Source organism: Actinotignum sanguinis (assembly GCF_003957255.1).
Lineage (GTDB): Bacteria > Actinomycetota > Actinomycetes > Actinomycetales > Actinomycetaceae > Actinotignum > Actinotignum sanguinis.
Genome location: NZ_QDIE01000014.1, coordinates 1 through 55,491, shown reverse-complemented (window position 1 = coordinate 55,491; position 55,491 = coordinate 1). Strand labels below are relative to the sequence as shown.

48 protein-coding genes and 2 tRNA genes are annotated in these 55,491 nt (G+C 62.6%); 18 read left to right on the top strand and 32 right to left on the bottom strand.

Going from position 1 to position 55,491, the window contains the following annotated elements:
- The coding region (locus tag DDD64_RS08915) for a hypothetical protein (RefSeq protein ID WP_206435358.1) at positions 1-229 on the top strand (229 nt) is incomplete at its 5' end.
- Between the two features lie 139 nt (positions 230-368).
- On the opposite strand, the gene DDD64_RS04960 is transcribed toward DDD64_RS08915, so the two are convergent.
- Positions 369-1,100 carry a hypothetical protein gene (locus tag DDD64_RS04960; RefSeq protein ID WP_126135306.1) on the bottom strand — a complete coding sequence of 244 codons (732 nt, stop codon included), beginning with the start codon at positions 1,098-1,100 and terminating at the stop codon, positions 369-371.
- Positions 1,101-1,770: 670 nt separating this feature from the next.
- On the opposite strand from DDD64_RS04960, the gene DDD64_RS04955 reads away from it, so the two are divergent.
- Complete coding sequence (locus tag DDD64_RS04955; protein WP_241227409.1) at positions 1,771-3,261, top strand: amino acid permease; 1,491 nt, start codon at positions 1,771-1,773, stop codon at positions 3,259-3,261.
- Positions 3,262-3,387: 126 nt separating this feature from the next.
- Here DDD64_RS04955 and DDD64_RS04950 read toward each other — a convergent pair whose 3' ends face one another.
- Positions 3,388-4,779: an NAD-dependent succinate-semialdehyde dehydrogenase gene (locus tag DDD64_RS04950; RefSeq protein WP_126135305.1), complete on the bottom strand. Its 1,392-nt coding sequence runs from the start codon at positions 4,777-4,779 to the stop codon at positions 3,388-3,390.
- A 387-nt stretch (positions 4,780-5,166) separates the two neighbouring features.
- On the opposite strand from DDD64_RS04950, the gene DDD64_RS04945 reads away from it, so the two are divergent.
- The gene (locus DDD64_RS04945) at positions 5,167-5,898 is read left to right on the top strand and encodes a hypothetical protein (protein ID WP_126135304.1); all 732 of its coding nucleotides are present in this window, start codon (positions 5,167-5,169) and stop codon (positions 5,896-5,898) included.
- A 12-nt stretch (positions 5,899-5,910) separates the two neighbouring features.
- Here DDD64_RS04945 and DDD64_RS04940 read toward each other — a convergent pair whose 3' ends face one another.
- The 3 genes from DDD64_RS04940 to DDD64_RS04930 form a co-directional block, all read right to left on the bottom strand.
- Positions 5,911-6,759: a Cof-type HAD-IIB family hydrolase gene (locus DDD64_RS04940; RefSeq protein WP_126135303.1), complete on the bottom strand. Its 849-nt coding sequence runs from the start codon at positions 6,757-6,759 to the stop codon at positions 5,911-5,913.
- 36 nt (positions 6,760-6,795) lie between these two features.
- The gene (locus DDD64_RS04935; RefSeq protein WP_126135302.1) at positions 6,796-7,758 is read right to left on the bottom strand and encodes a ribokinase; all 963 of its coding nucleotides are present in this window, start codon (positions 7,756-7,758) and stop codon (positions 6,796-6,798) included.
- A 165-nt stretch (positions 7,759-7,923) separates the two neighbouring features.
- Positions 7,924-9,402 carry a threonine synthase gene (locus DDD64_RS04930; protein ID WP_126135301.1) on the bottom strand — a complete coding sequence of 493 codons (1,479 nt, stop codon included), beginning with the start codon at positions 9,400-9,402 and terminating at the stop codon, positions 7,924-7,926.
- Positions 9,403-9,677: 275 nt separating this feature from the next.
- On the opposite strand from DDD64_RS04930, the gene DDD64_RS04925 reads away from it, so the two are divergent.
- From DDD64_RS04925 to DDD64_RS04915, 3 genes are read left to right on the top strand one after another with little or no spacing between them, the layout of a single operon-like run.
- On the top strand, positions 9,678-11,042 hold the full coding sequence (locus tag DDD64_RS04925; protein ID WP_126135300.1) for an ABC transporter permease: 1,365 nt from the start codon (positions 9,678-9,680) through the stop codon (positions 11,040-11,042).
- On the top strand, positions 11,039-12,496 hold the full coding sequence (locus tag DDD64_RS04920; RefSeq protein ID WP_126135299.1) for an FtsX-like permease family protein: 1,458 nt from the start codon (positions 11,039-11,041) through the stop codon (positions 12,494-12,496). Before DDD64_RS04925 ends, DDD64_RS04920 begins: the two co-directional genes overlap by 4 nt.
- 9 nt (positions 12,497-12,505) lie before the next feature.
- Positions 12,506-13,150 carry an ABC transporter ATP-binding protein gene (locus tag DDD64_RS04915; RefSeq protein WP_126135298.1) on the top strand — a complete coding sequence of 215 codons (645 nt, stop codon included), beginning with the start codon at positions 12,506-12,508 and terminating at the stop codon, positions 13,148-13,150.
- 102 nt (positions 13,151-13,252) lie between these two features.
- On the opposite strand, the gene uriT is transcribed toward DDD64_RS04915, so the two are convergent.
- The gene (gene uriT, locus DDD64_RS04910) at positions 13,253-14,713 is read right to left on the bottom strand and encodes a uridine transporter UriT (RefSeq protein WP_126135297.1); all 1,461 of its coding nucleotides are present in this window, start codon (positions 14,711-14,713) and stop codon (positions 13,253-13,255) included.
- A complete protein-coding gene (gene uriH / locus DDD64_RS04905; protein ID WP_126135296.1) occupies positions 14,710-15,660 on the bottom strand; it encodes a uridine-preferring nucleoside hydrolase UriH in 951 nt (316 codons plus the stop codon). Before uriH ends, uriT begins: the two co-directional genes overlap by 4 nt.
- A 172-nt stretch (positions 15,661-15,832) precedes the next feature.
- Here uriH and DDD64_RS04900 point away from each other — a divergent pair, with 172 nt between their 5' ends.
- Positions 15,833-16,882 carry a LacI family DNA-binding transcriptional regulator gene (locus DDD64_RS04900; protein ID WP_126135295.1) on the top strand — a complete coding sequence of 350 codons (1,050 nt, stop codon included), beginning with the start codon at positions 15,833-15,835 and terminating at the stop codon, positions 16,880-16,882.
- Here DDD64_RS04900 and DDD64_RS04895 read toward each other — a convergent pair.
- The 4 genes from DDD64_RS04895 to DDD64_RS04880 all read right to left on the bottom strand — a co-directional run bounded on the left by DDD64_RS04895 (position 16,865) and on the right by DDD64_RS04880 (position 20,307).
- Positions 16,865-17,050, bottom strand: coding sequence for a hypothetical protein (locus tag DDD64_RS04895; protein WP_126135294.1), 186 nt, complete (start codon positions 17,048-17,050; stop codon positions 16,865-16,867). The two genes, DDD64_RS04900 and DDD64_RS04895, sit on opposite strands and share 18 nt — an antisense overlap.
- 286 nt (positions 17,051-17,336) lie before the next feature.
- Positions 17,337-17,412: transfer RNA gene (locus DDD64_RS04890), tRNA-Ala, on the bottom strand.
- Between the two features lie 149 nt (positions 17,413-17,561).
- Positions 17,562-18,971, bottom strand: coding sequence for a DUF6667 domain-containing protein (locus DDD64_RS04885; RefSeq protein WP_126135293.1), 1,410 nt, complete (start codon positions 18,969-18,971; stop codon positions 17,562-17,564).
- 109 nt (positions 18,972-19,080) lie between these two features.
- The gene (locus DDD64_RS04880) at positions 19,081-20,307 is read right to left on the bottom strand and encodes a molybdopterin molybdotransferase MoeA (RefSeq protein WP_126135292.1); all 1,227 of its coding nucleotides are present in this window, start codon (positions 20,305-20,307) and stop codon (positions 19,081-19,083) included.
- A 205-nt stretch (positions 20,308-20,512) separates the two neighbouring features.
- On the opposite strand from DDD64_RS04880, the gene DDD64_RS04875 reads away from it, so the two are divergent.
- From DDD64_RS04875 to mscL, 4 genes are all read left to right on the top strand, one after another.
- Positions 20,513-21,148: a 5-formyltetrahydrofolate cyclo-ligase gene (locus tag DDD64_RS04875; RefSeq protein ID WP_126135291.1), complete on the top strand. Its 636-nt coding sequence runs from the start codon at positions 20,513-20,515 to the stop codon at positions 21,146-21,148.
- A 108-nt stretch (positions 21,149-21,256) separates the two neighbouring features.
- A complete protein-coding gene (locus DDD64_RS04870; RefSeq protein ID WP_126135290.1) occupies positions 21,257-21,466 on the top strand; it encodes an FmdB family zinc ribbon protein in 210 nt (69 codons plus the stop codon).
- A gap of 108 nt (positions 21,467-21,574) precedes the next feature.
- The gene (locus DDD64_RS04865; protein WP_126135289.1) at positions 21,575-22,207 is read left to right on the top strand and encodes an SAF domain-containing protein; all 633 of its coding nucleotides are present in this window, start codon (positions 21,575-21,577) and stop codon (positions 22,205-22,207) included.
- A 50-nt stretch (positions 22,208-22,257) separates the two neighbouring features.
- Entirely contained in the window at positions 22,258-22,641 is a 384-nt protein-coding gene (gene mscL, locus DDD64_RS04860) for a large conductance mechanosensitive channel protein MscL (RefSeq protein WP_016443270.1), read from the top strand.
- A gap of 76 nt (positions 22,642-22,717) precedes the next feature.
- Here the strand turns inward: mscL and DDD64_RS04855 are convergent, their stop codons facing one another.
- The 15 genes from DDD64_RS04855 to DDD64_RS04785 form a co-directional block, all read right to left on the bottom strand.
- On the bottom strand, positions 22,718-23,047 hold the full coding sequence (locus tag DDD64_RS04855; protein ID WP_126135288.1) for a hypothetical protein: 330 nt from the start codon (positions 23,045-23,047) through the stop codon (positions 22,718-22,720).
- Positions 23,048-23,057: 10 nt separating this feature from the next.
- On the bottom strand, positions 23,058-27,728 hold the full coding sequence (locus DDD64_RS04850) for a PDDEXK-like endonuclease domain-containing protein (RefSeq protein ID WP_126135287.1): 4,671 nt from the start codon (positions 27,726-27,728) through the stop codon (positions 23,058-23,060).
- A gap of 69 nt (positions 27,729-27,797) precedes the next feature.
- Entirely contained in the window at positions 27,798-28,793 is a 996-nt protein-coding gene (locus DDD64_RS04845; protein ID WP_126135286.1) for a PIG-L deacetylase family protein, read from the bottom strand.
- The gene (locus DDD64_RS04840) at positions 28,790-30,073 is read right to left on the bottom strand and encodes a glycosyltransferase (RefSeq protein ID WP_126135285.1); all 1,284 of its coding nucleotides are present in this window, start codon (positions 30,071-30,073) and stop codon (positions 28,790-28,792) included. The genes DDD64_RS04845 and DDD64_RS04840 overlap by 4 nt, the downstream gene beginning before the upstream one ends.
- 9 nt (positions 30,074-30,082) lie before the next feature.
- Entirely contained in the window at positions 30,083-30,898 is an 816-nt protein-coding gene (locus DDD64_RS04835) for a zeta toxin family protein (RefSeq protein ID WP_164545920.1), read from the bottom strand.
- Positions 30,891-31,169, bottom strand: a complete 279-nt coding sequence (locus DDD64_RS04830; protein ID WP_126135283.1) for a hypothetical protein — start codon at positions 31,167-31,169, stop codon at positions 30,891-30,893. Before DDD64_RS04830 ends, DDD64_RS04835 begins: the two co-directional genes overlap by 8 nt.
- Positions 31,170-31,247: 78 nt before the next feature.
- Positions 31,248-31,319: transfer RNA gene (locus tag DDD64_RS04825), tRNA-Arg, on the bottom strand.
- A gap of 157 nt (positions 31,320-31,476) precedes the next feature.
- On the bottom strand, positions 31,477-32,388 hold the full coding sequence (locus tag DDD64_RS04820) for a universal stress protein (RefSeq protein WP_126135282.1): 912 nt from the start codon (positions 32,386-32,388) through the stop codon (positions 31,477-31,479).
- Positions 32,389-32,516: 128 nt separating this feature from the next.
- Positions 32,517-33,251: a C40 family peptidase gene (locus DDD64_RS04815; RefSeq protein WP_126135281.1), complete on the bottom strand. Its 735-nt coding sequence runs from the start codon at positions 33,249-33,251 to the stop codon at positions 32,517-32,519.
- Between the two features lie 373 nt (positions 33,252-33,624).
- Positions 33,625-34,329 (bottom strand): metal-dependent transcriptional regulator, encoded by a 705-nt coding sequence (locus DDD64_RS04810; RefSeq protein ID WP_126135280.1) that lies wholly within the window; start codon positions 34,327-34,329, stop codon positions 33,625-33,627.
- Positions 34,322-35,857 carry an MFS transporter gene (locus DDD64_RS04805; RefSeq protein ID WP_241227404.1) on the bottom strand — a complete coding sequence of 512 codons (1,536 nt, stop codon included), beginning with the start codon at positions 35,855-35,857 and terminating at the stop codon, positions 34,322-34,324. Before DDD64_RS04805 ends, DDD64_RS04810 begins: the two co-directional genes overlap by 8 nt.
- A 224-nt stretch (positions 35,858-36,081) precedes the next feature.
- Positions 36,082-37,557: an NCS2 family permease gene (locus tag DDD64_RS04800; protein ID WP_126135278.1), complete on the bottom strand. Its 1,476-nt coding sequence runs from the start codon at positions 37,555-37,557 to the stop codon at positions 36,082-36,084.
- Positions 37,558-37,855: 298 nt separating this feature from the next.
- Positions 37,856-39,283, bottom strand: coding sequence for a mannose-6-phosphate isomerase, class I (manA, locus tag DDD64_RS04795; RefSeq protein WP_126135308.1), 1,428 nt, complete (start codon positions 39,281-39,283; stop codon positions 37,856-37,858).
- Positions 39,284-39,299: 16 nt separating this feature from the next.
- Entirely contained in the window at positions 39,300-40,025 is a 726-nt protein-coding gene (locus tag DDD64_RS04790; RefSeq protein WP_206435385.1) for a DUF3027 domain-containing protein, read from the bottom strand.
- 58 nt (positions 40,026-40,083) lie between these two features.
- On the bottom strand, positions 40,084-40,461 hold the full coding sequence (locus tag DDD64_RS04785; protein WP_016443284.1) for a cold-shock protein: 378 nt from the start codon (positions 40,459-40,461) through the stop codon (positions 40,084-40,086).
- A 216-nt stretch (positions 40,462-40,677) separates the two neighbouring features.
- Here DDD64_RS04785 and DDD64_RS04780 point away from each other — a divergent pair, with 216 nt between their 5' ends.
- The 4 genes from DDD64_RS04780 to DDD64_RS04765 all read left to right on the top strand — a co-directional run bounded on the left by DDD64_RS04780 (position 40,678) and on the right by DDD64_RS04765 (position 46,055).
- Complete coding sequence (locus DDD64_RS04780; RefSeq protein WP_126135276.1) at positions 40,678-42,615, top strand: TPM domain-containing protein; 1,938 nt, start codon at positions 40,678-40,680, stop codon at positions 42,613-42,615.
- A 102-nt stretch (positions 42,616-42,717) separates the two neighbouring features.
- Positions 42,718-43,473, top strand: coding sequence for a PspA/IM30 family protein (locus DDD64_RS04775; protein ID WP_126135275.1), 756 nt, complete (start codon positions 42,718-42,720; stop codon positions 43,471-43,473).
- Positions 43,474-43,694: 221 nt separating this feature from the next.
- Positions 43,695-44,438: a response regulator transcription factor gene (locus DDD64_RS04770; protein ID WP_126135274.1), complete on the top strand. Its 744-nt coding sequence runs from the start codon at positions 43,695-43,697 to the stop codon at positions 44,436-44,438.
- A gap of 9 nt (positions 44,439-44,447) precedes the next feature.
- On the top strand, positions 44,448-46,055 hold the full coding sequence (locus DDD64_RS04765) for a sensor histidine kinase (RefSeq protein WP_126135273.1): 1,608 nt from the start codon (positions 44,448-44,450) through the stop codon (positions 46,053-46,055).
- A 24-nt stretch (positions 46,056-46,079) separates the two neighbouring features.
- Here the strand turns inward: DDD64_RS04765 and DDD64_RS04760 are convergent, their stop codons facing one another.
- Together DDD64_RS04760 and DDD64_RS04755 are read right to left on the bottom strand one after the other, a co-directional pair.
- On the bottom strand, positions 46,080-46,913 hold the full coding sequence (locus DDD64_RS04760) for a lysophospholipid acyltransferase family protein (protein WP_126135272.1): 834 nt from the start codon (positions 46,911-46,913) through the stop codon (positions 46,080-46,082).
- Positions 46,910-47,725 (bottom strand): SDR family NAD(P)-dependent oxidoreductase, encoded by an 816-nt coding sequence (locus DDD64_RS04755; protein WP_241227402.1) that lies wholly within the window; start codon positions 47,723-47,725, stop codon positions 46,910-46,912. The genes DDD64_RS04760 and DDD64_RS04755 overlap by 4 nt, the downstream gene beginning before the upstream one ends.
- 200 nt (positions 47,726-47,925) lie before the next feature.
- Between DDD64_RS04755 and DDD64_RS04750 the strand changes: the two genes are divergently transcribed.
- Complete coding sequence (locus tag DDD64_RS04750; RefSeq protein WP_126135271.1) at positions 47,926-49,374, top strand: HD domain-containing protein; 1,449 nt, start codon at positions 47,926-47,928, stop codon at positions 49,372-49,374.
- A gap of 204 nt (positions 49,375-49,578) precedes the next feature.
- Here DDD64_RS04750 and groL read toward each other — a convergent pair whose 3' ends face one another.
- From groL to DDD64_RS04735, 3 genes are all read right to left on the bottom strand, one after another.
- Positions 49,579-51,201: a chaperonin GroEL gene (gene groL / locus DDD64_RS04745; RefSeq protein WP_126135270.1), complete on the bottom strand. Its 1,623-nt coding sequence runs from the start codon at positions 51,199-51,201 to the stop codon at positions 49,579-49,581.
- 321 nt (positions 51,202-51,522) lie between these two features.
- On the bottom strand, positions 51,523-52,149 hold the full coding sequence (locus tag DDD64_RS04740) for a LytR C-terminal domain-containing protein (protein WP_126135269.1): 627 nt from the start codon (positions 52,147-52,149) through the stop codon (positions 51,523-51,525).
- Between the two features lie 4 nt (positions 52,150-52,153).
- A complete protein-coding gene (locus DDD64_RS04735; protein WP_126135268.1) occupies positions 52,154-52,528 on the bottom strand; it encodes a DUF3263 domain-containing protein in 375 nt (124 codons plus the stop codon).
- A gap of 1 nt (position 52,529) precedes the next feature.
- On the opposite strand from DDD64_RS04735, the gene DDD64_RS04730 reads away from it, so the two are divergent.
- Positions 52,530-53,198: a uracil-DNA glycosylase gene (locus tag DDD64_RS04730; protein WP_126135267.1), complete on the top strand. Its 669-nt coding sequence runs from the start codon at positions 52,530-52,532 to the stop codon at positions 53,196-53,198.
- 133 nt (positions 53,199-53,331) lie between these two features.
- On the top strand, positions 53,332-54,771 hold the full coding sequence (locus DDD64_RS04725) for a hypothetical protein (RefSeq protein WP_126135266.1): 1,440 nt from the start codon (positions 53,332-53,334) through the stop codon (positions 54,769-54,771).
- Between the two features lie 11 nt (positions 54,772-54,782).
- On the opposite strand, the gene DDD64_RS04720 is transcribed toward DDD64_RS04725, so the two are convergent.
- A complete protein-coding gene (locus DDD64_RS04720) occupies positions 54,783-55,436 on the bottom strand; it encodes an EbsA family protein (RefSeq protein WP_164545918.1) in 654 nt (217 codons plus the stop codon).
- Between the last annotated feature and the right edge of the window lie 55 nt (positions 55,437-55,491).

Genomic DNA, 55,491 nt, shown 5'->3' with positions numbered 1-55,491 from the left:
CCACCGTGGCTGGTCTGAGTCTCACCTGCTCACCGCCCTGGATTACTGGCTTTATTCCAGGTCGATCAACACGCAGCCGATGTCTGATTTCGTGTCAAACACGATCCAACCAAGGAAGGAACCGGTTAGTACGCCTAGTGATAAGCCCGTCGAGATTGATACCCATATCGATACCGAACACCCCTGGGAAGACGGTCTAAACATCCGTAAAGGCCAGATCGGACGTTAACGACACGCCGCCATTAGCAACTAATTTTGTCTATTAACCCACCCGGACCCATTCCGCGTGAAACGATGAAACAGTTGAGGATGAATAACCTAATGGCAACCAGCCTCGGAACTGTTTTTAGTGCCAGAGGCAGGTTTGCTTAGGCAAACTTGCGGTAGGCCACGAAGGCACCACCGGCCAGGAGGAGCAGAGCAGCGCCACCGGCAGCCGCACCGGCATCAACACCGGAGTTGGCCAGCTTCTTGGCGTCAGCCTTCTTGACTTCCTTCTTGGGGTCAGCCTTCTTATCGGCATCCTTCTTGGGATCGGCCTTCGGCGCGGGCTTTTCAGCCTTCGGATCCGCCTTGGGGTCAACCTTGGGGGTCTGGCCCTTCAGCGCGTCAAGAGCCTTCTGCGCATCCGCAACAGCCTTTTCAGCAGCCGCACGAGCAGCAAGCTTGTCGTTCAGACCAGCAACGCCAACTTCAAGCTCGGTCAGCGTGGCCTTGGCATTGGAAACCCGGATCTCAAGCGCTTCGGCCTTCTTGTTGAATTCGTCGAGCTTGGCCTGAGCCTTGTCGAGTTCCTTCTTATTCATTTCCGCAGCGACCTTGTTGCCAACGTCGCTCGGATCGGCCTTGAGGGCCTTCTCGGCTTCAATGTAGGCGGCTTCCCACTTCGCAACTTCTTCGGAGGCTGCGGTGTACTCGGCGGAAGCATTGAACTTATCGAGAGCTTCTTCAGCGTAGCTGAGGGTGCCCTTCTGAATTTCGACGTAGCCCTTCTGCTCGTCGATCTGAGCCTGGATTTCCTCAGCGGTGGGGAACTCAGCAAGCTTCGCCTTGGCATCGGCCACAGCCTTTTCAGCCGCCGTGGTATCGGCAGCGGTCACCTGCGGTGCATCAGGCGCGGCAGGAGCAGCGTAAGCTACACCCCCCCCCCCGCGGCGAGCATGACACCAAAGGTAGCGCCAGCCACAATCTTCTTCAACTGCATGTCTACTCCTATAAACGTATGTCCATGGCATGAATTCCTCAGTAAAGGCTTTATCGACCGATCCCATTCGCCAGCCGTGCACTCCACTGAGCACCTGCCACAACAGTCACAATACTTTATTGCGCTCTATTAATATACGGGAATGATGAGATTTTCGGAACTCTGTGACCACCGCCACTCACGGTGTTTTTTCCTTTTAATTTCGCGCCATATTAACATTCCGATTTTATTTAAGATATGCATTTTCCCAGCTCAAGGATTCATCAATGGAATTAATATACCTTTGTATTCAACTTTTCGACCAAAGTCCCGTCCAGCCCCTCAGCGACCTCACGCCTTTAGCCGGGCCGGGTACACCCGCTGCGTGACTATGCACGCGGCGACGTCTGCCCGACACCTCCCCGGATCCTTCCCCTGCCCGCTCCCACACCGCCCAGCGCCTCCGCGCCTACTCCGCACCTACTCCGCCCCCACTCCGTCAGAACGCATCCAGCGCACCTTCGCACCTGTCCACATAGCCCACAATTCCCCACCCGGGCGGTGAAGGCGATAAGCTCAAGGCGCTAATGCAGCACATTCCTCACATATCGGGAAAGACCTCTATGTCCACGAATTCCACGCCGGCTCCGTCCGGCACTCCGGCGCCGGGAACGCCGACTACCAGCGCACCCGCAGCAACCGGCACCCACGCCACTACCCACGCAGCCCACCTGCACCGAGATCTGCACAATCGCCATATCCAGATGATCGCGCTGGGCGGGGCCATCGGAACGGGCCTCTTCTACGGCTCAGCTTCCTCCATCAGTTTGGCCGGTCCGGCTATCCTTTTCGTCTATCTCATCGGCGGATGCACGATTTACCTTGTTATGCGCGCCCTGGGTGAGATGAGCGTGCACGAACCGGTGCCCGGCGCTTTCTCCCATTACGCCTATACATACTGGAGCCCGCGCGCCGGCTTTATCTCGGGCTGGAATTACTGGTTTAACTACATTTTCGTGGCGATGTCGGAACTATCCGTCGTCGGCCTCTATATCAATTACTGGTTCCCGGCGGTCCCCACGTGGCTCACCGCCGCGTTCTGCCTGGTCTTCATCACGGCCGTCAACCTACTCGGGGTACGAGCCTTCGGTGAATTCGAATTCTGGTTCGCGCTCGTCAAGGTCATCGCAATTATCGGAATGATCGTGCTGGGCATTCTTGTGCTTGTCGTCGGGCTCCAAGAACCTCACCAGGTCCCGCCCGGAACCTCTTTCGCCGAGCTGGTTTTCCCCAACGGCCTCCAAGGCGCGACTTTCGCTTTCGTCGTCGTCATGTTCAGTTTCGGCGGCATCGAACTCATCGGCATCACCGCCGGTGAGGCAGACGACCCACGCCGCTCTATCCCACGCGCCATCAACCTGGTGATTCAGCGCATCCTCATTTTCTACGTGCTGTCGCTCGCCATTATTATGGCGGTCATCCCGTGGCGCAGCATCGACGGGCATGCCAGCCCCTTCGTCCAGATTTTCGACTCGGTAGGGATCACCTTCGCGGCCCATATCCTCAATTTCGTGGTGCTCACCGCGGCGCTGTCCGTCTACAATTCCGGACTGTACTCCAACGGCCGCATGCTCTATTCGCTGGCGCAACAAGGTAACGCCCCGCGTATTTTCGCCACACTTTCACGAGCGGGCACGCCGTACGTGGGGATTCTGACCTCCTCGGCCGTCACCGTTGTGGCAGTGGTTGTGGTCTTCGCTTTCCCGAACTTCGCATTCGGGTATCTACTTTCCATCGCCCTTATCGCCGGGATTATCAACTGGACAATGGTCATGATCACCCAGCTGAAATTCCGCGCCGCACTCGGCCCGGAACGCGTGGCGAGCCTCACCTACAAGCTCCCCGGCGGCCTGGCCTCCAGCATTTTTGTGCTGGTGGCGCTGGCGGCCTGCGTGGTGCTCATGCTTTTCCAAGACGCCTACCGGGTGGCGGTTTTCGTGGGTCCGGCCTGGTTGCTACTCCTCACGATCGCGTACCAGGTGAAAGTTTCGCGTGAGAAGCGCCATGCGCGCGCGTAGTTCTTAAAGGGTTACGACGACGGCCGGGGCGGGATGCTGATGCATCCCGCCCCGGCGTATCTGGCCCGCGGGAGATTGGGCTATCCACGGCCGCTCGGGGCCGCTCGGGGCCGCGGGAGTCAGGGATTAGAATTCACCGTCGATAGGCGAATTAGCCACCACCTTGATATTGACAAATTCGTGAATACCCAGGTCAATGAGCTCATGCCCATAGCCGGAGTTCTTCACGCCGCCGAAGGGGATATCCGCCGCGACCGCGGTGGGATGGTTGAGATAGACCATCCCGGTATCCAGCCGTGCGGCTACCCGCTTGCCGCGTTCCAGATCCTCGGTGAAGACCGAACCGCCCAAGCCGTACGGGGAATCATTGGCGAGGGTAATTGCCTCTTCTTCGTCCTTGACCCGGTAAATCTGGGAGACCGGCCCGAAGAATTCCGTATAGCGGCACCGGGCGCCCGCGGGGATCTCCGTGAGGATCGTGGGCTGGAAGAAGTTACCGTGCTCGGGTAGCTCAATTCCCGCTTCTTCAGCCTTCGCACCTTCCGCAATAGCTTCTTCCAGCTGCTTGGCCAGATCACGCTTCGCTGCCGCCGAGGATAGCGGTGCCAAGGTGGTTTCCCGATCCATCGGGTCCCCGGCCTTGAGCTGCTTGACGCCTTCCCGGTACTTCGCCAGGAATTCGTCATACACAGCATCCACAACGATCATGCGCTTGGACGAGCAGCACACCTGCCCGGCATTCCAATGCCGGCCGGTAACCGCCCACGCAACCGTCTTATCAATATCAGCATCCTCGAGCACGATAAAGGCATCAGCCCCGCCCAATTCCAGCGTGGACTTCTTAATGTACTTGCCGGCAAGCTGCGCGATGGCCGCGCCTGCCACTTCCGAGCCGGTAAGCGCGACCCCGCGCACGCGCGGATCAGCCAGCACAATCTCCGACTGGTCATGGGAGAGGTAAAGATTCTGGAAACAACCTTCGGGTAGGCCCGCTTCGCGGAAGATCTCCACGAAGGTTGCCGCCGATTCCGGAACGATGGAGGCGTGCTTGAGAATAAGGGTATTGCCGGCGAAAAGCTGCGGGGCAGCCACGCGGACAATCTGGTAGTAGGGGAAGTTCCACGGCTCCACCATGAAGAGCACCCCGAGGGGCTGGAAGAGCAGCTGCACGGAGTCCTTCCCGTATTTATCCGAGGGGAGCGTGCGAGTGGCAAGATACTTCTCACCATTGCGCACATAGTCCTCAAACATCGCGATGCAGATATCGACTTCCGCTTCTGCCTCCCCGATCACCTTCCCCATTTCCTTGGTAATAATCGAGGCGTATTCGGTGCGGCGTTCGCGCAGCAGATCAGCGGCCTTCTGGAGCACCTGCGCGCGCTGCGCATACGATGTTTCCCGCCACTCCAAAAAAGCTTCATGGGCAACGTCGACTGCCTTCTTGACTTCTTCATCCGTGGCAGTGGGATATTCCTTGAGTAGTTCACCGGTGTACGGACTCACTGTTTGGTACGCCATTGTTCAACCTCCGCGTATCGGTGCGAGCAGACCCGCGGCCCACCCGCGTAGTGGATAAATTCGATGGGCTTCCCGGCGCATCCCGCGCGCCTCACCCCTGCACGAAAGCGCATATACCGGGAGGTAGGGCCGGGTAGGGAGGCGACGGCGCTTCGCTACCCGCGGGAAGATAGCAGTTATATTGTTATGAGGGGAACGCGGAATCTCCCGCGTTCCTACCTATTACTCTACCTATTTTTCAGCAGATGTGAGCGGTTTCATACCTCTGGGCGAAATGTGACAGCCCTGGGACCCTTGTCCCGGAGCTGCGTCGTCGTTCCTGCGCGCTACGTGCCGAAAGGTATCCGCCCGACCCCGCCACGGGGATACGCCCCTACACTAGGGACTATGAGTAACACTTTCCCCCAGGGGGCAGATCTGCCCTCGGACCACTCTTTCAACGCGCCCGGTCCCGCCGGCACTCCCCTGCCCGGGGCTGCCGGCACTCCCGCGGGACGCACCACTCCGCCGCTTGCGGCCCCGCTCGGCGTGCTGGCCGGTTCCATTATCGGTTTCATCGGCACGGCGCTGCACTTCTGGACCCTGCATATGAGTGCCGGCACCCAGTCGGAAGATTTCGGAGTCAAGCTGTGGGAGGCCGATACGAAGTCGGTCGCTATTTTCATCACCATCGGCCTGGCCCTGGGTGCTATCGGCGCATTCGTGGGGCTGGTGCGTCAGGCGCCCGCCGCGGTGCGCAAGACGTGGTCCTCGGGCGGCATTGTCGGCGCGGTTATTGTGGCGATTTACCTGGTTATTAATATCAAGCCTTCGGATGCGGATACCATCATTGCCTACGGGCAGTCCCAGGGCGTGGATGTGGATATTGCTCCCGGTATTGGCTTCTATCTGCTCGCGGTGGCCGCCGTGCTCATGCTCGGTTTCGGTATCTGGCAAATCGCCAAGACTCCGGCCGCGGTAGCCAGTGCCCCGCAGCCCGGCCCGGTTCCCGGTGGCGAAGCGCCTTTTGCCGGCCAGGCCCCGCAGTTCCCGCCGCAGAATTCACCACAATTCCCGCCGCAGGATTCACAGAACCCAACGCAGCCGCGCGACAAGGAAGAGCAAGAACCGCAAAACTAGCGGCTCTTACGGTTAAAGGCCCAGCTCGAAGAGGTCGTTCGCTACCGTGATCACGCCTTCCTCCGCGTTGGAAGGCGCCACGTAGCGAGCGGCCTCCACCACATCGGGCTGGGCATTCGCCATGGCGAAGCTGAAGTGCGCGTGCTCGAACATGGGGATGTCATTATTGAAATCCCCGAAGCACAGGGTCTGCGCCGGGCCGATGCCCAGGCTTGCCTGGAGTCCGGCCAGGCCGGTGCCTTTCGTGGCTGCGGCGGGATTGACATCCGTCCACAGCTCGCCGCTGCGCACCACATCCACCCCCGGCCCGAGCGTTTCCAGCAGCGGGATGACGCGCCGGAGCGGGTCAGCGAAACTGAGCACCCCAATTTTGTAAATCCCCTCGGTATGGGGCATGAGGTCGGGAACAATCGCATTGGCGTGGTAATAGGCGAGGGTTTCGTCAAGAAACGCGGTATCACTGCGTTCGGCGTAGGCTTTCTCCCCGCAGAGCACCGTGCCCACATCCTCCCCCGCCGCGCTGAGCTCACGCACGATCTCCACCACCCGTGCGCTAGTCTCTCGGGGCAGAGTGGTGATGGCCAGCGGTTCGCCGTCGCGGCGTACATTCGCCCCGTTCTCCGCAATAATTGGCATACCTTCCACGTGTGCGGAAAACATATCCGCCAGCGTCTGGTACTGGCGCCCGGAGGCCGGGCAGAAAATAATACCGCGTTCCCGCAGGCGCGCCACCAGCTCATTGCCACGTTCCGGAAAGATTTTCCCGGGCAGGAGGAACGTGCCATCCATATCAACGACGACGAGTTTCACGCTGGCGGCGGCCTCGCGCAGGAGGCTCAGGTCGGTAGGCGCGGGCTGCACGAAAAGCCTTTCTGCTAGTGCTACGTGGAGAGCGTTCTAGTTGTCGGAACCCGTAGTAGCACCGGGAGTACCGGCGGCGCTACCTGCGCCAACACCGGCCAGAGCCACCACGTCCGCACGGCTAGCCGTATAGCCTTGCGCACCTGAAGCCCCGGTAGCGATCGCACCGAGGGCGGTGCCCCAGCGGGCCGCGGTGGCCAGGGATTCACCCACGGCCAGGGCGGCCGCGAAAGCACCCACAAAGGCATCGCCCGCACCGGTGGTATCCACAACGTCCACGTGGTGAGCGGGCAGGGCATCGGCCTTAACATCGGCATCGGGCAGGTAGGCGTCAATGTACTGGCAGCCGTGGCTACCCAGGGTCACCACGATGGACCCGCCGTAGCGCAGGTGGAGCTGCTGAGCACGATCAGTCACCTTGGTTCCGAGGATGGTATCCGCTTCGGTTTCGTTAACGATAAGGACGTCCACGTTCTCCAGCAGGTGACCCACCGGAGCGGCCGGGGCGGCATTGAGCACCGTGGTAGCCCCGCGTTTCTTAGCTTCGCTCAGGGCTGCTGCCACCGCGGGTTCGGGAATTTCCAGCTGGCAGACCACAATATCCCCGCTCTGCACCGCGGCGAGGCGCTCCACCACATTCTCCGGAGTATTCGCGGCGTTCGCGCCGGCCACCACCACGATGGCATTTTCCCCATCGGCATCGGATTGGATCATGGCCTGCCCGGTAGGTTCACTCACCCGCAGCACCGCATCCATATCAAGATTTTCTTCCGCGGCGAGCTCAGCCGCAACGGCATCCCCCACGGCATCGCGCCCGAGAGCCGCCACCATAGTGACGGGGATTCCCATACGAGCCGCGGCAACCGCCTGGTTAAGCCCCTTCCCTCCCAGCGCGGTGTGGGAGCTGAGCGCAGAAATTGTTTCTCCCGGCTCCACAAAATTCTCCACCTTGAGGAAGGTATCGGAATTCATGCTTCCAACAACGAAAATGCGTGCCATGGATACACCCCGTTCTGTCTAGGCTCGTGCGCGGGCGACGGCGCCAATCGCGCGGCTCATTACCTCATATACTACCCGGAGCCGCTCCGTTTCCGGCGCGGATTTTATAGGTACGACGACGCGCGCGGCGCCGCGCGCCGCGCGGGGAACCCACCCGGCGGCCCACTAAGCGCAATGCGTGGCGATATACTCGCGCACCGCTTCCGGATCGGCCGGGACCTCGGTAGAGCGCTGCGGGAGGGCCAGGAGCCCGGCAAGGCGTTGGTCCAGGTCAGCGGCCGCATCCCCCACCGCTTCGCGAACCGTATGGGCGAATTTCTCCGGGCGGGCGGTTTCCAAGGCAAGGACCGGGACCGTGCCGTCACTCAGGCGGCGCGCCACCGTGACCGCATCAGCGGTATGCGGGTCAATAAGAATCCCGCTGGTGCGGTAGGTCCACTCAATAGCAGCCAGGCGGTCCGCATGGTGGGCTGAGGAGGCCGCGAAGCCGAATTTCTCCCCGAATTCCGGAAGATACGCGTGCATATCCAGAGTTCCGGTGGCGCTCAGCTGCTCCCAGGCAGCCGGGAATTCCGCGCCCAGCACCTGGTAGATGAAACGCTCCACATTGGAGGCCTTGGAAATATCCATGGAGGGGCTGGAGGTGGCGTACGTACGCTCGCGCGAGCGCGGGGTATAGCGCCCGGTGGTGAAGAATTCTTCCAGCACATTATTTTCGTTGGTGGCCAGCAGTAGCCGGCGGATGGGAAGGCCCATGCAGCGGGCCAGGTGGCCGGCGTAAATATTGCCAAAATTACCGGAAGGGACACAGAAATCCACTCGGGTGGTGGCCGCGCCCACCCCGCCAGCAGCACCGGGAGCGGAAGGGGACGCCGCGCCAGCGGCGGCGTCGTCGTTCCCAACGCGCGCGGCAGCACCATCCGTGAAACGCAACCACGCCCAGAAGTAGTACACAATTTGCGCGGCAATACGCCCAAAGTTGATGGAATTGACCGCGCCGATGCGGTAGCGCGTTTTGAAGTCAATATCGGAGCTGAGGGTTTTGACGATGTCTTGGCAGTCGTCGAAAACACCATCGACCACGAGATTGTGGATATTAGCATCCTGGAGGGAATACATCTGAGCGCGCTGCACCGCGGACATGCGCCCGCGCGGAGAAAGCATGACCACCTGCACACCCGGCTGGCCGCGGAACGCGTATTCCGCCGAGGAACCCGTATCCCCCGACGTAGCGCCCAGAATGGTGAGTTCACGCCCGGTGGCAGCCAGCACATAGGGAATCGCCTGGCCTAGGAACTGCATAGCGAGATCCTTGAAAGCCATCGTAGGGCCTTCCGAAAGGCCGACCAACACGAGGGTGTCGTCCACGCGGCGCAGCGGCACCCCGCCCGGGAAGTTCTGCGGGCTATAGGCGGCCGCGGTGAGACGCTCGAGATCCACGGTGGGAATATCGGTGGCGTACAGGCCGATAATCGCCGCGGCTAGCTCCGGGTAGCTCAGGCCGCGCCACGCTTCGAGCTGGGCGGCATCCACGTGCGGAATACTTTCGGGTACCACCAGGCCGCCGTCCGGGGCCAGACCGTCCAGCAGAATATCGGTGAAAGAAGCCGGTTCCATCCCGGAACGGGTGGAGATGAACTGCATGCTCGCCTTTCGCTGAGGGTGGGTGCGGGAAAAGAGCGCCGCTCTCCCATCATAGTGGCTCCCCGCCGCTGGCAATACCGGTAGCCAAGCGCGAACGGCCCGGTGCACACGGCCCGCGGCGCGCAGGGTCCACGCGCCTAGGGGCCACGCACATAGGGGCCACGCGCGCAGGGCTCTTCACATTCTCTTCACGAAGCCTCCAGGAAGTCTCCAGTAAGCTGAGAAACGCTAGTGCCTATCAGAAATTTTCCCGAAGACGTGAAAGGTACCCGGTAGTGACCTTAGCTGGACGCGCGTGGCGTTACGTCACGCGAAAACATATCCGTACCCTCCTTCTTTTCATCATCATCACGGCCGTGGTCACCGTGCTGGTTTCGGCCGGGGCGGTGAAAACGGCATCGGCAGCGGCGGGCCGCGACGCGGAACGCACTCTGGGATCCGGTTTCGTGCTGGAGAACTCCCCCTATAATTCCGGCACCCCGCGCGGGGGCGGGACGGTCAAACCCGCGGATGTGGAGCGGATCGCGGCGCTGCCCGGGGTGGATCGCTTCACCGCCCGCCAAGATGTCACCGCGGACCTAGTGGGTGCCAAGGTGGCCCGGCTGGACCGGCAGGAATACGATGCCAAGCGCGAGGCGCAGCTGGGCAATGCGGTGAGCGTGCGCGGGGTGAGTGCCAGCGCGGATGAAACGAATATTCGCAGCGGCACCCTCGAGCTGGTGGCCGGGCGGCATATCACCCGCGAAGATAAAAATAAGGCAATTATTCACGAGGATTTAGCGCGACTCAACGGGCTGACCGTCGGCTCGAAACTCACCCTGCGCGGTAATCCTTATGATTACGACAATACAAAGAAATCCACGGCGGAAGTGACCGTGGAGATTGTGGGGTTGGTGCGCGGGGATAATCCGCAGCCGGCCGCGCGCCGCCTCGAACTTTTCGCCAACGCGGTTTACACCGACCTTGCCACCACCCGGGCACTGTATGCCTACACCCCGGAGACGGAAATTTACCAGGACACCACCTTCTTCGTGACCGAGGGCGCCGATAGCGAAACGGTGATGAACGAGGCCCGCGGCCTTCCGATCGATTGGCGCAATTACCAGCTCACCCGCACCTCTCAGCTGCTCACCGGTATTACCGGAGCGGTGGCCGGGGTTCAGAGCGTCATGACCGGCGCAATTATTACGACGGCGCTACTCGCCCTCGCGCTCCTCAGCCTGGTCCTAGTGCTCTGGCTGCGCGAACGCCGCCGCGAAACCGGGGTGCTCCTCGCTATCGGCACCTCGAAACTGAAGATTCTGGGCCAGTACCTGGTGGAGCTGCTCTTTATTAGTCTCCCGGCGGCGGCAGCCGGGGTGGCCCTCAGTACCGTGGTCGCTCAGCGGGTCGGGACAAGCGTGCTGGCTTCGGTGAAGAAGTCCGGAATGGAGGAGCTCACCTCGCAGGCCCCGCTGGGTGGCGGGGTGGATGTCACCACGGCCACGCGCACGTTGGATGATCTTACGGTCCAGTTGAGTGCGGGTACGACGACGCTTGCCCTGGCCCTCACCCTCGCCGTACTTATCGGGGCAACTGTGCTGGCGGCCCTTCCCATGCTGCGCACCTCCCCGCGCAAGCTACTGGTGAGTGCGGCATGAGCGGGGTACCTCCCGAAAGCGGCCGGGTGGGCAGCCGGACAGACGGCCAAGCGGGTGGCCGGATGGGTGGCCGGGTGGGCACCCAGCTCCCCGCACCCATGAGCGCGGGGAGGCGTGCCGGGCTCGCGCTACGGCGCCGCCCGGTTCGCAACGGCCTACTTTTCGTGGTCATCACCCTGATTTTCACGGCTTTGGTGGCCCAGGCCGGGGTACGCGGGGCCATGGGCCAGCTGCGCACCGCTATTGATGCCCAGGTGGGAGCCGGTTTCGTCGCGAGTGCGCCGGCAGGTGTGGCTGATGGTTCAGCGGATGGCATGGCGGATGGTTCGGCGGAGAGCATGCCGGAAGTATCAGGCGCGGGCGAGCCCGGCGCGGGTCCAGCCGAGGTTTCGGGTGATAACCCGGGCAATAATCCGCTGACGCAAGCCGCACCTACCCTGAGTCCGGCGCAGGCCACCCAGCTCGCGGCACTACCCGGGGTAAAGAGCACCGCTACCGAACTGGATGTGCTGGCCGCTCCGGTTGGAGCCCACGCGGTAGCCACCGCGGGTGGGGTGCAACTAGATGCTGGCGTGATGGGCGCGGTGACGGTGACCGCGACTTCGGATCCGGCGCGTTTCCCGGCTTTCGCGGCCAAGCTCTACCGGCTCGCGTCCGGAAAGATGAACAGCGGAATGGAACCGGGCGCCCTCATCCACCGTGATTTCGCCGCGGCAAACGGGCTTCGGGTTGGCGATGAGCTGCGACTGCGCGGCCCGGCCGGCGAGGTCACCCGCACGGTCACCGGGATTTTCGACGGGACCACCCCGAATCCTTCGGGGCTACCGGCAAGCGCGGCCGCGAATCGCATCCTCGTGGATAGCGCGGCTGGCCACGAGCTCAGCGGGGATGCGGGTGCCACTCGGGTGCGGTGTTTCACCGCGAGCGCGAGCGAGCTACCAGCGAGCCTGGCCGCGGCCCGCGCTGCGCTTCCCGATCTCACTTATGAGCACAATGCCGCGAGTTTCAGCGGGGTGTTGCGCGCGGTGGATAGCGTGGAGGGTCTGTTAAGTGCCCTGCTCAGCGGCGCGTGTGCTGCCGGCGTGGTCATTGCCGCCGCGGTTTTGGCCCTGTGGGTGCGCGGGCGCATGCGTGAAATTGGGGTCTTGCTTTCGCTCGGGCAGCGGCGCCGGGCGATTGCCGGCGGTTTCGCGCTTGAGTTGGGCGCGCTGGCGCTGGCTGGCGGCGTCGTCGCTATTCTCGCGGGGCGCCAGCTCACCGCGCTGGTGGGGCAAGCCGTTGTGGACGGTACAGCACCGGGCGCGCTGGCCGGTTTGCCTCCGGTGGCGGTGGGTGCCGCGGATATTGCGTGGGCGCTGGGTATCGGCGCTGGGATTCTTGCCGTGGCGCTAGCTATTGCGCTGTTTCCGATTGTGCGCCGGTCTCCCCGGCAGATTCTTTCGTCACTGAGTTAGGAAAAGATTATGAACGTTATGGAACTTGATCACGTGAGCTATAGCTACCCGGGTAGCGGCGCGAAGGTGCTAACCGATGTGTGCGCGGGTTTTGAGCCGGGCACGGTCACGGCGCTGTTGGGCGCTTCAGGTGCAGGTAAATCGACGCTGTTGAGTTTGCTGGCTGGCTTGGATACGCCCACGAAGGGCGCGGTTCTTTTTGAGGGTGTGGATATTGCGACGACGGGCTATGCGCATCACCGCCGCGCCCATATTTCGCTGGTTTTCCAGAATTACAACCTTATTGATTACTTGACGCCGTTGGAGAATGTGCGGCTGGTGGATCGGCGGGCGGATAGTTCCGTGCTGGTGGAGCTGGGTTTGAGTGAGGATGAGATTCACCGTAATGTGCTGCGGCTTTCCGGTGGGCAGCAGCAGCGGGTGGCGATTGCGCGGGCGCTGGCATCCCCGGCACCGGTGATTCTTGCGGACGAGCCGACGGGCAACCTTGATGAGGACACCGCGCGCGGCGTGGTTCAGATTTTGCACGACGCCGCACATCTGCACGGTAAGTGCGTCATTCTTGTCACGCACTCCGCGGATATTGCGCGGGGCGCGGATCGCGTGCTCACGCTCTCCCACCGGCGCCTGACCGAGCGGGCCACCGCGCGCTAAACGGGGCGAGACTGCGGGGCTGATAGCTTCTGCTATCAGCCCCGCACAGTAACACTTGACGCACATTCACGCATTAACACGTCTGCGGTCAATATTTACATGTCACTCCGCCGGAGTGGATTCTCCTTTCGGTAACAAACAACTGGTCAGCAATGCTGCCGCAAGAATAACCAGGCCGGTCACTATTCCTGCAGCGTAGCCGACAGCCGGCTCGCCACGACCGGTGAAGATAGTTTGAATCAACGGTAAAATCACGAAAGATAACCCTGCTCCAAGGTTGAAAGCTCCGGCATTGAGCCCCGGGAGAATACCCGGGCTATCGGCCGGGGACAGAACAACGCATAGCCCGTTGAGCATAATATTTGCCATGCCCGCGTAGAAGATGCCCACGAGGACAGAAACAATCACCAGTAGCCAGGTGGTATCACGCCCGATGAGCAGCAGAGCCAGCGACATCGATACCACGGCTCCCACCAGCCCAATCTGCAAAATCCGCATATAGCCATACTTGCCGGCCAGATACCCAGCCAAAGGCCCCATGGCTAACCCCGCGAGCGCGTAGGGGGTGAGCGTCAGGAACGGTGCCGCAGCAGCGCTTAGGCCGGTACCTAACTCCGCATCCTGCGCTATAGCCGGAACAATCTGGTTCATGACCGCGAAAACCCCGGTAAGAGTCAGCAAGGTGGTCACCAACACAACCCAGCTTTCACGTCGTTTGAGCGTTGCGATGGACACCAGAGGGTTCTCGATACGCGATTCGAGGCGGATAAAGATACCGAAGGCAAGAGCGGAAACCACCAAGAGCCCACCGATAAGCACCCAGCGTGCCTCGGACAGCGCAGCTAACTCATTAAAAGCGAGATAGAGCGCTCCTACCCCAAGCACCAGCAGACCCGTACCACGCCAATCCATGCGCGGCGGGTTATCCACCCGTGATTCATTGGTGAAGAACCATAGTGCTAGCGCTGCGATGACCGCAGTAACCGCCATGACAGCGAAAATAGAGGCGAAACCGTAGTTCTGGGCAAGCCACCCGCCGGCTATCGCGTCTACGCCGGCAATTCCACCATTCACCGCGGTAATCACTCCCATGAGAACCGCATAACGCTGGGGATTACGCACGTGGATACGCAGGACAATGAGGCACATGACCACCGTTGGCCCTGCAACACCTTGGATAATACGCCCCACAAAAAGCCAGGTGACGTTTGGGGAAAGCGCGCTGATAATGCAGCCAATGGCCGTCAAACCCATCATGACAACGAGAGTTCTCCTGCGCCCCTTGAGATCAGCAAGTCGCGGCAAGAAAAGCGAAAGGACCGCCGCCGATGTAAAGAACGCGGTTTGAGTCAACCCGATTTCAGCGGTTGTGGCATTCAACTCGCTTTCCATGAGTTTGAGTGCTGGCGATAGCATCGATGCGTTGAGCTGGAAAGCAAAGCATGCCACCAGCAATGCAAACATCACCGCTCCGGTGCTTGTACGAGAACCGATTACTACTTCGTTACCCACTCGTTCTTCCCGCTGCGGGGCGGGAACCAGCCTTGCGGATGTGACACTCATTGCGCGTCACGCTTTCCAAGCCGGTCAATCGCATCAATGACCAGATCCCAGAACCGCTCAGCATCCAGGGATGTGGCAGCCTGCGTGTGGCAATCGGCGGGGATATGGGCCGGGCGCAGTTCCGTGACCGTCATACCCAGCGTGTGTGTACCCGTCAGTTCGACGTTGATAGGTGCTCGAACCGTCCCCACAATCGAGGGGTCAATAACGCGGGCTACTGCCACCGGATCATGTACCGGCGGGAATTCGAAGCCTTGTTCATCGTGGTAGGCTTTCTGGAAGAAGGTGAAGAGTCCGAGCACAAATTCTGCGAGCGGAGTATTCAACGCCTTGATGCGTGCCGAGACTTCGTCCGTGGCGAGAGCTTGGTGGGTGACATCTAAGCCCACCATGGTGACCTCCCAGGGGGCATCAAAAACAATCGCAGCGGCTTCAGGATCAATTTTGATATTGAATTCGGCAACCGCAGACCAATTGCCCACATGGATCCCACCGCCCATGAGCACCACTTCTTTGACTAGCTCAATAATGCGAGGTTCTTTACGCATTGCCATTGCAATATTGGTCAATGGACCAGTGGGGACCAACGTGACGCTCTTCGGTTCGTTGCTCATGATGGTGTCAATAATCAGATCAACGCCGTGTCGTCCATCAGGCGTAACCTGCGAAGGCGGTAGTACTACCCCATCCAAGCCCGATTCACCGTGTACATCAGCGTCCTCCCCTTCGCGCCACAGCGGGCGTGAGCATCCTGGAGCAAAGGGAACATCAAGAATTCCCGCCATGGTCATAACACCCATGGCATTCTTCGTAGTTTTTTCGAGAACGGCATTACCACCCACCGTCGTAACAGCAAGGAGGTCGATATCCGGGTTGCCATAAGCGAGGATGAGCGCAATTGCGTCGTCGTGCCCCGGATCGCAATCCAAAATGATTTTCTTAGCCATGAAATTTTCTCCAATATACGGGTGACGCAGGTCCGAATCGAAGCGAGAATCCGGACCACCGTGTAGGTTTCCCGCGCGAGAGAACCACCGCGGCCGCGTCGTCTACAAGTTCCTAACGAGACGTCATCGTCATATGCGCAATCGTTTGCGCATCGCTTCGTGAGTTACGCTAATGGGGTGCGTTGAGATTGTCAAGAGCAACCGAGATCCGAAAGGAGGAACCCACATGGCAGGAGTTCCGTTAAGCGCCGTCGCCGCAGCTGCAGGAGTGTCCACCGGAACCGCCTCACGTGCCTTGCGCGGACGCGGTCGAGTAGCTCCGGCTACCATTGCACGAGTGCAGAAAAAAGCGGAAGAACTTGGATACTTTCCCAATGCTGTCGGGAAAGCATTGCGGGACGGGAAGTCACGCACGGTCGGAATGCTGGTCCCCCACCTGGAGAATCCGTTCTTTGTGCAATTACTTCGCGCAGCAGAAGAGGCGCTACACCGTTACGGGTATGAATTGATCCTTGCGGATTCCCGAGCCGATGTTGAACTCGAACGACGCCGCCTTGATCTGTTACTCGCGCGCCAAGTCGATGGAATTATTGCTATCCCGGCTGTTTTTGAACAGTCTGCCTCTGCCATTGCGGCAACCGCAGCTAGGGTTCCGCTCGTGCAAGTGGATCGTATGGCTGGGCCGAAAGTAGCGGATTTCGTTGGGCTCGACAATCACGCGAGTATAGATATCGTTTTGCGGCATATTGCTGATGCTGGTGCAAAAGACGTGCTTTTTATCGGGGTCGACGACGCAACGTCGACCGGCCGGGAACGTGACGATGCCATGCGCACCAGCGAGATAGGTAGTGAATTCGCTAATGTGGAGTTCTTCCGCCATCAATACACCTTTGAGACGGGTGTTACAGCAATCGCTAGCCTCACCAACATTCCTGACGCGGTTATCTGTGCGGATGACCTCATTGCGGTTGGCGCTTTGGGGGAACTAACACGGCGTGGCATCAACGTTCCGCGTGAGGTCATGGTGACCGGCTTTGACGGTACTGTGCTAGCACAGGTGGTGGAACCTCAACTCACCACCCTCGCCCAACCCGTCGAAAACATGATGGAAGCAGCGATCACGCAACTCTTTGCCCGGGCTGATCTACCGGCGGATGCACCCGCCACCGAGCAGCGCTTCACCGGAGAATTAGTTCTTGGGTCCTCAACCAAAACCTGTTAGTTTCGGTTTCGCCGCTAAAACGTCATCGACTCGCAACGTGTCGTTGAACCACATCAGAGCTTCGGGATGCACCCAACTCATCAACCGTCGAGCTTCTGAAATATCTTTGGTGAAGTTACGGCGAAACAGTGGTTCGAGATCAGCAGCATGATTACGCACGAAGTTCATATTCCCTAACAATCTAGCGGTTTCCCGCTGGCGCTTGTTCAGATCCGGATCACCATAAGGAAATGCTGCGTGAAGCGCTGGAACCCATAGTTATGCGTAGTATCTGCGAGTAGTTAGAAATCTCCAAAACCCAAAGGATAGTTCAGTAACCATTTTATCGTGATCAACCACAGAGCCGCTGCGTTCTATCCGAGATCGCCGGGGTTTCGTCTACCCTTTCCGCATGGGCCTATAGGGCTGAGCCGCATGTGAAAAGGAATGTGGTGTGGGTATTTATCAGCAAGAATGGTGGAGCTAAGGGGATTCGAACCCCTGACCTTCTCATTGCGAACGAGACGCGCTACCAACTGCGCCATAGCCCCAAAGACCTGATTAGTTTAGCACCCTAGCGGCCCGGAATGAAATTTCGGGGAGTGGTTCCCATTACACCACTCCCCGATCTTCTATTTTCAGTTCGTACCCGCGGCGCGGCGGCACAACAAGTCAGCCAGACTCACTCGGCCAGCCACACCTATGCGCGGCGCTTGCGCAGCAGCTCGTCCAGAGCCGCCCCACCCGCGAGGCCATCATGCGCAGCTGCAGCTGGCTGAGCTGGAGGCACTGCGGCTTCGGCCTTCGCTGCCGGCGCGGTGCTTTGCGGCGCAGCTTGGCCCGCCGGCGCTGCGGCTGCGGTTGCGTCCGCATCGTGCGCGACAGCATCCACGAAAGTCACCCGCTCGCCGATCTCCTTCGGGCGATAGGGTACCGGAGCAACGGGCGCTTCTGGGGCCTGGTAGGGCGCTACTGTGCGCTGCTGGATCTGCGGCTTGAGCGTGTAGCTGGGCAGCTGCCGGCGCGGGACCGCTCCGGCCACGAAACGCTTGGGAAGCTTCTCCGCTTGTTCACGCTGCGAACCGGCGATGGGAGCGAAATCTTCCGCGGCAATAATTCCTTGCCCAAGGGTCACCGAAATGCCGGAACGGCGCTTAGGCGCCTGCGCCCCCGCGTTCCGGCTCCGTGCTTTTCCCGGGTTCACCCCAGCTTCGTGTTCCTCAGCCTTTGCGGCCCGCGCATCGCCAATTTCACCAGCCGCACCTGCGCCAGCCGTGCTAGCTTCGCCTTCATCTACCGCAGCTGCGACACCGGTGGCCGCCGAAGCAGCCGTCGGCGTGGTGGCCGCGCTACCGCGCCCCGCACTTCGGCTCAGGTCAGCGCTCTGCCCCAGATCAGCGCTCCGGCTTGCGTCAGCTGTCAACGCCCCGAGGTCATCACTTCCCAGCGCCGCGCTGGCCGCGCTCAAGGCCGAATGCGCCGAGGCAGCCGAAACTGCCGAGCGCCCCGGGCGCGGGCGCGCCGGGCGGCGCGAGTGGCGCTGCGCCCCGCGGGTCTTTCGGATACCGAGTTCTTCGGTGAGTTCGGCAATATCCTCGCGGTCGCGAGCAGTCGCCTTCCCCATTTCACTGAGCAAGTACCCAAAGCCCGCCCCGTAAAGCACCCCTACGCCCACGGCAACGTAGAAAATCCAGCGTGGCATCGTCGTCGTAAATGCAAGAGCACCGAGCACCACAATAAGTAGGGCTAGAGCGCCCGCAACCACGAAACCGCGCTGCCGATTCGCGGCGCGCTGGGAAATACGTGCCTTACGGCGCGCGCGTTCACGCGCCAGGGTGCGCACATTACGCCCCGCGCTGGGTGGAAGAATATCGCGTTCGTCGTTCTCTGCCATGATGACCTCCGGCTTCCGGAAAAAAATAGCCCCGGTTGGCCCACCAGTTTCCACGCCTACCGTTCCGTTTGGCAGCGCGAGGGTGCGTAGCTGGGGTGAATAGCGCTCGTCAATACGCACATCCGCGAGGATGACGCGCTGGCGATACACCCCAGGGATGACATAGACCATGAGCAGCACAACCACTGCCATCAACGCGTATCCCTGGAACCCCACACAGCCACTTTAACCAATCGTGGGGCGCGCGGGCAGGGACGCGCCGTTACTTTCGTAGAGAGAATAACAACGGTGTTATTCCTGGGGCAGGTGGGACTGCTGAGCTGGGCTATCCGTTGAGGATCATGCACTCCAGTTCATCACCGATGCCCACACTTTCTCGATCCGCGGGAACCACCGCGAGCCCATTCGATTTTGCAAAATTCGCCAGCGAAAGGAGCTCCACATCCCCCACGGGATCAAATTCGTAGCCGGCGCGCGGATCACCATAGACCTGCACTCGCACGTAATCCTGCACCCCGGGCCGGGACAGCAGCCCGCGCGCAGCCCGCGCCCGAATGGAACGCGGGGTCACGTGCTTGTAGCCAGCCATTTTCCGCAGCGAGGGACGCACAAAAACTTCAAAGCACACGAGCGCGGCCACCGGGTTGCCCGGCAGGCAGAACATGAGCGCCGAATTTGCGCCGTCGGCCCCGATGGTACCCACCCCGACGTGCCGGCCCGGATTCATAGCGACGGCGTCGAACCGCATCGACCCGAGCGGGGACAGGACCTCTTTGAGGGTATCTCCACCCCCGTAACTCAAACCGCCGGTGGTGAGGATAACGTCGGCGCGCAACAGCTGGTCCTCCAAAGACTCCCGCAAAACATGCCGGTCATCCGAAACCGCCGGCACGCGATACGCAACCGCCCCGGCGTTACGCACCGCGGTCGCGAGCGCGTGCGAATTCGCGTCGTAAATCTTCCCGTTACCCAAGGCTTTTCCGGGCGCCACCAGTTCATCGCCCACGGACATCACGACGACGCGCGGCGCCGGCCGCACCCGCACCCGGTCCCGCCCGGCCGCCGCCAGCAGCGCGATATGGCGCGCCCCGATACGGGTGCCTTCCTCCAGAATCGTGGTGCCGGCCCGCAGGTCCTCGCCCTGCGCACGCACATTTTCCCCGGGGGCCACGCGCGCCGTAATATCCACCTGCGCTTCCCCGTGATCCGTATCAATAAGGGGAACGACGGCGTCCGCGCCGGTAGGCATCCGCGCCCCGGAAGCAATGCGGGCCGCCGCACCAGGAGTGTGGGCGATGCGATCGGTGGTGACGGCGAAAATATCGTCCGTCACCGGGAAGTGCGCCGGGCGGGCGGGCTCCGCACCGAAAGTTTCGTCCGCGCGCACCGCGTACCCGTCCAGCGCCGCCAGGTCGGTGTGAGGAACGTCAACAGTGGCGACGACGTTTTCAGCAAGAATGCACCCCATCGCGTCGGCAAGCTCCACATCAAGAGCCTCCAAGGGCTGGGCGACCTTTAAGAATTCATCGAGTTGCTCGGCTACTGTTTTCACGCATTCCTCCTCGGTACACAGCACAGCGTACCGGGTTGAGGGCCTGCCAGCGCTAACGCCGCGCGCACGGGGCTGAGCGGGGCGGCACGCGGGACTGAGCGGGTGGCGGCGCTCGGCCGTACGGAGGGCGCGTAAGGGCCTTGCGAGTGGCGCGTAAGGGCCTTACTCCTAGCGGGCGTCCAGCTGCTCGTGTCACACTGGTGCCATGACCTACCACACCCTATCTCTTCCTGATGTCTCCGCGATGGCGCTGCCGGAAGCCAAACAAGCCTTGCGCGCAACGGTGCGCGCGGCTCGGGCCAAGCGCACCCCCGCCGCCCGTGAGGAAGCCGAGACCCGCTGGGTCACCACCGTGCTGGATTTCCTGGGCACCGCCACCACGGTTGCCGGTTATATTTCCGTCAATAACGAACCCGGTACTCGCGCGCTCTGCGATGCGATTGTGGCCAGCGGCCGCACCCTCCTTGTTCCCAAGCTCGGCCCCGGGCTCACCCGCCAATGGGCGCGCTATACCGGTGCCGATAATCTCACCGACCAGGCCCCCGGCCGGCCGCCCGCACCCCGGGGTGAAGCCCTCGATTCCACCGTATTACGCGAGGTCGACGCCGCTTTTATCCCCGCGCTACTCGTCAATCACGACGGCGTGCGCCTAGGCCAGGGCGGGGGCTGGTACGACCGCGTCCTCAAGCAGCTCGATAGCGCTACCCCGGTCGGCGCTTTGATATGGCCCGAGGAATATGTGCACACGCCCCTCCCCCACGATGAGATGGACGTGCCGGTGCGCTACGTCCTGCTCCCTGAAACCGCGGTGGACCTGGGCGGGCATACCCCCATGCACTAGGCACCGCGGGATACTTCCCCGAGGGTACTTGTCACGCGCTAGAATAATGCGCCGTACGGCTTGTGCCGGCCGCACCTCGGCTCGGCCACCGGCCCGGAAAGGAAGAACGTGCCTACCTACAGTTACCGTTGCGATAATTGCGGTCACCATTTTGATGCGCACCAGTCGATGACAGCCGCAGCTCTGGTCACCTGCCCGGAGTGCGGAAAAGATTCCTTGCACAAGGTGATGGCAGGGATCAGCGCAATTGTTTTCAAAGGCTCGGGTTTCTACCACAATGACTCGCGTTCTTCGGGTGGGAGCTCCACGCAAAAGTAAGTACGACGGCGCAGCCCGGTTTATCCCCAGCTCCGCGAAACGCTGCCGGTATCCACAGAAGGGCCTCGTTCTGATCCGCAGCTGAGCAGTTCTCACTAGCCTCGAGCTATGACCGGACTCCTCACACGATTGTGGCGGGTGCGCCACCTGCTGCTGGCCGCGGTTGCCCTCGTGGCTTTTTTCTCCATTCTTCAGGCCATCGAACAGCGCCACCCGGCTACCGGGCAGGTGCTGGTAGCGCGCCGTTCCCTACCGGCCGGGCACGTGCTGAGCGGGCGCGATGTAGAGGCGCGCACCATTGCCCGGGAACTCATTCCGGATCACGCCCTCACCGCGGCCGCTGAAGCTGACGGGCAGCGCCTAGCAGCTAGTATTCCGGCTGGGTACCCCCTGGCTCGCGGGCTGCTGCTTTCCCAAGAATTTTTACGCGATCCACCTGCCGGGCACGTGGTGGTCGCGGTGCGGGTAGCATCCGATGGAACCGGGAACTTTATTGAGCCGGGTAATTTCATTGCGTTATATGGGCCCGCCCCGGAGCACAGCACGGAGGCTGGCGCAGTTCGGGTGGTAGACCGGGCTGCGGTGGTGGGGATCGGGGAAGAGGAAAAGAACGGTGGCATGCTTTCCGAAGGCGCCACATATCGAGTGCTGTACCTGGTTGTTCGCGAAAAAGACGCTAATCTTATCGTGGGCTACGCTGCCGCGGATTCTTTGCGGGCAGTGCTGGTGGCCCCTCCGTAGTTTCTGCCAGCGGGGTAGTCCCGATGGCTTTCCGCGCGAAAGGATGCAAGGTGCTCGCGGGTTTTAAGAAATTTGTTATGCAGGGCAATGTTATGGACCTCGCCGTCGGTGTTATCGTCGGTGCGGCTTTCTCCGCCGTGGTGAAATCCCTGACGGACCACATTCTCATGCCGCTTATCGCCGCGATTTTCGGGCAGCCGAATTTCGACGGTAATTTTGTGTGGCACCTGGGTGGAGGCGAAATTCAATTCGGTAGCTTCCTCACCGCGGTGGTCAACTTCTTCATCGTGGCTTTCGCACTGTACTTCTTCCTGGTGCTCCCCATGAATAAGCTGCGCGAACGCCACGCCAAGCCGGCCGCTGAGGCCCCGGAAGATCCCCAGCTCATCCTCCTCAAGGAGATCCGTGATGAGCTGCGGGCCAAGCGCGACTAATCGCGTGAGCCTGCGCGAATCTGCGCGAGTCTGAGCAGGTGCGAAGCTTCGCTGTTTTTCCGGAGTTCGCTTCCGCTTAGAGCTTGCCGAAATGGGGCGGGCGTTCGTCAAGAATGCTCTGCTCGTGAGCGGTACGCGCCACGATATCCCGCGTGCGAACCTCACGGGCGGATGCAACCGCGTCCCGGGGTGCCACGATGCTGGCCCCCGGGACGCTACCTTTTAACGCGGATTTCTTGGTGGGCGCATCCGGGTGCGGTAGATCCGCTCCCCCGTCACCGCGCGCGAGGCGCTGAAGAGCTTCGGCAGCATCCTTGAGTTCGCCGCTTTCTATCCGCCGGGCATCCACTTCGGACAGACGCACCACCGCCCGGTGGGTGCGCCGGGAATGCGCGTTACTCGCCACCGCCGCTCACCTAATCCTGTGCCAGGCTGGAGCGGCGCACCACATTACCGAGCACCGCATCGGCCTGGGGCCCACGGCGGCGGATATCCAGTTCGCTCCGCAGTTCTTCCACCAGTTGCTCGGAAGTGCGGGCTACCCCATCGGAAGCTATCCAGGCCACCATGTCATCAAGCTGGTCGTCCGAGTAGGCGGCCAGCGGCAATCCCGGTCGCACCGCGGGTTTCTTTCCCCGGGCCCGGCGTGACGTTTCCGGATCCGGCGCTGCAGCAGGGCCTGCCTCCTGGCTGCCGCCCTCGGCCGGCGCGTGCGTACGTGCCGCGCCGGGCTCGCCTTGCTGGCCTTGCTGGTCTGTCACACCGGCATCCTCCGGCCGTTCAGCATCCGCCGCACCTGCATCACCCGCCGCATCCGCAGCTCCCGCTTCGGCAGAATCCGTTCCAGCAGAATTCACTTCCTCTACGTCCGCACCAAAAGCGGGGGTATCTTCCGTCCGGTGGCGTGCGGCAGCCTCGTCACGGCGTACCACCCGTACGAGTGCTTCAATACGGTCTGCCTCGGCTTCCGGATCGAGGAAAATCGAGGAGGAGAAGGTTTGCACCACTTTCCAGCCCAAATCCTCGAGCATCTCAACCCGGTAGCGGTCACGGCGGCGCAGGGAAGGTTCGGCAACGTAATCGGCGTCGTCGGTTAAAACAGCCACTCGCCAATCGCCTTCGTGTTCGGCAACAACAAGCGGGATGCGCAAACCGGCGTCGTACCCGTAGTAGAGCGCGGTGAAAAGCCCGCGTCCGCGCAGGCGCGCGGCCAGGTCGAAGAGCAGCGGGCTAGCCTTGGCCACATCCTCATCGGCCCCGATGAGTAATTCTTCCCGGGCGGCCGTCTCCAGCAGGGTGGCTAGAAGCCGGGGAGCCGCGCCAGAAAGATCATCCACCCCGATATCCCCCGGTCCCAGCGAAGAAATAACGCTCATATAGCGGCTGGGAACTAGCAGTGCCTCGCTCAGGTAACGGGCGCCGTCCGCTTCGGTGAGCGGGCCGAAGGTGTGAAGCACCCGGCCGTGTACCGTCTTCCCGAAGCCCACCGAGAAAATAACCCGGTCGCGCCGCAGCCCGCTCGCCCCGGTAATATCCACCACCGGTACCAGGCTGGCGGCGGACTCGCCCGCCTCAACCAGCGCCGGGCTATTCGCGATCGTGCGTTCCACCGCAGCCCGCACGTGAACAGCATGCAAACGCGAAATTGTTATAACAGCCAGGGATTCTTCCGGGCGGGTGAGGAGATGATCCACAACGGCATCCACCACCGCATCCACTTCCGCGCTGGGAGCTTCTACCATTCCGGTATTCGGGGAAGGAACCCCGCGCCCGTCCACCACCTGCAGGCGGTTAGCCCGGCGCACCCGCCCCGCCGGAGCGGCGCGGTCGGCGTCGTCGTACCCGAGGGTGCGCAAGCAGGCGAGAGCAAGATCGTCGTGATGTGCCCGGAACGTGGGAAGTTCGCACACCGGAAGCGCATCGGCCAGGGCCGCGAGCGCGCTCTGCGCACCCGCCCGCGCCACGTCACCGAGAACCACGAGCTGCGAGCCACGCGCCATCAGAGCAACCACCGCGGCCAGTGGAACATCCTCGATACCGTCCAGGATCACCGCATCCGCCCAGGGCAGGGTCGGAATAAGCTCGGGAACCAGGGCCGGCGGCACCACCCACACCGGGCGTGCCGCCTGGACCAGCGCGGTTGCCGAGGCGGCCACGTCGGCCAGCGCGCTCACGCCGGCGCGGGCCAGGTAGCGATCCACGGCCACAGTTTCTTCGCGCTGTTTGCGGGCCACCTCTTGCATATGGGTAATCGCGGCGCGCAGCACCGGCCCGGGCAGGCTCTCCACGTGTTCGCGGTCCAGATCCCGCACCGTGTGTACGAGCGCGGCGAGCTGATGGGGACCGGCCTGGGCCAATACGGTATTACGGGCAATGAGCTGCTCAAATACAGAATTGGTGTAGGCCAGATCAAGTTCGGCAGCCACCGCGTCCCCGCTCACCTCGCGGCGGACCATATCACGAGCGAAATCACCCAGGCCGCTATCTTCCAGGTCGTGAAGGAGGTCAATGCGGCGCGGCTGCGAATCAAGCACCCGGCGCTGGGAAACCAGCGCGCGCGCAAGGGCCAGCACATTTTCGATGGGTTCGCGGCGCAGGCCGGCGCGGTGCGGGAGGAATTCCTCGAGTTCGCGCACCTGCCCGTCCACTTCCGCGGCCGTAGCCCGGATCATCGTCATGCCTTCGGGGAGAGTGGGCCAATCACTTTCCGCGCTGTAGCGGCGCCAAATATCGCGTTGGCGTGCCACTTCGCTCAGGGCCGCGTGCATATCCGCCACCCGGATTCCGGGCCGCACAAAATCGCGCGCCTGCTTAGTCAGGGCACGGCGCTGGGCACGTTTCATGCTTTCGCCATGTTCAGCACGCCATTCATCACTCGCGGTGGCAATCACCATATCGGCAACAGAACGTTCGTAAATAGCCGGTTTAAAGACCTCGAGGGTATCGGAGATCCCTTCGAGCATCTTGATTTGCTCCATCCACTGCGCCAGCGTCTTCGGGCGCGCCAGGCCGGTTTCCCCGGCCACTCGCTGGGATTGCTCCATGACCAGGGGAAGGGTTTCCGTGGCCATGCGGGTCACGGTGGAGAAGGCGCGAGCGGCGTCGTCCTCCGTACGGACCTGGGCGCGCAACCACTCCGAATTCCCGCCCCCGGTAAAGGCGCCGGCCCGGCTTGCTTCCGCGAGCCGTTCGAGCACCGCCTCGCGATCCTCACGCACCCGCGCCGCGGCGGTGGCATCCAGGCGCACCTTCGTGGCCGGGCCGTGGGGCTGTGCGGCGAGCTCAGCCAAATGTTCGAGCACGTCATACACCGAGGTATTCCATACCGGGTCGACGGCGTGCAACGCGTTCACGTAGCCGCGCAGGCTGCGCCGGGCCGCCTTGAGATCACGACGCACGGCCAGGGTGCGTTCTTCATTAATCTGCGGGAACTTCTGGCGCAGGCCCTGGCGCAGCCGCAAGGGCGCGGCGTTGATATCAGAGAGGTCGATGAACAAATCATCCACGCCGAGTTCACCGGCCCGCGCGGTCACCGCGTTGCGCCGCGCCCGACTGCCAGGAATATAAAGAACGGAACGGTTGGATGCAGCTGCGTCCGCGGCAATCGCCACCAGGGTGGTCACGTCCGCGCTTCCCGGCGGGGTGTCGATCACGATGTCGCGGCCGGTTGCCACAGCCTCCACCGCGGCAAGTTCGGCCACATCCAAATCACCCACCCCGCGTTCACCCTCGGGGGCCCGGTCGCGTTTCTCGGCCGGAGGAAGCGGGGCGCTGGTGAGCTGATGGGTGCCCTGATCCCCGGCAATCGCCGCGAGCACCCCGGAACGAATCATGACCGGACGCAGCAGTTCCGCATCGGTAATGGCCCGCGCGGCCGGATCGGCAAACATCCCAAGAAGCACCTGGGGGCGGTAGGACGCCCCGGGCAGATAAAGGTGGGACAGGCGCCGCACCCGGGTAATGAGTTCGTCTTCGGTGGCACGTTCCACCCGAGTGAGCTGGGCTAATTCTCGCACTGGCGCGCCGTGCTGGCGCAGTGCACCCACAATATCCGGATTGACGGACAGGGCCGGGGTGGTTTGGATGAGGGCATCGGTACCCACGTCTTCCACCCGTAGCAAGCGGTAAACAATCGGCACACTCACTTCGCGTACCTGCCGGGTTTCTTCGCCGCTTTGCGTGGCGGGCACCGGGCCGGCTTCTGCCGCCTGCGCGCCGGCTACATTTGCTTCAGCCGGGCCGGGCTGCGCGGCGGCCTGCTCGAGTGACTCCTCGAAGCCGGCCTGCGCCTCCCCCGGGGTATCTTCCGCCGCGTGCGCGGCCTCCTCCGCGCAGGCCCGCATCGCTTCCGGATCGAGCTTGAGTTCGCCGGTGTCCTCATAGCCGGGTTCCAGTTCATCACTGGGCCGGCGCGGCGGGAGCTCCGTCCACGTGAGATTGCCGCTCGCCAACTGAATTGGGGCGTACCCGTATTCTTCTGCGGCACGCGCTACCTGGTCACGCAGGGTTCGCCACGTGGCCAAGGCTTCTTGCTGGCTGCGTTCCTCCCGGATAAGGGAGGTGAGGCGAGTAGGCGCCCCGGAAGAAAACTGCGCGCCCCCGGTTGGATGCGGATGGGTGAGATCGATGCACACTCGCGCGGCCACATTTTCCGCCGCGCGCTCCGCCCGCGCGCTCAACTCCTCCTGCCAACCGGCATAGGCGCGGGAAACGAGCTCTTCACGCTGCGGGGCGGGAAGCGGGGCGGGATGCTCCTCCGCGGCACGCGCGTGGTTGGCACTTTCAGTTCCGTGCTGCGCTGCGACGCCCGGGGCATGATGCGGTGCGACGTCGACGCTGCCAACGGCGCCGACCTGCGGCGCCTGTGCAGCCGGAGTGGTGGAATTGCCGGCAGTCTCAGCACTGGCAGCGGACGCGGCGGAGGCCACGGAGGCCACGGCCGGTGAGGATGCTACGGGCGTATCCTGCGCGGATTCTGCGGGGGTGCCCGCGGGCGCCGCGGCGGTCTCGGGAACCGCGGCGGTTTCACGAGAAAGAGATTCACGAGCCGGATGCCGGCGAGAAGAGCGTTTGAAGAGAGGAGTCACGACCTTAACGCTACTCAGGTCCGGCGTAAAAGTCCCTATGCGCGCCGTAATACGCCAAAAATTAGGGCGTTATTCCGCCACCGGCGTGGAAGGCAGCCCCGCCGCGGCAGCATGCGCGGAAGTTTGCGGAGTGGGGAACGACGACGCACTATCGGCCGGGCGCAATCCCGGCCAGAGAGGGAGCTCCTGGAGCTGGCCGCCCACATGCCGAATAAGCAGCTGCGGGGCAGGTTCAGAATCGCGCTCAGCTTTCGGTACCGCGATGCCCACCCCCGCGGCACCCGGCCCTGGGATTCCGATGACCGGCAGGCCGGCCAATGCAGGATCAGCGCGATCAACCACGGTCAGCTGCGAGGCATAGCAGCGCAGCGCCGCCACCACGGTGGCTTCATGCGCCCGGGCGCTGCGGTAGCACCATCCGGCTTGCCCGGGAGTGGAAGCCAACTCGAGTACCGGAATTCCCGTCACCCGGCCGAGGGCGCCAGCCAGGTCATGCACCCGCACGTGGTCGGGGTGGCCGTAGCTTGCTGCGGCGTCGTACCCAATGATGACGGTGGGCCGCACGTGCGCGACTAGTGCCCGTGCATCTGCTATTTCTGCACTTAGGTCCGCGCGTGAAAAAGCGCCCGGGCCGGCACCGGGTGCGGGGCCGGCGACACCGGGGGCGATCCAGGACATCCCGGAATCGCGGTAGCGGCGCGGCGCGGCGCCGGACGCGAGTGCTGGCGCGGTGCCGAGCCACCAACCATCCGCAACCCCGAGGATGGCGCGCGCTCGGGTGATTTCCGCTTCGCGCTGGGCAACGAGTTCTGCCTCCCCCGCCCCGGCGGGCAAAGTTCCGGGGACCGCTTCGCCTTCTTCTCCGCGCGTGCAGGTGAGGATGGTGACGCGGTGCCCGGCTGCGGTGAGGAGCGCGGTGAGCCCGCCGGCCTGGATCGCTTCGTCGTCCGGGTGGGCGTGAAGGAAGAGGGTGCGGGCGAAGAGCGGCTCGCTGGGGTCCCAACTCCACGGGCGCGCGGTCGCGTTATTGCACGCGCGCGCATCGAAGTCGCGAGGCGTGGTCATGCCTGCCTCCCGAGGCTACGGTAAGCCGCGACGTAATCGCGCGCTACTGCGTCCCAGGTGCGCGATTCCGCGAAAGCGCGCCCCGCGGCACCGTGCCGGGCCCGCACGGCCGGATCGTCCAGGTAGGCCCGCACCGCACCGGCCCATTCGCACGGCTCGCGGCTACGGCACAGGGTGCCTGTCACGCCGCCGTGCACCGATTCGGGAATCCCGGAAGAATCCCAGGCCACCACGGGTGTGCCGCAGGCGGCCGCTTCCACGTTGATAATCCCGAAAGTTTCCGAGAACGAAGGGTTGAGGAGGGGCTGGGCATGGGCAAGGAAAGCCGCGAGGCCGGTGCGTGGAAGCGGGCCGATGAAGCGCACGTCGCTTTCCATTCCGGTTTCGGTTACGACGGCGCGCAAGTGGTCCTCGTAGCCGGCGAAGTCATCGGAGGCCGCCCCGGCAATAACGAGGAGCGGGCGGGTGCCAGCGGGCAGTTCCGCAAGCGCGCGAATCGCTAAATCCGGGGCTTTCAGGGGTTGGAGGCGAGCGGCGAAGAAAACATAGTCCCGCCCTCCGGTCACCGCGGTGACGCAATCGGGGGCGGAGGCCACCGAGCTAGCCGGGCGGAACATATCAATATCCACACCCGGGTGGACGATGGTGACCGGGCAGGGAGGGGTACCGTAGCGCTGCGTAATCATCTCTTTTTCCGCCTGGGATACCGCAATAATGAGATCTGATTCGCGCACGCAACGCGCCTCGCCGGGTGCGCGGCCGGAGGATTCCGCTGGTTCGCCATCGGCAAGATTGTGCCCTTCCCGCGCCGCTACCGAATGGAAAGACTGGACGTGCGCGCGCCCGGTTTCTTGGGCGACGGGCAGGCAAGCCACGCCGGCGAACCAGTGGTGGGAGTGAATAAGATCGACGCCGCTACCGCGCTCGGCCATCCACCGGCGAAATTCCGCCGTGAAGGGGGTAATGAGGGCATCGGTGTGGCTTTTCGCAACGGGGTGGCGCGGGCCGGCAGGAAGGAAGAAAGCACGCACGCCCGGCATAACCTCATGCATATAGGGCTGGCCGGATTCACTGGCGCGGGTAACCAGATCAACCCGGTGCCCGGCGCGGGCCAGTGCTTGTGCGGTATTGGTCACCACCACGTTGAGGCCGCCGGCATCGGCGGATCCGGGAGTGGCCAGGGGGGAGGTGTGCACCGAAGTCATAGCGATATGGAGCGGGGCGGGTGCGCCGTCGGCCCCGTGCGAATGCTGCTCGTGGTGCGTATCTCCCAAGGTCATTCCCCCAGCCTACCCGGATTCGAGAGTTTTCCGAATATTCTCTACAAGTACCTTCACAGGAATATCATCGGGCGTGAACTTCCGTATACCTTCATCCAAGCGAGGGACGAGCTTCGCTAAATATTCCTTTTCCTGCACGGAAAGCCCCCTACGGAACTCTCGCCGGAAAACTTCGAGACCACGGTTCGCCGGTGCGCCGTCGTAAAGATAATTACCCGAACGATTCGTAACCGTGAAACGATCAAAAGGACTAATACTCGCGCATACCGCCGCAACCGTTTGGTCAAGCGCGTTTACTGCCACCTCGTGTGCTTCGGGTGGTGTCCAGCGAGCATGCATGCCGCGTAATCGATCTGCGTAAAATCGCTCCAATAATCCTGCTTGGGAAAGCACCGGAGGAACCGCAACGATAATCGCGTGCGTGCGACGCCCGAGCTCACGCGCTTTCCTGGCTTCGGTCATGACCATCGCGGTATTGCGCCATGTTCCCTCAACCAGAGTGGAAAACGAATTTCTTGATGCCCACTCGATACACATCGCGATCCATTGGCCAGAAGCTTGGGCAGTTACGTGAGGCATCCGGAGAGGATCGTTCTGGCATAGCCAATCGTAGTCAGGATGAAAAGCTCGCAGATCGTCGCCAATAATGCGCGTAATATTTTCATCGAGATAGCGGGATGCTACCGTTTTTTGTGTCTTGGTTTTACCGGCACCCGGCTGGCCGCCTAGAAAAATGGATACTGGTGATAGCGATATCCGAGATCTGGCGAATACTCTCGGTTTGACGCGACGGATCCACTCCACACGGATATCAAGATCACACATGAGAAAGAGTGGTGGGTAATTGCTCACGCAGTGCATGCCACGAACGAATACAACGAATCTGTTCCGCCCGATCATTTTCATCTACAGCATCGCGTTGCTCAACGAGCTCAAGGTATTTACCGTCATAAACCGCTCGACGCGCTTCGTCACCCGCAATATCTGCCTGCCTGGAGAGGGAAATATACCGCCCACAAAGCATCGTTCCCGCTTCATAGAACACGTCATATAGAACCGGGTCAGAATAGTCTTCGTAACCAAAAGGCTCTGTCATGGTGTCACCCTCCTTTCGCCCTTGTTCCATCCTAAGCAGTAGTCCCCACACGGGCTACGCCCGCGTACCGATCTTTTGTGCCCCCGAAAGGATTCGAACCTTCGACCTACCGCTTAGGAGGCGGTCGCTCTTCCCCTGAGCTACGAGGGCTGGTCTACCGCCAACCGTTCATCCGAACGACGGTAGGAACAAGATAACCGTTCCAGGTTACTCTGCGTGGTACCGTGGGCGCTACTTACCGCGACTCGCTCATGCCCGCGCACGCGACCACGAGATCACACAGGCGCCCCGCGCGGCAACGCTCACGCTACCGCGCCGAAGGATCGGGAACATCCCAGGGCACGTTGGTATCCGGAACGTGGAGGTTCTTGGTGGCGTGGGTGGGTACCACGAGCACCGGCGATTGGGTTCCCAGGAGCAGCGTATGGCTGGTGGAGCCGAAGAGCAGCCCGGTAATGCCGCCGCGGCCGCGCGCTCCCACAACTACCAGGTCCACGGAGCTAGAGAACTCCGCCATGATTTCCGCCGCGGAGCCTTCCACCGCATAGCAGCGCACCTGCACGGTTTCATCCCCGCGTAGCACCTCGGTCACGGTTTCTTCCAGGCCCAGGCGGGTGTCGTCAAGAATTTCGCGGGTCATATCCCCACCGGGAAGCAAGCCGCCCCCGGCGCGCGTAACCGAGACCGCGTTAATCGCGGAAACCTGCGCACCCCAGCGCCCGGCCATGCGCACCGCCAAATTGAGCGCGTATTTTGATTCCTGTGAACCGTCCACCCCCACAACGATGTGGCGGATAGGCAGGCGCCGCGAATGCTGGAGCGGCACCACGGCAACCGGGCAGTACGCCTTGGAAACGATTGCGCCGGCCACCACACCCAGCTGGTCAATATCTGCGGTATCCGCACCGGAATACCCCACCACCAGCCGGGAAGCAGTTTTAGATTCAGCCAGGAGCAGCTCAACCGGGTCCCCGGGTAGCGCCACCGCGGTGGCTTCCAGCCCCGCCAAGTTCGCCACCGCTTCCTGGGCGAGTGCCTCCCGGGCAATGCTCATGGCGCTTTCATAGGAGCCGCGCGGATCGGGACCTTCCTGGTAGCAGGTGAGGGCCCGCAGGGTGGCATTGCGGCTCACGGCCACGTGCGCACCCCAGATAAGTGCCGCCCGTGATTCGGGGGAACCATCCACCCCAACGACCACGGAATTCTCATGCTGGTACATTGTTACCTCCGTTGCCCATTCTCCCACGGGCGCACCCCGGGGTGGAACCGTGCGTAAAATGCGAACGCCGCCGGGAGTTCCGACGGCGTTCGCACATAATTCTTCTCTAACCTCGCGAGAGACGCGCTTTAGGAAACGCGGATCACGATGGGAGTATCACCGCACCACGAATCCGGGCCCACGCGGGTACCCATACCCGGGTTCCACGCGGCCACATTCTGGCCGTTGCCCAGCGAGATCGCTACGTGGCCGGGCCAGTACAGGATGTCACCGGGCTGGGCTTCCGCGTAGGAAACCTGGCGGCCAACCGAGAGCACCGAGGTGGTGCGCCCGCCGATAGCAACACCGTGCTGGGCGTAGACCCAGCGCACGAAGCCGATGCAATCCCAGCCGGACGGGGTGGTGCCAGCCCACACGTAGGGCGAACCCACACCGCTGAGAGCGGTATCAAGAACGGAAGAGCCGATGGCGCTAGGAGCGGCTTCCACTTCCACGCCGATGCCCGCGGCCGCGGGAGCAGCTTCAGTATCGGAAGAGGAGGTGGCGGCATCAGCCGCGGCGGTGGTGGCGCTGGCGGCGGGGGCAGCTACTTCAATAGCCGGAGCTGCGGATTGAATGTTGATCTGTTCGATCTTCCATTCCGAGGTGGCGCTCGTGGTGCCGGCGATGCCAGCGGCAACGTCCTGCGCATGCGGGTTGGACAGCGCCGCCTTAGCGGGCGCGGCCGCGGTATCAGCCGCCGCATTCGGAACGATCAGTGCTGCTGCGCCACCCACAACAAGAGCTGCGGTGAGACCACGTACTGCGGGGTTCGCCAGGTTGTGAGCCTGGGACCGCGTATCAAGAGCGTGGCGTCCGGTCATGGGATGATCTCCTACAAAACTTTTCCTGTGCGCCCCGAGGGGCACTTTCGGTACGTCCATTAGCGTAACGATTAGGCAACGAATTGTCACGTTTATGTAACAAGTGGCACAGGCGGGCCGTTATCATCACAAAACGGCGACCTTCCGGCGTTTCCTCCACTTTTTTCGCGTGATACCAGCCTTTTCCCAGAGGGGATTTATAACGTTTTGATATACTTTTTTGCGGCTTAGGTTACGCTGCGGTGACGAATTGTGGTGGAGACCACGAGTTACGACGACGCCGCACTACCGCCCCGCCGCTCCGAACCCCGGCCGTCACCGCCACTCGAGGCGCGCCGCCCCCTAGGAGCACGCCTCCAGCACAGCAGCGCCCTCAGGCGTGCACCAGGAGGTGTTTGCGGATCCATTCGGTAAGAGGAAATACCCCGCTTGCTCCGCGGGCGAGGATATCGCCGTCGTCCTCCACACTAATGGTCACCGCGGCATTGGGTTTAATGCCGGCCGCGGCCATGGCCTCGAGAACGTCGTCGTCGGTTTGGACCACTTCACCGATGCGCGCAATGGTGACTTTCCCGCCGCTCGGGTTGCGCTCCAGGTAATCCGCCACGGCGAGCAGACCGGTTCGCGCGGCTATATCCGCGCCGGGACCCAGGGAGTTTTCCGCGGGAATTGGGTTGCCGAAAGGATCGTGGCTGAGTTCATAGCCCTGCTCCCCTAGCACGTGCGCGATGCGTTCTTCTAGTTCGCGGGACATAACATGTTCCCAGCGGCAGGCCTCAGCGTGCACGTGCTCCCAGGGCATCTCCAGCACGTGAAGGAGAAAACATTCGGCCACCCGGTGCTTACGCATCACGCTGGTGGCGATGCGCCGCCCCTCCTCGGTAAGAACGATGGCGCGATCAGTATCCAGGTACATCATGCCGTCGCGCTCCAGGCGCGCCACGGTTTCCGAGACGGTGGGTTTGGATTGGCTCAGGCGTTCCACGAGCCGGGCACGCAGCGGAACAATTCCTTCTTCTTCGAGTTCGTAGACCGCTTTGAGGTACATCTCGCGGGTATCAACAAGGTCATCACTCATCGCGGGTCTCCTTCGTCTCAGCGGCGGGGGCGGCACCGGGGCGCCCATCCACATCCGGCTCCTCATGCGTATCTTGCCATTCTAAGCCGCCCGCGCGCTGCGGGGAATGCCCGGTTTCAACGTCGTGCGCTTCATCTTCGGGTTCGAAAAGATCGGCCTCGACCTCGTCGTGGTCCTCCGCGGTGAAGCTTTGCCCGCTATCCGTTTGCCCGGTGCGATTGGCCCGTAGTTCTGCTTCGCGCTCCTCATTTTCATGTTCGAGCGGGCCGAGAATCTCCAGCTGGAAGGGATGACGCACCCGGTAGTGCACTTCCACATCCCATTTGCGCCGGCCCCACAGGTAGGCACCCACCGTGGCCACCAGGCAGCCAATCGCGCCAATGCCCACGCCCCAGCGCGCCCCGGCCGCCCCGGAAATACCGCCCACCACCAGGGAACCGATCGGGGTCACGCCCTGGTTGACCGTCTGGTAGAGGGACACCACGCGCCCGCGCATCTGCGGGGAGGTAGACATCTGCACCGCGGCATTGGCTGCCGTGAGCATGATGAGCATAAAGAACCCGACCGGCACGAGCGTCAGGGTGTAGACCAGCAGATTCGGGGCCAGCGCATTGGCGGTGACCGCGATGCCCATAGCCACACCCGCTCCCACCACGGAGCGCACCCGCGGCTGTTTCGTGCGCCGCGCCCCCACCACGGCCCCGGAAAGCGAACCCACCGCGACCATGGAAGAAACAATGCCGAATTGGGTGGAATCGGCGTGGAATTCCATGGTGGACATGGACACCGTGGTGAGCGGGGTGTTCATGGCCAGGCAGGAGACCACACCCACCACCGCGAAAATAACGAGGAGGTCGGAGCGGTTGCCCACGTAACGCAAACCGTCAATCGTTCCCTGAATCGCGGAAACTTTCTTTTCCGGGCGGGGTGCCGGGTGGAATTCTTCCGGGCGCATAAGGGCCAAGGCGATGAGGGTGGCACCGAACATGATGCCGTTAATAATGAAAACCCAGCCGGTGCCAATAAGGCCGATGAGCAAACCACCCAGCGCCGGCCCGATGAGGCGCGCAATATTAAAGGACATGGAATTCAGGCCCACCGCATTCGGGAGCCAGCGCGGGGGCACTAATTCGGAGATAAAAACGAGGCGCGGAGGATTATCGAAAGATTGAATCACCCCGATGGCCAGGGCGAAAAGGCAGACCACCAGCACATTCGCCCAGCCCAGGAGTACCAGTACCCCCAGGGCTACCGCGGTGAGCAGCATTCCGAATTGGGTGAGCACCACCATTTTGCGTTTATCGAGGCGATCAGCGAGCGCCCCGGCCAGCGGCATAATAAAAGGAATGGGGACGAATTGCAGCGCCGTAACAATACCGACGGCGAAAGCGTCATTATTGGTGAGGTCGCTCATGACGAGCCAGTTCTGGGCGGTGCGTTGCATCCACCCGCCGGTATTGGCGACCAACGAGGCAGCGAACCAAATAGCGTAGTTGCGGTACTTCAAACTGGCGAATGTACGCCCCACTAAATCCTGCCCCCTGCAGAAAAATCCGATATCCATAGCGGCCGGCGGGCGCGGCGAGCTCGCAGTTGCGCTATCTGCGGTGAGTTTATCACGCACGGCCAGGTAAAGCTCACCTTTGTCTCACCGGCGAAAATGGTACGACGACGCACGCAGGGCCTACCCGTGCGGGTAGGCCCTGCGTGGTTGAGCTGGCAGCCAATGTGCTGCACAGAGCTTAGCTACGCTTAGCCAATCAGGAGTTTCTGAATCGGATCAAGCAGGAAGTAGACCACGAAGGCAACGAAGGTGCCCCACATGAGGGGGTGAACCCGGCGCGCCTTGCCGGCCGCCACCGACATGATGACGAAAGCAACGAAGCCCACCCCGATGCCGACCGTAATGGAGTAGGAGAAGGGCATGAGCGCGATGGTGAGGAAGGCCGGGATACCCACGCTCAGGTCTTCCCAATCAATCTCGGTCACCTGCTGCATCATGAGGAAGCCCACCGCGACCAGCGCGGGAGCGGCCGCTTCGGAAGGAACCAGAGTCACGAGCGGTGCGAAGAAGATGGAGAGCAGGAAGAGGGCGCCGGTGGTCACCGATGCGAGGCCGGTGCGCGCACCGTCCGCTACGCCCGTCGTCGATTCAACGAACGAGGTGTTGGAGGATACGCCGCCCATACCGCCGGCCAGCGCCGCGAGGGAATCGAGGAGCAGGATGCGGGAGGTGTGGTACGGCATGCCGTCCTCATCGAGGAGGTCGCCTTCAGAAGCCACCGCGACCATGGTGCCCATGGTGTCGAAGAAGTCGGCGAGCATCACGGAGAAGGCCAGCACGACCACGGAGATCACGCCGATCTTCTGGAAGGGGCCCACCACGGAGAAGGCTCCGAGGGTGGAGAAGTCCGGAATCTGCACCGGGGAGCCGTTCAGTGCGGGTGCCCCGCCGTTCCAGCCGGCCACATCCCCACCGGCCACACTTCCGGGCTTGGCAACAAGATTGACGATAACGGCCGCGATGGTCGAGGACACGATGCCGATGAGGAGCGCGCCGGGAACGCCGCGCAGCAGGCAGATCGCGGTGAGGAAGAGTCCGAAAACGAAAACGGCCAGCGGCCAGGAGGCGATGGAGCCGTTGATTCCGAAGGACATGATGGTACCTTCGCCGGGGCGAATAAGACCGGCATTGACCAGCCCAACCAGGGTGATGAACAGCCCCAAGCCCACAGAAATGGCGGTGCGCAGGAACTTCGGCACCGCCCGGAAAATAGCTTCACGCAGGCCCGTCACCACGAGCAGCGTGATGACGATACCTTCGATAACGATAATGCCCATACCGTCAGCCCAGGTCATGCCAGGCATCTGGACGATCACCACGCCGACGATGGTATTGAGCCCCAGCCCGGCCGCCATGGCGAGCGGGAAATTCGCGATAACGCCGGTGAGCAGCGTCATGAGGCCCGCAACGATGGCGGTACCCGCGGCGATGGCCGGGAGGTTCGGACCTTCGGTGCCGCCGCCCAGGTAGGCGCCGGTGGAGTCCGGACCGGAAAGGATAATGGGGTTAAGAACCAAAATGTAGGCCATGGCCACGAAGGTGACCAGCCCGCCGCGCACTTCCCGGGCCACGGTGGTCCCGCGTTCGCGCAGCCGGAAAAAATCCCGCTTCGGCTCGGAGGTTGTGCTGTGGTTCGTCTCGACGTGCGTGGAAGTTACGCTCACGAAGATCTCCTCGGTAGTCGTGCGGTCCGCTGCGCGCCAGGCGAGCGCGTGATCCGCAGATTTTCGGGCGGTCCTGACCGCCACCAGCACTCATTCTTGAACCCGGTCACCACCCACGCAAGGCACGTCTCATTATTTGGACGTTTTTTCACCCATTTTGTCTCACATTTCGAGACGCTGGCCGTCTGCTGGGTGAAAACGGCGCGCTGGCGCGGTTTTCTCCCGCCCCGCCACCCGCGTGAGTCCGGCCACGCGGCTGCGCGTGCACGGCGTTTCACCACGCGCACGGCCCGGGTCGTTACGGAACAGATGCGACGACGACGTCGCCAAATCCGCGGACCGCCAGCTCCCCGTCACTGTGCGGAACAAAAATCGCCTGCCCCGAGTTGAGCGGTTCGCGCCGGCCTCCGGCAAAGACTTCCACCGCACCCTCCAGGCAGACCACCGTGCGCGGACCGCGCGAGCGCAGCCTTTCCGTGGAGGTAGCATCGCGCAGATGAACGACCGAGAGTTCAAAATCATCCACGGGAACATAGAAGGTGGATACCGCCTCGCTCATATGCTCGGGGGCGATGCGGATGGGCGGGACTGCGGCGTCGTCCATAATCCGCACCAATTCCTCCACATCCACATGTTTCGGGGTGAGGCCGGCGCGCAGCACATTATCCGAGGCCGCCATAATTTCCACCGCGGTTCCAGACAGGTAGGCGTGCACTGTCCCGGCGGGGATAAATAGTGCTTCGCCCGGGCGTAAACTCACGGGATTCATGAGGAGGGAAGCTACCACTCCCGGGTCGCCGGGATAGTACTGCGCCAGGGTTTCCACGATGCGATCCGCGCGCGGGGAAGGCGAGGCGCCCCGCTCCAGCCGCGCGGCGCAGGCAGCCACCACCTGCGCAATCTGCTCGGGTGCCGGGCGGGTTCCCGCGGAAAGCAGATCGGCGAAAACCGCCCCTACCCCGCGTTCTTCCACGAGAGCCGCAAGCCGATCCGTGAGGGGTAGCCCAAGCCCACCCAGCACTTCGGCGATGCGGCGCGGCGTGCGCAGCCCGCAGATAGCCTCAAAAGGCGTGAGAGCATAGGCCAGTTCCGGTTTATGGTTGCGATCCCGATAGGAACGATGGGGAGCGGTGCGGGCAATTCCGGCGGTTTCTTCCCGCTCGAACCCCGCGCGGGCCTGCTCAAGGGAGGGATGTACCTGGAGGGAGAGCGGCTGATGCGGGGCAATGAGTTTGAGCAAATACGGTAATTCGCCCCCGTGCCGGCGCGCCACATCCGCACCGAGCATCTCCTCGGGTGCCCGGGCGATAAGATCGCGCAGGCTCGGCCCACCGGCACCCAAGAACGTAGTGGATTCTTCGGCACGCTCCGAGTGCCCCGAACAACCCGGGAGCGCCGAGCGATCCGGCGTGTGCACGCCTCGCGCCAGGCCAGTCCGGTGCCGCGCGCGCCACCGCCCGCGCGGAGTGCGCGCCACGGCGCCCCTGCGCCCGCCCACCTCATCTTCACGCCCGATCCGGTGTTCGCCAGCGGGTGCGGAGGGGTAGAGCTGGGCCAGGTCGAAGAGTGGAGCATCCGCAGCGCTGATCACCTGGGCTGAATCATCAGGGTGGGCACCGAGCCAAATTTCCGCCACCCGGGTTTCCGCCGGAGCGTAACCGAAGAGCGCGGGAAGCGCACTGGTGCCGCCCCACGCGTAATCTCTGGCCCGCCCTTGGATCCGCATCACCGCTGCTCCTGTTTTAGCTCAGGGCGCCGGTGGCCTGGTAGCGCCGCCCGCGCGATCCGCGCACCACGGTCCGCCCGCGCCCGCGGCGCACCACCGGGGCTGCCACTTCCACCGCCGGCACTTCTGCCGCTGCTGCGGTTTCCGTTTCCGCCCCGGCAGTTTCCGTTTCCACCTTGGCGGTTTCACTTTCCGCCACCGTGACCTTGCGCCGCACCCGGCGGCGCCGGCCGCTGCGCTCAGCCCGCTCGGCCTTGTCCGATGCGGCATCCCGCACCGATTCCTGACGTTCCTTTTCCGAGGCGGCCCGCGCCTGCGCTTTCTCAGTTTCCAGCTTGGCCAGCCGTTCACTCCACGGCACCCAGCGCGGAGCCAGCAAAGCCCCCGCCCCGGGCAACATCTCAATTTCGTTAAACGTCACGGTGCGGGCCCGGCTCGCTCGGCTCACCGTAATACTCCAGTACCAGCCGTGATAACCCGGATGAGTACAGGTAAAGAGGTAGGAGACCACCCGGGTATCCTCAGCGAGGAATCCCGCGTACTCCCCCACGAAACGTTCGGCGATGGCCGCGAGCAGGGTTGCCCGCGCCTCATCAACAGCCCCCGCGAGAACTCGATCTTCGGGCAGGCCGGGGAGCGGTTCCACCCGCTTATCATCGGGTGCCACCGCTACATTTTCATCGACGCGATCCTCCGGGCGCGCCATATCCGCGCCCTCATCCGCGTGTCCTTCTACTCTCACATCGGGAAAGTGGACCGCGGCGGATTCTTCCCCCGCGCAGTTGGCATGTTCGGCATTCTTAGGCATCAAAATCATCGGCAACCGCACGCAAGGCGCGCGCGATCTGCCCTCCCCCTTCCGGGTAGCGGCCGCGCCGAAGCTGGGTGGAGGCCCCGTCCAGAAGCCGAATGAGATCTTCCACGATCACCACCGTTTCTTCCGGGGAACGCCGATTCTTCCGCGCAAGCGATTCAAGTTTGGTCATAGGTTCGACATTGAGTGCTTGCGGACCGCGACGCGTATCGGCAAGCCCGAAAGATACCCGCTGGCCCTTGCGCGGCGTCAGCCCTTCCGGGAGGGCCGAGGCGGGCAGGAATACCTGCGCACCGTCCTCATCGCTGACAATAAAGCCGAAGCCCTTAGCGGCGTCGAAAAACTTAACCTTTCCGGTTGGCACAACACTCTCATTTCTAGCAAAAACGCTTCGCACACGGTCGGGCGAAGCACCAGCGTCATTCTACCAGCGCCCCCGCGGGCACAGGCAACGCTACCGGCTGAACGCCTCCGGCCCCTTTTCCCATCCCCCTCCCAGCATGCTGTGGTTAAATTGTGCTGTCCACCACTTGAGGGCTAAGCCCGGTGATCGCCACCGGGCGCACGGAAGGTTGAAATTATGGGGATCGCACGCCGGATAGCTGGAACATTAGCGCTCGCGGGCGCCCTGCTACTTTCCGGCCCGCTGGCCGCCGCGGAAGAACCCCTCTCCAGCGTTGATCCGGTCACGGATCACGCCCAGGTGCTGTCCGCCACGGAAGAAGAGCAGCTGCGCACCTCCCTCAACCGCCTCCAAGATGAGACGGATTACGCGGTGCGTTTCGTTTTTGTCGATAGGTTCGACGGCGCCAGCGCGGACCAGTGGCCCATCGACACGTTCAACCGCGCCGGGCTGTCCAGCGATGCCACCCTCATCGCCGTGGCCGTGGATAGCCGCCAGTTCAGCTACGCCTACGGCCGCTCAAGTTTCTCCGCCTCGGATCTGGACAACGCTTTTACCAGCGACGTGCGCGCCGCCTTCCGGGAAGGCCGCTGGCTGGAAGGTTCCCTCGCCTACACCCGGGAGCTGGCGCACGGGGAAGAAACGAATTGGGCCGGTGTGGCGCTCGGGGGTGGCGTCGTCGTCGTTATTATCGGGGCCGTTGTTTTCGTGCGTTCGCGCAAACGCAAACAGGCGGAACATAAAATTCGTGAAGATCTTGCCGCGCTCGGCAAACGGGCCGCAGCCGCGCTTTTAGCGACCGACGACGGCGTCCGCAGCGCCGCCGCGGAACTCAATTTCGCGCGGGCGCAATTCGGGGTGAACTCAGTGCGCGGCTTTGACCAGGCGCTCGCGCAGGCACAGCACTATCTCCAAGAAGCTTTCAACCAACGCCAGCTCCTAGACGACGATATCCCCGACACCCCGGAGCAGGTGCGTGCCTATAACACCGCGATTCTGGAATTGACCGACAAAGCGCAGCGGGCCATTACCGAACAGGAAGAAGAATTCTCCCGGCTGCGTGATTTGGCCGCGAATGTGGACGAGGCCGCGGCGCGGGTGCGCGAAGGCGCGGCGGATATTCGCACTAATCTTCCCAGCGCCACCCGACAATTGGACTCGCTGGCTGCGAGCTACGGGGAGGGCGCAGTGGCAACTTTCCGTACCTACCCCGCGGATATTGAGTCCTTGCTGGCCGGGGCGGAGGATGCGCTCGGGCAGGTTGATCGGCTCCTTAGCGGGGGCGAACGCAACCAGGCCGTGCCTTTTGTCCGTATCGCAGAACAGGCCCTGGATGAGGCTGCGGAACGCTACCGCGCGATTTCCAACGTCCAAGAATCTGTTAATCGTGCTTTCGCCCAGCTAGCCGAGCATATCTCCTCCATTTCCGCGGATATTGCGGATGCCCATCGCATCGGCGGGGATCATGCCCCGGTGGTGGCCGCGCGGGATCGGGCGGCGGCGCTGGTGGAGAAATATCGCGGGGAGCGCGTGGATCCGCTGGCCGGAATTCGGGAGCTCACCGAGGCGGAACGTGCGCTGGACGGCGCGCTCGCCCCGGCCCGGAATGCGGAGGAAAACTACCGGCGCCAGGCAGCCGGAGTGGAACGGGATCGCCAGCGAGCCCAGGCCGCGGTGCAGCGAGCGCAGGCCATGGTGTCGCAGAACCGCTGGATTACCGGGAACGAAGCACGTGCCCCGCTAGAAGCGGCCCGCACCGCCCTCCAAGCCGGGGATACCAGTGATGACCTGGCCAAACGGCGTGACTATTACGCGCGGGCCGAATCCTATGCCCAGCGCGCCGCGGATGCGGTCCAGGCGGCGCTGTCCGCCCGCAGCTCCGGTGGTTTTGGTGGCAATAACGGCGGTGGGGACGTAGGTAGCCTGCTGCTCGGAATGTTCCTCGGTTCGCTCTCCGGGGGCGGATCCCGCCACAATTCGGGCTGGGGTTCCGGTTGGGGCTCCGGCTTCGGCGGCGGGCGTGCTGGCGGTTTCGGTGGTTTCGGAGGTTTCGGAGGTGGCTCCGGCGGATTTGGCGGCGGGGGCGCCGCGGGAGGAGGGAGCCGTTCGTTCTAAAACCGGTGGCCGCGTGCGTCCGTTGATCGCGCCCCGCCCGGATACTATTTATCCATTATTCATCACACCATTCCTACTCGACGACACAGAGAAAGGCTGATCATGGCTGAAAAACAAACAATCCTCGGACGCATTACCCAGCTGGCGAAGGCGAATATTAACGCGCTCCTCGACCGCGCCGAAGACCCGCAGAAGATGCTCGACCAGATGGTGCGGGATTACAAGAATTCCATTGCGGAAGCCGAAGATGCCGTGGCCCTGACCGTGGGTAATCTGCGCCTGGCGCAATCCGATTACAACGAGGACATCAAAGCCGCCCGCGACTGGGGGCAGAAAGCCATCGCCTCCTCGCGCCGCGCCGATGAGATGCGCGCCAAGGGCGATGAAGCAGGTGCGAACCACTGGGATGACCTGGCGAAAGTGGCACTGAGCAAGCAGATTCAATACGAGCGCGAAGCCAAGGATGCCGAACCCATGCTCGCCTCCCAGGAAAAGGTTGTGGAGCAGCTCAAGTCCGGGCTCACCCAGATGAAGGACAAGCTCACCGAACTCAAGAACAAGCGCGATACCCTCGTGGCGCGCCAGAAGTCCGCCCAGGCGCAAAGCCAGGTGCAGGATGCCATCTCCTCGATCAACGTGTTGGATCCCACCAGTGAGCTGGCCCGTTTCGAAGATCGGGTCCGCCGCCAGGAAGCCCTGGCGCAGGGCAAGGCCGAAGTCGCCTCGCTGAGCCTGGCCGATCAATTCGCAGAATTGGAGGATCATTCCGACGACGCAGAAATCGAAGCGCGCCTCGCCGCTCTCAAGAGCGGGGAAGCACCCGAGCAAATCGAAGGCCGGGACTTCACCAGCTACTAAAGTACGGAGCGCTCCAGCGCGGGGAATATCCCGCATCGGGCGCGGGCGCAAGTCATATGCGCCTGTGTAGCCCAAGCTCCGCGTGGCTTCCCGGGCCGGGGTGGCGCTGCCACCCCGGCCCGCGGCGTCGTCGTTCCCCTCCCATCTCCCTCCCACCTCTTTCCTTTCGCTTCCCGCAAACTTCCAGGAAGCTTTCAGAAAGCTCGAGTTTCCTTAGTTTTATGATGCCTACCGAGCACACTCCCGAAGCGGCCATCCTCGTTGTTGATGATGAGCCCTCGATTCGCGAACTTCTTTCCGTTTCTCTCCGGTTCGCCGGATTCGATGTGTACACCGCCGCCGATGGCGCGGAAGCCCTCGCTCACCAGCAAAATCAGCACCTGGACCTGGCCGTCCTCGATATCATGATGCCGGGCATGGATGGCTTTGAGGTGCTGCGCCGGCTGCGCGAACGCGACCACGATCTCCCGGTGCTGTTCCTCACCGCCCGCGATGATGTGAAGGACAAAGTCCAAGGTCTGACGGTCGGCGGGGATGACTACATCACCAAGCCTTTCTCCCTGGAGGAAGTGGTGGCACGTATTCGCGCGGTGCTGCGGCGCACCAGCCCAGAGGAAACCGAATCTGCGGTGCTGCGCTACGCGGACCTGGAGATGAACGAAGATTCCTATGAGGTCACGCGCGCCGGCCGGCCGGTGGAGCTCTCCCCCACCGAATTCAAGCTGCTGCGCTACCTCATTATTAATGCCGAACGGGTGGTTTCTAAATCACAGATCCTCGACCATGTATGGGATTACAACTGGCAGGGCGAGATTTCCATCGTGGAATCCTATATTTCCTATTTGCGGCGCAAAATTGATTCCCCGGAAGCCCTGGGGATCACCGATCCGGAAGAGGCCCACAACCTCGTTCCTCTTATCCACACTCGCCGCGGCATCGGCTACGTTCTGCGTGCTTCCAAATAGCATTCGGTTATGACCCAACGTCACGATCCGCTCCCCCCGGAAAGCGCGGGGGCTCCGCCGTTGCCGAGCCGCCCCGCGCAGCCCGGCAACCCGGCAACCGAATCTCCCGCGCGCAACCACCGCGGCGGAGTTTTCCGGCGCGCGCTGCGGCCGGCCCGCACCCTGGCCGGCCGCCTCATTATCGCGTTCGTCATCTTGGTGGGCACCGCGGCAACCTTTTTGGGTTTCGCCTCGGTCACCCTTCTCAAGCAATACCTAGTCTCCACTATCGACCAGGATTTGACCACGAATGCGCGCTCGGTTGAGCGGATGTTCCTCCAGGAGCTGCCCGGTGCCAGCCAGTCCTCCCCCCTCAACCTCTCCGATTTCTTCGTGCGGGTCAATTGGGGTATTGCCGGGCAGCGCGAGGTAACCACCTACGAACTTCCCAATCCGGGGGCCGTAGAAGAATTCGGCTACCCGCGCGAACTTGACCGTATTGCCAACTTGGGTTCCGAAGAGCCCGTAACGGTTCCTTCCACCCTGTACGGCTCGGATTGGCGAGTGCTGGTCCACCCCATTAGCCCGGCCTCCACCGGCGGCCTCATTACCGGAAATATCATTATTGCCCAGCCACTCGGGCCAATCGAGTTTACGATTGCGCGACTGCGCCTTATTTTTGTGCTCGCCGGACTCGCGACCGTGCTGGCGGCCGGACTGGCCGTGACCGGTCTGGTATCGCGTACCTTGCGGTCCCTGCGTGATATCGAAGCAGCTACGCACACCATTGCGGAAGGGCACCTAGCCGAACGTGTTCCGCACGGTCAGGACGACGACGAAGTTGGGATGCTCGCTAAATCCATTAACGTTATGCTCGCCCAAATCGAGCACGCCTTCGCGGAAAAGGAACGCTCGGAAGCAAAAATGCGGCGCTTCGTTTCGGACGCCTCCCACGAATTACGCACCCCGCTAGCAACCGTCCGCGGGTATTCCGAACTGTATCGCCTGGGCGGAGTTCCCCCCGAGCGTGTCCCCGAAGCGATGGAGCGAGTGGAATCGGAAGCCAACCGAATGGCCGGGCTCGTGGAGGATCTGCTCCAGCTGGCCCGCCTCGACGAAAATCGCCCCCTTAACCTCGATTGTGTCAATCTTGCCAAGCTGGCCGATAACGCCATCCTTGATTTCCGGGTGCGTGCCCCGCAGCGCACCGCCACGGTGGTTGCTTTGGATGGGAGCACCCCACCACCCGCGATGGTGGAAGTACACGGGGATGCGGATCGCATCACCCAGGTGATCGCAAATCTGCTTTCTAATGTACTCGCGCACGCCCCGGAAGCCAGCCCGGTGGAAGTGGCGGTAGGCATCGCGGAAGGCCAGCCCACTATTGAAGTGCGCGATCACGGCCCCGGTATTTCCGAAGCGGATTCCCAGCGCATCTTCGAGCGCTTCTACCGCCCGGATTATTCACGTTCGCGCGAATCGGGTGGTTCCGGGCTCGGCTTGGCCATCGTTGCCGCTATTATGGCCGCGCATCACGGTACCGCGCGGGCGCTCACAACCCCCGGTGGTGGGCTCACGGTGCAGCTCACCTTCCCCGCCCCCACCGAGCCGTGCCAGAATCCGGCATCGCCCAGCTAAGCGAGCTACTCAGGTTCCAAGCAGTTACTCAGTTTCCGGAAACTCGCCGGCCTCGCCGGCCTCGCTCGGATCGCCCGCTTCGGGCGCCGCACCCGCAGTGGGAGCCTGACCTGCCTGCGCCGCGTCAAAAGGACTGGTGCCTTCCGGGGTGAGCGGATGCGCGCTTTTCTGCTCGAGCATCATCTGGATGGCGGTGAAAACTCGGCCCATAAAATCTGCCGGGTCTTCCTCCGCGAGGCCGTACATGGGCCGGCCGATAAACAAAAAGACTTCGCCGCGGAATTTCGGGAGCACCGCACCCACCGGCATAACTTCGTGCCCGCCGGACATGGCAATCGGAACGATGGGAACATTGAAACGCTGGGCGAGGGCCGCGGCACCCGCCTTCGGAGTACCGAGCTCCCCGGTACGTGAACGCGTACCTTCCGGGAAAATCAGAATCGGAACACCCGCTGCTAACAGGCGGCCTGTCATCCCCTTGGCACGGCCGGGCTGGTATTCCGAACCGGCTTTACCCGTGGGCTTTTTACCGCGCTCAATAGGATAGGTATTAAAGAATAACGAGGTGAGATTGGAGATGCCGCGGCGGCGATAGAAATAATCCGCGGCCGCCCCCGTGGCTAACCGCTCGGTGAGTTTATCGGGGAGCAGCGAGAAAATCATGGGAGCATCCAGGTGCGAGGAATGATTCGGCACCAGGATAAATGCGCCGTCCAGGTTCTCGATATTTTCTTCTCCCAGCACGGTGGGCCGGAGGATCGTGGACATGACCGGTTTTGTGAGGGCACGGCGCACCCGATGCCGGCGGCGGGCTTTGGAGTCATCCAAATACGGATCGATCGGTTCGAGCTCGCTCACCCGCGGTCCGCCTTTCGCCCACTGCCGTTAATTTTCCTTGCCACCCAGTTTACCGCGCAGCGCGGGCCCTTTTCCGCGAGGAAACCAATAATCTTGTAGCGCACCGTGGGGGTGCAGCGGACTTTTCCGCGCGCGGCCGCCGCAAGCGCGGCCCGCGCCACCGTATCGGGTTCGAGCCAGAGCACATCGGGAACCCCGGAGCGTTTCCCGCCCGAGTTGCGGTGGAAATCCGAACGCACCCATCCGGGCAGGACCGCGGTGACCGTCACTCCACTACCGTGCAATTCCACAGCCAAGGATTCGGACCATACTCGCACAAAGGATTTGAGGGCCGCGTAGGCACCCATGGGAACAAAACTCTGCACCGAGGCGATATTTATGAGAGCGCCCCGCCCGCGGCGCGCCATTGCCGCTGTGGCTGCCGCGCCGATCCGTACCGGCGCCCCCGCCATGAGGGCCGCCGCGGCCTCGATCCGGTCCATATCCCCATCCACGAGGCTCTCGTAAAGGCCCGCCCCGGCATTATTGACCACCACATCAACAGCATGGTCAGCTAGGTAGGTGCACAGGCGTGCGACGTCGTTGCCCGCACCCAGATCGCAACACATCGTTTCGCATTCCACGCCCCGCTCCCGGAATTGTTCGGCAACGGCGTTCAGGCGTGCTGCCCCGCGCGCCACCAGGACCAACGCGTATCCGCGCGCGGCGAGCTGGCGGGCGAAAGCGAGCCCGATACCGGAACTTCCCCCGGTCACCAGCGCCCGGGGCCGGCCGGCGGTGGGCGAGGCGGAGAAGGCTGCGTCAGATATCACGTCTCTACGTTAGTGCACCGGCCGCGCCCGTGCACCTCGCCGGCCCGGTTATCGCGTTCAGCTGGGCGAAAAGTGGAGGGTCCGCGGCGTTACCCGCGGTCAAACAAGGTCCTCCCCGTCTGCCTCCGCTGCGGTCCTGAGGTGCGAAAAGGCCCAAAGTGTCCCCACCCGGGCCGGGGCATGATTAGAATCAGTTGCGTTTGAGTGCGGAGGGCGACGTGCGTCGTCGTCCCCTGGCGAAAAGTTCGCCGCGGGTGCGCACCACGGTGGGAGGAAATATGTCCGTTCCTTCGTGGCTGCCGGTTTCTTTCGAGAAGGCAGTGACGGGGCTGGGGGCGACCGCGTCCAGCGCGGAGATTCAGGAGACGTGCGCGTCGGTGCTGGGGCGCTGGTCGGAACCTGATCGTATCTTCCACGATATTCACCACCTCACGGCCATGCTCGCCAACGTGGAAAAACTCATTAACGAAACGCATCACCCGGATACTGTGCGGCTTGCGGCCTGGTACCACGGGGTGGTTTTTTCGACGTCGCGCTACCGCGTCTACACGAAACGCGGGGGTGAAGATGAGCTGCTCTCGGCGCGCACAGCCGAAAATGAGCTGACGCAGCTGGGTATCGCCGCGGAAACTGCGCGCCGGGTGGCCGAATTGATTTGGGGCATGAAAGCTCCCGCGCTTACCGCCATGCCGGTCATGGGGCGCGCCCCGGCAACCAGCCTGGGGACCGCCGAACAGGATATTGACATTATGGTGCTGCGTGATGCACACCTGGCGATTTTAGCTTCGTCCCCGCAGAGCTACCGGCGCTATACCCAGGCGATTCGCGAGGAATACCCGCATATTCCCGATGAGAGTTTCTGGCGCGGGCGCGAAAAAATCGTGGCGAAGCTGCTGGAGCGCAAGCATTTGTTTTATACGCCCGAGGGCCAAAAATGGGAGGATGCGGCGCGCCAGAATTTGCAGGCGGAGGCCGCGAAGCTGCGCAAGCGCCTGGCGGAGCCCGAGCGCCCCGCGGAGGCGATGGCACCGGCCGATGGGCCGCACAGCGGAGAGACTACGCGGAGCGGAGAGGTAGCGCGCACGGCAGACGTTACGCGCCCGGGCGATACAGATTTAGGTACGACGGCGCTGCCACCTCTCACCGCGCCAGCCGCGCCCGTATCGCTGGCCACACCCGTAACGCCGGCCGGGGCGGAGCCCTATCGCGATGCTCGCACCGAAACCTCGACGTTGGAAGCGGTGGAAGCACGTATTCCGGAGGAGGATTCCGGCGAGGTCACGCGGGTGATCCCCACCGGGCCGGTGACGGACGTGAGTGAGCCGCAGCTGAGCGCCGAGCAGCTCCGCAAGCGCCAGCGCGAAGAAGTTTCCCAGGCCATGCTCAATAAAATTAATGAGCGGCGGCGGGCGGCCGAAAAGGAACGCGATGAGGCACTAGCGCTGGCGGAGAATATCGACTCCCCGCTCGCAGATCGTGCCCAGGCCGAGGTGTGGAAAGAGAAGGAACGCGAGGGCGCGCCCCGGCGTACCCCGCGTTACACGGATACTATCCCGCCGCTGATCGAAGATGATCCCGAGGGAGATATTGTGGCCCGGCCCGCCGATCCCTCCCCCACGCACGGTATCGAGCGCGAACCGGATATGTAAGCCCGGCCGGATATACGCGTGCGGCCGAAATCGATAGCATGCGGCCTACAGACAGGACCCGCGCTACGGACAGGACCTGCGCACTGCGGGCCGGATCCGCGCACTGCGGGCCGGACCTGTCTGCACTTCCGTATATGCCAAGGGTGGCGCGCCCTCCACTCGGAAAGCGCGCCACCCTGACGGTTAGCACCTTAGCTTTGCGGTTTAGTACATACCGCCCATGCCGCCATCACCCTGCGCGGCCGGAGCCGGCGGTTCGGGCTTGTCCGCCACCACGGCTTCGGTGGTGAGGAAGAGGCCCGCGATGGACGCCGCGTTCTGCAGTGCCGAGCGAGTCACCTTGACCGGATCCATAACGCCCGCCTCCATGAGGTTGACGTATTCGCCGGTGGCCGCGTTGAGGCCCTCGCCCTTGGGGAGGTTGCGGACCTTCTCGGCCACCACGCCGCCTTCGAGGCCGGCGTTGCTGGCGATCTGCTTGAGCGGAGCTTCAATAGCGTAGCGCACGATGGCCGCGCCGGTTGCTTCGTCGCCCTCGAGCTTGAGGTCAGCGAAAGCTTCCTTACCGGCCTGGATAAGAGCCACGCCACCACCGGCGACGGTGCCTTCTTCCACGGCTGCCTTGGCGTTACGCACGGCATCCTCGATACGGTGCTTGCGTTCCTTGAGTTCTACCTCGGTAGCCGCACCGGCCTTGATAATCGCCACGCCACCGGCAAGCTTGGCCAGGCGCTCCTGGAGCTTCTCGGTGTCGTATTCGGACGTGGAGTTCTCGATCTGGGTGCGGATCTGGGAAACGCGCCCGTCGATCTGCTCCTGGTCGCCAGCGCCGTCCACGATGGTGGTGTTTTCCTTGGTGACAACCACCTTGCGGGCGCGGCCGAGGAGCGTGAGATCGGTGTTCTCAAGCTTGAGGCCAACTGATTCAGAGATGACCTGGCCGCCGGTGAGGATGGCCATATCCTGAAGCATTTCCTTGCGGCGATCACCGAAGCCCGGAGCCTTGACGGCCACGGAGCGGAAGGTGCCGCGAATCTTGTTGACCACGAGGGTGGCCAGCGCTTCGGATTCCACATCCTCAGCGATGATGAGGAGCGGGCGATCCGCCTGCATAACCTTTTCGAGAACCGGGAGGAGTTCCTTCTGGTTGGAGATCTTCGAATCCACGAAGAGGATGAAGGGATCTTCCAGAACGGCTTCCTGACGCTCGGCGTCGGTCACGAAGTAGGGGGAGAGGTAGCCCTTATCGAAGGACATACCTTCGGTGAGCTCAAGCTCCAGCTCCAGGCCGGAGGACTCTTCCACGGTGATAACACCTTCCTTGCCGGCCTTATCCACGGCCTCGGCAATGACCTCACCAATTTCCTGGTCACCGGCCGAAATAGCGGCGGTGGAGGCGATTTCTTCGCGGGTATCAACTTCCTTCGCGTCCGCGAGGAGGCGCTCGGTCACGGCCTTAACCGCGGTATCGATGCCCTTCTTCAGCGCGATGGGGTTGGCGCCGGCGGCCACATTGCGCAGACCTTCCTGCACGAGAGCCTGCGCGAGAACCGTCGCGGTGGTGGTGCCGTCACCGGCGATGTCGTCAGTCTTCTTGGCAACTTCCTTAACGAGCTCAGCACCGATGCGCTCGTACGGATCTTCCAGCTCAATTTCCTTGGCGATGGACACGCCGTCATTCGTGATGGTGGGGGCGCCCCACTTCTTATCGAGAACGACGTTACGGCCCTTGGGTCCCAGCGTCACCTTGACGGTGTCCGCGAGGAGATTGAGGCCGCGCTCCATGGAGCGGCGTGCTTCCTCATCAAAAGCAATGGTCTTTGCCATGCGATATTCCTCCAGAATCACTGTGGCCGGTGCCCGCGACGGACGGCCTCCCGCGCGAAGCCTTTCTTCGCTCACGGTCAGCCTCACCAACCAGGTGGACTTATCACTCACATACTCGGAGTGCTAACAGAGATTCTGGCACTCTCACGGCTCGAGTGCAAGCTTTGGTTCAGGTACGACGACACAGCAGCCACCCGCCAGAAAAGCGCGATATGCCCGCAATTCCGCGCGCCTCACCCCGGATTACCGCCCCGAACACTTGAGCGGAATACGCTCAACTTTTAGCGGCTGGCGAAGCCGGGAATCTTCGCGCGCGGTTCTTTAACCGCGGGTATCTCCCGCCAGCACAACGACGATGCTATCCCCGCTGGCACTGGCATTTTCAACGAAATCAGTGATCCCCAGTTCCGCACCGATGGCCTCCACCGTGGGCAGATCGGCGGCCGCCGGATAGAAAATCTGAGAGTGGGCCGGGGCGGCGTGCTGGTAGTTACCGATGGAGGTGGCGGTAAAGCCAGCCTCCGTGAGCTGGCTCTGGTGGGCCGCGGCATATCCGGAAATTCCGGAGGCGTTGAGGATGAGGGTGGAACGGCTGCGATCCACCTCAGCGGCCGGAGTGGGGGAAGCCGAAGGCGAGGCGGCTTCCGCGGGGTTCGGAGCCTGCGCCGCGGGCGCCTGGCTACTTTCCGCACCCGCGCCTTCGGTACCAGCTTCGGGCGCCGGCGTTGCGGACTGGGCCGGTGCGCTCACGCTCGGTTTCTGGGAGGGCGGCGCTACTGAAATCTGGTTCATTTTGACAATGCCGTACCCGAGAGCCGGGGCGAGAATGAGGATAGCGATAAGCGCGATCCACCACTTCACCGAGGATTCGCGCTTGCGGTGAGCCCCGCGGGTTGTGCGCTGGCGCGCCGCGATATCAAATTCGTCTACTGGGTACTTTCCTGCCACACGGCTAGCCTAGCTGTTTTCCGCCGCGACCGCCGCGTTCTTTATCGCGCAGATCCCGCAAGCGGGTAATAGCGCGCACCACATCCGGATACTCCACTTCAGCGCGCGGGTTATTGAGAATCCCGGAAAGGATCAGGTAGTAGCGGGTGGGAGTCATGCCGAGCGCCCGAATCGCCTCGGTTTTCGTGCGGTACGCGGCCCGCCAGCGCATCTCCGTGGTGAGGACGCGCAGCTCGTCGTCGTGCAATGCGGGCCCGGCACCGCGCAGGAACTCTTCCCAGGCAGCCTCGCGCTCGCGGCGCGCGGAATCCCCTTCCCCGCGCCCGCCTCCCGAGGGCGCTTCCGCAAAAGGAGGTTCTTCACTCCGGTACTCTGACACTATGCAGCCTCTTTCCGAGATCATCAGCCCCGATTGGGCGCGGGCTCTTGCCCCTGTTGAACCTATCATTCACGAGATGGGGACGTTCTTACGCGAGGAAAACGCGGCCGGGCGCGGCTATCTTCCCGCGGGCAAGAATGTGCTGCGTGCTTTCACGTATCCCCTCGATGCCGTCAAGGTACTCATTGTGGGTCAGGACCCCTACCCCACTCCCGGGAATGCGGTGGGGCTCTCCTTTAGTGTGGCGCCGAATGTGGCCCCGCCGCGCTCGCTCGTCAATATTTTCCGAGAATTGCACGACGACGTTGGCGCCCCACTTCCCAGCAGCGGTGACCTCACGCCGTGGTGCGAACAGGGCGTTATGCTCCTCAACAGGGTGCTGACCGTGACCCCGAATAACGCCAATTCCCATCGCGGGCGCGGCTGGGAAAAGGTCACCGATCACGCGATCCGCACTCTCGCGGCGCGCGGCAAGCCCCTGGTGGCGATTCTGTGGGGCCGTAATGCTCAAGAGTTACGCCCACTACTGGGCGCTACCCCGGTGATTGCCAGCCCGCACCCGTCCCCGCTTTCAGCATCCCGCGGCTTCTTCGGCTCCAAGCCTTTCTCGCGAGCCAATGCACTTCTTGCCGAGCAGGGTGCCAGCCCGGTTGATTGGCGGCTACCCTAGGAACCCGCGCATATTAATTTACTAAGGTGTACTATGAAAATAGGTGCGGACTATTTACCCGCATATCACGCCTTTCTCGATGCGGCGTCATAGCCGAAACCGCATCGGGAACATAATTTCCACGGGGGTACCCATGGCTAATCACGCATGTGCCTGGGGGCGTTTCGCCCTTGCCGCCGCGCTGGCCGGTGCCGGCATTTTCCTTCCCGCCACCACGAAAGCCGGCGGGCCTGACCCGAGCCGCACCGTTATCGGAAACGTCGTGAATCCTACCGGTGGCGGGGTGAATTGCCGCGGCGGGGATACGTGCGTGGAGAAGGTGGGCGACGTCGCCCATGTGAGCTACACGGTTCAGGTAGCCCGTCTGCTGGGTTCCTCGGATCATATCCAAAGCGCGCAGGGGGTGGCTGTTTTCGTCCCCACGGTGCTGGAGAACGTCACATTGACGGTCACCAGTGTTCCGGACCATGCCGCTCTCGAGGCCCGCCTGACGCAACCTGATTTCGATTGGGAGACGCGCTGGACGGTTCCCACCGTTCCCGTGAATCAGGAGTTGCCCATCTGGGAAGTACGCCGGGGTGAGGAAGGCGCGGTCATTGTCGATCCCGAGCTCAATCCCGGCCGGGACCCCGAGACTTTCCCCTGGTATCCCCATATCGGGCCGGATTTCGAGGATATGGATCTGGGTGTGTGGCATATGAAGGCCGATAGAGCCGTGTCCACAGATCCGCCGTCGTACCAGGCCTACGACGGCGTGGTCGGGAATATGGCCCTGTACGACGAATATTCTTTCGGGTTGCACGGTCCGGGTATCTACACGCTCCGGGTGGAAGGTGATGTGGCGGTGCAGTCGGAGGTGACCGTGCTTCCGGTGCGAGCCACAAATAAGCTGTGGAAATGTTCCCAGGAAGGTGGCGGTCCCGGATCGTATCTCGAGGGCTGCCAGAGCCTACAGGAATTCGAGTGGGGCCGCATGGGTGATCTACCCACGTATTCGCTCAGCGACCCGGCCGTCAATGCGGCTGCGCGCGAACGGGTGACGGATGCCGGATTGACCGGTTCGCCGCAGTGCGTCGCCACGAAGGAAAGCGGGCGCAGCGATCTTATCGGGACCGATATTGAGGGCGCGTTGGGTGCGGGCGATTGGTACGCCTACACTTATGCTCTCTACGCCAACCCCGCGGTCACGTATGACCTGAGCGGCATTGGGGAGGACGGTTGCGATCAAGCCGCCGCGGTGATTACCCTATGCGAGCAGCCGTCCCCGGAGCCGTCGTCTTCGCCGGAACCGGAGCCTAGCGACCGGAGCGTTCCCAGCCCGACGCCGTCCACGCCCGCGCCGCCTACACCCACCGCGCCGGCTATTATCAGCACTCCCACGGTCCCGAGCACTCCGAGCGTTCCCAGCGCACCGCCTTCGGTAAGCACGCCGCGCCCGCCGGTGAATATGCCCACGCCGCGCCCAACCTCGTTGCAACGCACCGGAGCAAGCTCTGCTGCGGGCCTGGTGCTCGCGGCGCTGCTGGGCGGAGTCGGATTAGCACTCGCGGTGGGGCGGCGGTTCAAGGATTAAGGCTGATTTCCTTAGTATCCACTTTGAGTAGGAGGCTGCGGGATCGGGTTTGGGGTAAGAAATCGACCTACCACTAATGCGTTAAGCTCTTCTAATTCTGCCGGGTGAGAATCATAGTACTTGTGGTGGTTCCGATACGCTTCGGCCGCAAGCCGATTACGCATTTCCTGCCACGCCTCCGGCCAGCGCGGATCATCCGGCTCAATCTTCCCAACCGTAAAACGCCGCACCCGCATCTCCTCAAGAATCCGCAAATAAGCAAGCGTGTAGTCAAAGCGATTGATACCCAAAGCAAGTGGGCTCTTATTATGCGCAAAGACTCCGAAAGATACCCCCGCGAAGGTCACCCGTGTTATCTCCGAGAAATAAATCTCCCGATAAAAGACCGGCGCAAAACTGGACCACACTTTTTGATCATCTACACCAAAACGCCGCTTGTACCCCATCCACAGAAACCATGAAAAAAGGGCCATCATGCCGGAGCAACAAATAATTCCGAGTGTGGCATCATCAGGACGATTCGCCTCATCAGCGGTTGCTAACGCAATAACAGTTATAGCCATAACAATTAAGCCCGGCCAACCAACAGTAATGGTTGCGTCCGTTAGTGTGGTGTATCTGTATCCCGCGGTGATCCTCGTGTCGGTATACACAAAGGCGACCATCGCGGGTACCTTTCGAATCAACTCCTACCTATCCTCGAAAGGAGATACCCCGCAA

Coding starts and splice junctions, on each gene's coding strand:
- DDD64_RS04955 (WP_241227409.1), top strand. CDS start 1,771: ATGCAGCACATTCCTCACATATCGGGAAAGACCTCTATGTCCACGAAT.
- DDD64_RS04950 (WP_126135305.1), bottom strand. CDS start 4,779: ATGGCGTACCAAACAGTGAGTCCGTACACCGGTGAACTACTCAAGGAA.
- DDD64_RS04945 (WP_126135304.1), top strand. CDS start 5,167: ATGAGTAACACTTTCCCCCAGGGGGCAGATCTGCCCTCGGACCACTCT.
- DDD64_RS04935 (WP_126135302.1), bottom strand. CDS start 7,758: ATGGCACGCATTTTCGTTGTTGGAAGCATGAATTCCGATACCTTCCTC.
- DDD64_RS04930 (WP_126135301.1), bottom strand. CDS start 9,402: ATGCAGTTCATCTCCACCCGTTCCGGGATGGAACCGGCTTCTTTCACC.
- DDD64_RS04920 (WP_126135299.1), top strand. CDS start 11,039: ATGAGCGGGGTACCTCCCGAAAGCGGCCGGGTGGGCAGCCGGACAGAC.
- DDD64_RS04915 (WP_126135298.1), top strand. CDS start 12,506: ATGAACGTTATGGAACTTGATCACGTGAGCTATAGCTACCCGGGTAGC.
- uriT (WP_126135297.1), bottom strand. CDS start 14,713: ATGAGTGTCACATCCGCAAGGCTGGTTCCCGCCCCGCAGCGGGAAGAA.
- uriH (WP_126135296.1), bottom strand. CDS start 15,660: ATGGCTAAGAAAATCATTTTGGATTGCGATCCGGGGCACGACGACGCA.
- DDD64_RS04900 (WP_126135295.1), top strand. CDS start 15,833: ATGGGGTGCGTTGAGATTGTCAAGAGCAACCGAGATCCGAAAGGAGGA.
- DDD64_RS04895 (WP_126135294.1), bottom strand. CDS start 17,050: ATGAACTTCGTGCGTAATCATGCTGCTGATCTCGAACCACTGTTTCGC.
- DDD64_RS04875 (WP_126135291.1), top strand. CDS start 20,513: ATGACCTACCACACCCTATCTCTTCCTGATGTCTCCGCGATGGCGCTG.
- DDD64_RS04865 (WP_126135289.1), top strand. CDS start 21,575: ATGACCGGACTCCTCACACGATTGTGGCGGGTGCGCCACCTGCTGCTG.
- DDD64_RS04845 (WP_126135286.1), bottom strand. CDS start 28,793: ATGACCACGCCTCGCGACTTCGATGCGCGCGCGTGCAATAACGCGACC.
- DDD64_RS04840 (WP_126135285.1), bottom strand. CDS start 30,073: ATGACCTTGGGAGATACGCACCACGAGCAGCATTCGCACGGGGCCGAC.
- DDD64_RS04835 (WP_164545920.1), bottom strand. CDS start 30,898: ATGTGTGATCTTGATATCCGTGTGGAGTGGATCCGTCGCGTCAAACCG.
- DDD64_RS04830 (WP_126135283.1), bottom strand. CDS start 31,169: ATGACAGAGCCTTTTGGTTACGAAGACTATTCTGACCCGGTTCTATAT.
- DDD64_RS04820 (WP_126135282.1), bottom strand. CDS start 32,388: ATGTACCAGCATGAGAATTCCGTGGTCGTTGGGGTGGATGGTTCCCCC.
- DDD64_RS04815 (WP_126135281.1), bottom strand. CDS start 33,251: ATGACCGGACGCCACGCTCTTGATACGCGGTCCCAGGCTCACAACCTG.
- DDD64_RS04810 (WP_126135280.1), bottom strand. CDS start 34,329: ATGAGTGATGACCTTGTTGATACCCGCGAGATGTACCTCAAAGCGGTC.
- manA (WP_126135308.1), bottom strand. CDS start 39,283: ATGCGGATCCAAGGGCGGGCCAGAGATTACGCGTGGGGCGGCACCAGT.
- DDD64_RS04780 (WP_126135276.1), top strand. CDS start 40,678: ATGGGGATCGCACGCCGGATAGCTGGAACATTAGCGCTCGCGGGCGCC.
- DDD64_RS04775 (WP_126135275.1), top strand. CDS start 42,718: ATGGCTGAAAAACAAACAATCCTCGGACGCATTACCCAGCTGGCGAAG.
- DDD64_RS04770 (WP_126135274.1), top strand. CDS start 43,695: ATGATGCCTACCGAGCACACTCCCGAAGCGGCCATCCTCGTTGTTGAT.
- DDD64_RS04765 (WP_126135273.1), top strand. CDS start 44,448: ATGACCCAACGTCACGATCCGCTCCCCCCGGAAAGCGCGGGGGCTCCG.
- groL (WP_126135270.1), bottom strand. CDS start 51,201: ATGGCAAAGACCATTGCTTTTGATGAGGAAGCACGCCGCTCCATGGAG.
- DDD64_RS04730 (WP_126135267.1), top strand. CDS start 52,530: ATGCAGCCTCTTTCCGAGATCATCAGCCCCGATTGGGCGCGGGCTCTT.
- DDD64_RS04725 (WP_126135266.1), top strand. CDS start 53,332: ATGGCTAATCACGCATGTGCCTGGGGGCGTTTCGCCCTTGCCGCCGCG.
- DDD64_RS04720 (WP_164545918.1), bottom strand. CDS start 55,436: ATGGTCGCCTTTGTGTATACCGACACGAGGATCACCGCGGGATACAGA.